Source organism: Amycolatopsis sp. NPDC001319, from assembly GCF_042896185.1.
GTDB lineage: Bacteria > Actinomycetota > Actinomycetes > Mycobacteriales > Pseudonocardiaceae > Amycolatopsis.
Genome location: NZ_JBIAWY010000020.1, coordinates 9479 through 66491 on the forward strand (window position 1 = coordinate 9479; position 57013 = coordinate 66491).

The 57013-nt window shown below is 70.9% G+C and carries 55 protein-coding genes (1 of these 55 only partly in view); 25 read left to right on the forward strand and 30 right to left on the reverse strand.

The features are described from left to right. Positions 1-147 precede the first annotated feature (147 nt). The 4 genes from ACFY1H_RS45170 to ACFY1H_RS45185 all read right to left on the reverse strand — a co-directional run bounded on the left by ACFY1H_RS45170 (position 148) and on the right by ACFY1H_RS45185 (position 5505). Positions 148-1806 (reverse strand): fumarate hydratase, encoded by a 1659-nt coding sequence (locus ACFY1H_RS45170; protein ID WP_366583374.1) that lies wholly within the window; start codon positions 1804-1806, stop codon positions 148-150. Between the two features lie 407 nt (positions 1807-2213). After that, positions 2214-3245 carry a sigma-70 family RNA polymerase sigma factor gene (locus tag ACFY1H_RS45175; RefSeq protein WP_386956230.1) on the reverse strand — a complete coding sequence of 344 codons (1032 nt, stop codon included), beginning with the start codon at positions 3243-3245 and terminating at the stop codon, positions 2214-2216. 323 nt (positions 3246-3568) lie between these two features. Then, a complete protein-coding gene (gene dtd / locus ACFY1H_RS45180; RefSeq protein WP_386956231.1) occupies positions 3569-3994 on the reverse strand; it encodes a D-aminoacyl-tRNA deacylase in 426 nt (141 codons plus the stop codon). Beyond that, the gene (locus ACFY1H_RS45185) at positions 3991-5505 is read right to left on the reverse strand and encodes a methyltransferase (RefSeq protein WP_386956232.1); all 1515 of its coding nucleotides are present in this window, start codon (positions 5503-5505) and stop codon (positions 3991-3993) included. Before ACFY1H_RS45185 ends, dtd begins: the two co-directional genes overlap by 4 nt. A gap of 19 nt (positions 5506-5524) precedes the next feature. On the opposite strand from ACFY1H_RS45185, the gene ACFY1H_RS45190 reads away from it, so the two are divergent. Both ACFY1H_RS45190 and ACFY1H_RS45195 read left to right on the forward strand, forming a co-directional pair. Continuing rightward, positions 5525-6808 (forward strand): amidohydrolase, encoded by a 1284-nt coding sequence (locus ACFY1H_RS45190; RefSeq protein WP_386956233.1) that lies wholly within the window; start codon positions 5525-5527, stop codon positions 6806-6808. 38 nt (positions 6809-6846) lie between these two features. Then, positions 6847-7173, forward strand: coding sequence for a DUF3099 domain-containing protein (locus tag ACFY1H_RS45195; protein ID WP_386956234.1), 327 nt, complete (start codon positions 6847-6849; stop codon positions 7171-7173). Positions 7174-7230: 57 nt separating this feature from the next. On the opposite strand, the gene ACFY1H_RS45200 is transcribed toward ACFY1H_RS45195, so the two are convergent. The 4 genes from ACFY1H_RS45200 to ACFY1H_RS45215 are packed head-to-tail and all read right to left on the reverse strand — an operon-like array spanning position 7231 to position 10156. Next, on the reverse strand, positions 7231-8103 hold the full coding sequence (locus ACFY1H_RS45200; protein WP_386956235.1) for a carbohydrate kinase family protein: 873 nt from the start codon (positions 8101-8103) through the stop codon (positions 7231-7233). Further along, a complete protein-coding gene (locus tag ACFY1H_RS45205; RefSeq protein WP_386956236.1) occupies positions 8100-9014 on the reverse strand; it encodes a pseudouridine-5'-phosphate glycosidase in 915 nt (304 codons plus the stop codon). Before ACFY1H_RS45205 ends, ACFY1H_RS45200 begins: the two co-directional genes overlap by 4 nt. A gap of 9 nt (positions 9015-9023) precedes the next feature. Then, positions 9024-9665 carry a hypothetical protein gene (locus tag ACFY1H_RS45210; protein ID WP_386956237.1) on the reverse strand — a complete coding sequence of 214 codons (642 nt, stop codon included), beginning with the start codon at positions 9663-9665 and terminating at the stop codon, positions 9024-9026. Then, on the reverse strand, positions 9662-10156 hold the full coding sequence (locus tag ACFY1H_RS45215) for a pyridoxamine 5'-phosphate oxidase family protein (protein WP_366583365.1): 495 nt from the start codon (positions 10154-10156) through the stop codon (positions 9662-9664). Before ACFY1H_RS45215 ends, ACFY1H_RS45210 begins: the two co-directional genes overlap by 4 nt. A 104-nt stretch (positions 10157-10260) precedes the next feature. Here ACFY1H_RS45215 and ACFY1H_RS45220 point away from each other — a divergent pair, with 104 nt between their 5' ends. Beyond that, the gene (locus tag ACFY1H_RS45220) at positions 10261-10503 is read left to right on the forward strand and encodes a DUF3039 domain-containing protein (protein WP_366583364.1); all 243 of its coding nucleotides are present in this window, start codon (positions 10261-10263) and stop codon (positions 10501-10503) included. A 154-nt stretch (positions 10504-10657) separates the two neighbouring features. Further along, positions 10658-11497 (forward strand): hypothetical protein, encoded by an 840-nt coding sequence (locus ACFY1H_RS45225; RefSeq protein WP_386956239.1) that lies wholly within the window; start codon positions 10658-10660, stop codon positions 11495-11497. A 42-nt stretch (positions 11498-11539) separates the two neighbouring features. On the opposite strand, the gene ACFY1H_RS45230 is transcribed toward ACFY1H_RS45225, so the two are convergent. Continuing rightward, positions 11540-12691, reverse strand: coding sequence for a YihY/virulence factor BrkB family protein (locus tag ACFY1H_RS45230; RefSeq protein ID WP_386956240.1), 1152 nt, complete (start codon positions 12689-12691; stop codon positions 11540-11542). Positions 12692-12916: 225 nt separating this feature from the next. Here ACFY1H_RS45230 and ACFY1H_RS45235 point away from each other — a divergent pair, with 225 nt between their 5' ends. The 5 genes from ACFY1H_RS45235 to ACFY1H_RS45255 all read left to right on the forward strand — a co-directional run bounded on the left by ACFY1H_RS45235 (position 12917) and on the right by ACFY1H_RS45255 (position 19759). Then, on the forward strand, positions 12917-14665 hold the full coding sequence (locus tag ACFY1H_RS45235; RefSeq protein WP_366583361.1) for a DEAD/DEAH box helicase: 1749 nt from the start codon (positions 12917-12919) through the stop codon (positions 14663-14665). 440 nt (positions 14666-15105) lie between these two features. Then, complete coding sequence (locus tag ACFY1H_RS45240) at positions 15106-16245, forward strand: substrate-binding domain-containing protein (RefSeq protein WP_366583360.1); 1140 nt, start codon at positions 15106-15108, stop codon at positions 16243-16245. A 96-nt stretch (positions 16246-16341) separates the two neighbouring features. Continuing rightward, positions 16342-17115: an ATP-binding cassette domain-containing protein gene (locus tag ACFY1H_RS45245; RefSeq protein WP_285969003.1), complete on the forward strand. Its 774-nt coding sequence runs from the start codon at positions 16342-16344 to the stop codon at positions 17113-17115. A 20-nt stretch (positions 17116-17135) separates the two neighbouring features. Further along, positions 17136-18566 (forward strand): ABC transporter permease, encoded by a 1431-nt coding sequence (locus ACFY1H_RS45250; protein WP_366583359.1) that lies wholly within the window; start codon positions 17136-17138, stop codon positions 18564-18566. A gap of 23 nt (positions 18567-18589) precedes the next feature. Then, positions 18590-19759: an ROK family transcriptional regulator gene (locus tag ACFY1H_RS45255; protein WP_366583358.1), complete on the forward strand. Its 1170-nt coding sequence runs from the start codon at positions 18590-18592 to the stop codon at positions 19757-19759. Positions 19760-20017: 258 nt separating this feature from the next. Here ACFY1H_RS45255 and ACFY1H_RS45260 read toward each other — a convergent pair whose 3' ends face one another. Continuing rightward, positions 20018-20197, reverse strand: a complete 180-nt coding sequence (locus ACFY1H_RS45260; RefSeq protein ID WP_204090267.1) for a hypothetical protein — start codon at positions 20195-20197, stop codon at positions 20018-20020. Positions 20198-20537: 340 nt separating this feature from the next. Here ACFY1H_RS45260 and ACFY1H_RS45265 point away from each other — a divergent pair, with 340 nt between their 5' ends. Genes ACFY1H_RS45265 through ACFY1H_RS45275 form a run of 3 tightly spaced genes read left to right on the forward strand, consistent with a single transcriptional unit; the run spans position 20538 to position 23471 of the window. Further along, positions 20538-21341, forward strand: a complete 804-nt coding sequence (locus tag ACFY1H_RS45265; protein ID WP_366583357.1) for an EamA family transporter — start codon at positions 20538-20540, stop codon at positions 21339-21341. Between the two features lie 20 nt (positions 21342-21361). Next, positions 21362-22714: a glutamine synthetase family protein gene (locus ACFY1H_RS45270; protein ID WP_366583356.1), complete on the forward strand. Its 1353-nt coding sequence runs from the start codon at positions 21362-21364 to the stop codon at positions 22712-22714. A 4-nt stretch (positions 22715-22718) separates the two neighbouring features. Next, entirely contained in the window at positions 22719-23471 is a 753-nt protein-coding gene (locus ACFY1H_RS45275; protein ID WP_366583355.1) for a DUF6885 family protein, read from the forward strand. Here the strand turns inward: ACFY1H_RS45275 and ACFY1H_RS45280 are convergent. Genes ACFY1H_RS45280 through ACFY1H_RS45290 form a run of 3 tightly spaced genes read right to left on the reverse strand, consistent with a single transcriptional unit; the run spans position 23468 to position 26837 of the window. Further along, the gene (locus ACFY1H_RS45280; RefSeq protein ID WP_366583354.1) at positions 23468-24925 is read right to left on the reverse strand and encodes an amino acid permease; all 1458 of its coding nucleotides are present in this window, start codon (positions 24923-24925) and stop codon (positions 23468-23470) included. The genes ACFY1H_RS45275 and ACFY1H_RS45280 overlap by 4 nt on opposite strands. Positions 24926-24981: 56 nt before the next feature. Then, positions 24982-25632 carry a response regulator transcription factor gene (locus ACFY1H_RS45285; protein ID WP_366583353.1) on the reverse strand — a complete coding sequence of 217 codons (651 nt, stop codon included), beginning with the start codon at positions 25630-25632 and terminating at the stop codon, positions 24982-24984. Next, a complete protein-coding gene (locus tag ACFY1H_RS45290; protein WP_386956287.1) occupies positions 25629-26837 on the reverse strand; it encodes a sensor histidine kinase in 1209 nt (402 codons plus the stop codon). The genes ACFY1H_RS45285 and ACFY1H_RS45290 overlap by 4 nt, the downstream gene beginning before the upstream one ends. Before the next feature lie 115 nt (positions 26838-26952). Between ACFY1H_RS45290 and ACFY1H_RS45295 the strand changes: the two genes are divergently transcribed. The 4 genes from ACFY1H_RS45295 to ACFY1H_RS45310 are packed head-to-tail and all read left to right on the forward strand — an operon-like array spanning position 26953 to position 29176. Next, positions 26953-27543, forward strand: coding sequence for a hypothetical protein (locus tag ACFY1H_RS45295; protein ID WP_386956241.1), 591 nt, complete (start codon positions 26953-26955; stop codon positions 27541-27543). Further along, the gene (locus ACFY1H_RS45300; RefSeq protein ID WP_364174377.1) at positions 27540-27749 is read left to right on the forward strand and encodes a hypothetical protein; all 210 of its coding nucleotides are present in this window, start codon (positions 27540-27542) and stop codon (positions 27747-27749) included. Before ACFY1H_RS45295 ends, ACFY1H_RS45300 begins: the two co-directional genes overlap by 4 nt. A 19-nt stretch (positions 27750-27768) precedes the next feature. Beyond that, positions 27769-28167, forward strand: coding sequence for a hypothetical protein (locus ACFY1H_RS45305; RefSeq protein ID WP_386956242.1), 399 nt, complete (start codon positions 27769-27771; stop codon positions 28165-28167). A 28-nt stretch (positions 28168-28195) separates the two neighbouring features. Further along, positions 28196-29176 carry a phosphotransferase family protein gene (locus tag ACFY1H_RS45310; RefSeq protein WP_386956243.1) on the forward strand — a complete coding sequence of 327 codons (981 nt, stop codon included), beginning with the start codon at positions 28196-28198 and terminating at the stop codon, positions 29174-29176. An 87-nt stretch (positions 29177-29263) separates the two neighbouring features. Here the strand turns inward: ACFY1H_RS45310 and ACFY1H_RS45315 are convergent, their stop codons facing one another. From ACFY1H_RS45315 to ppgK, 7 genes are all read right to left on the reverse strand, one after another. Further along, the gene (locus tag ACFY1H_RS45315) at positions 29264-30202 is read right to left on the reverse strand and encodes a DUF3592 domain-containing protein (protein ID WP_386956244.1); all 939 of its coding nucleotides are present in this window, start codon (positions 30200-30202) and stop codon (positions 29264-29266) included. 78 nt (positions 30203-30280) lie between these two features. Next, the gene (locus ACFY1H_RS45320) at positions 30281-31975 is read right to left on the reverse strand and encodes an ABC transporter family substrate-binding protein (protein WP_386956245.1); all 1695 of its coding nucleotides are present in this window, start codon (positions 31973-31975) and stop codon (positions 30281-30283) included. A 41-nt stretch (positions 31976-32016) separates the two neighbouring features. Further along, positions 32017-34149, reverse strand: a complete 2133-nt coding sequence (locus tag ACFY1H_RS45325; RefSeq protein WP_386956246.1) for a dipeptide ABC transporter ATP-binding protein — start codon at positions 34147-34149, stop codon at positions 32017-32019. Next, complete coding sequence (locus tag ACFY1H_RS45330) at positions 34146-35141, reverse strand: ABC transporter permease (protein WP_366588007.1); 996 nt, start codon at positions 35139-35141, stop codon at positions 34146-34148. Before ACFY1H_RS45330 ends, ACFY1H_RS45325 begins: the two co-directional genes overlap by 4 nt. Then, positions 35141-36118, reverse strand: coding sequence for an ABC transporter permease (locus tag ACFY1H_RS45335; RefSeq protein ID WP_360596855.1), 978 nt, complete (start codon positions 36116-36118; stop codon positions 35141-35143). The genes ACFY1H_RS45330 and ACFY1H_RS45335 overlap by 1 nt, the downstream gene beginning before the upstream one ends. 590 nt (positions 36119-36708) lie before the next feature. After that, positions 36709-38115, reverse strand: coding sequence for an RNA polymerase sigma factor (locus tag ACFY1H_RS45340; protein ID WP_386956247.1), 1407 nt, complete (start codon positions 38113-38115; stop codon positions 36709-36711). A gap of 255 nt (positions 38116-38370) precedes the next feature. After that, entirely contained in the window at positions 38371-39132 is a 762-nt protein-coding gene (ppgK, locus tag ACFY1H_RS45345) for a polyphosphate--glucose phosphotransferase (protein ID WP_366588012.1), read from the reverse strand. 64 nt (positions 39133-39196) lie between these two features. Between ppgK and ACFY1H_RS45350 the strand changes: the two genes are divergently transcribed. Continuing rightward, positions 39197-40018, forward strand: a complete 822-nt coding sequence (locus ACFY1H_RS45350) for an inositol monophosphatase family protein (protein ID WP_366588014.1) — start codon at positions 39197-39199, stop codon at positions 40016-40018. 34 nt (positions 40019-40052) lie between these two features. On the opposite strand, the gene cei is transcribed toward ACFY1H_RS45350, so the two are convergent. Further along, a complete protein-coding gene (gene cei / locus ACFY1H_RS45355) occupies positions 40053-40736 on the reverse strand; it encodes an envelope integrity protein Cei (RefSeq protein WP_366588016.1) in 684 nt (227 codons plus the stop codon). A 594-nt stretch (positions 40737-41330) separates the two neighbouring features. Here cei and ACFY1H_RS45360 point away from each other — a divergent pair. Beyond that, positions 41331-41639, forward strand: a complete 309-nt coding sequence (locus ACFY1H_RS45360) for a DUF4193 domain-containing protein (protein WP_204090248.1) — start codon at positions 41331-41333, stop codon at positions 41637-41639. 192 nt (positions 41640-41831) lie between these two features. Here the strand turns inward: ACFY1H_RS45360 and ACFY1H_RS45365 are convergent, their stop codons facing one another. Beyond that, a complete protein-coding gene (locus ACFY1H_RS45365) occupies positions 41832-42317 on the reverse strand; it encodes a DUF3093 domain-containing protein (protein ID WP_386956248.1) in 486 nt (161 codons plus the stop codon). Between the two features lie 24 nt (positions 42318-42341). Here ACFY1H_RS45365 and dut point away from each other — a divergent pair, with 24 nt between their 5' ends. Together dut and ACFY1H_RS45375 are read left to right on the forward strand one after the other, a co-directional pair. Continuing rightward, a complete protein-coding gene (dut, locus tag ACFY1H_RS45370) occupies positions 42342-42845 on the forward strand; it encodes a dUTP diphosphatase (RefSeq protein WP_366588020.1) in 504 nt (167 codons plus the stop codon). Beyond that, a complete protein-coding gene (locus ACFY1H_RS45375) occupies positions 42845-43507 on the forward strand; it encodes a DUF3710 domain-containing protein (protein ID WP_366588022.1) in 663 nt (220 codons plus the stop codon). Before dut ends, ACFY1H_RS45375 begins: the two co-directional genes overlap by 1 nt. A gap of 61 nt (positions 43508-43568) precedes the next feature. Here the strand turns inward: ACFY1H_RS45375 and ACFY1H_RS45380 are convergent, their stop codons facing one another. Next, positions 43569-44300 (reverse strand): alpha/beta fold hydrolase, encoded by a 732-nt coding sequence (locus ACFY1H_RS45380; protein ID WP_386956249.1) that lies wholly within the window; start codon positions 44298-44300, stop codon positions 43569-43571. Positions 44301-44402: 102 nt separating this feature from the next. On the opposite strand from ACFY1H_RS45380, the gene ACFY1H_RS45385 reads away from it, so the two are divergent. Together ACFY1H_RS45385 and ACFY1H_RS45390 are read left to right on the forward strand one after the other, a co-directional pair. Further along, on the forward strand, positions 44403-44783 hold the full coding sequence (locus ACFY1H_RS45385; protein ID WP_220238342.1) for an OB-fold nucleic acid binding domain-containing protein: 381 nt from the start codon (positions 44403-44405) through the stop codon (positions 44781-44783). 9 nt (positions 44784-44792) lie between these two features. Then, entirely contained in the window at positions 44793-45587 is a 795-nt protein-coding gene (locus ACFY1H_RS45390) for a DUF3159 domain-containing protein (RefSeq protein WP_386956250.1), read from the forward strand. 63 nt (positions 45588-45650) lie between these two features. On the opposite strand, the gene ACFY1H_RS45395 is transcribed toward ACFY1H_RS45390, so the two are convergent. After that, on the reverse strand, positions 45651-46307 hold the full coding sequence (locus ACFY1H_RS45395; protein WP_360596843.1) for a TrkA family potassium uptake protein: 657 nt from the start codon (positions 46305-46307) through the stop codon (positions 45651-45653). Next, complete coding sequence (locus tag ACFY1H_RS45400; RefSeq protein WP_366588026.1) at positions 46307-46972, reverse strand: TrkA family potassium uptake protein; 666 nt, start codon at positions 46970-46972, stop codon at positions 46307-46309. Before ACFY1H_RS45400 ends, ACFY1H_RS45395 begins: the two co-directional genes overlap by 1 nt. 96 nt (positions 46973-47068) lie before the next feature. On the opposite strand from ACFY1H_RS45400, the gene ACFY1H_RS45405 reads away from it, so the two are divergent. After that, on the forward strand, positions 47069-49117 hold the full coding sequence (locus tag ACFY1H_RS45405) for an APC family permease (protein WP_366588028.1): 2049 nt from the start codon (positions 47069-47071) through the stop codon (positions 49115-49117). Next, the gene (locus ACFY1H_RS45410; RefSeq protein WP_386956251.1) at positions 49114-50304 is read left to right on the forward strand and encodes a class I SAM-dependent RNA methyltransferase; all 1191 of its coding nucleotides are present in this window, start codon (positions 49114-49116) and stop codon (positions 50302-50304) included. Before ACFY1H_RS45405 ends, ACFY1H_RS45410 begins: the two co-directional genes overlap by 4 nt. A 77-nt stretch (positions 50305-50381) precedes the next feature. On the opposite strand, the gene ACFY1H_RS45415 is transcribed toward ACFY1H_RS45410, so the two are convergent. The 5 genes from ACFY1H_RS45415 to ACFY1H_RS45435 form a co-directional block, all read right to left on the reverse strand. Further along, on the reverse strand, positions 50382-51107 hold the full coding sequence (locus ACFY1H_RS45415) for an ABC transporter substrate-binding protein (protein WP_386956252.1): 726 nt from the start codon (positions 51105-51107) through the stop codon (positions 50382-50384). 182 nt (positions 51108-51289) lie between these two features. Further along, positions 51290-51715, reverse strand: a complete 426-nt coding sequence (locus ACFY1H_RS45420; RefSeq protein ID WP_386956253.1) for a hypothetical protein — start codon at positions 51713-51715, stop codon at positions 51290-51292. A 126-nt stretch (positions 51716-51841) separates the two neighbouring features. Beyond that, entirely contained in the window at positions 51842-53389 is a 1548-nt protein-coding gene (locus ACFY1H_RS45425; protein WP_386956254.1) for a GMC family oxidoreductase, read from the reverse strand. Beyond that, positions 53386-54939, reverse strand: coding sequence for an amino acid permease (locus ACFY1H_RS45430; RefSeq protein ID WP_366588040.1), 1554 nt, complete (start codon positions 54937-54939; stop codon positions 53386-53388). The genes ACFY1H_RS45425 and ACFY1H_RS45430 overlap by 4 nt, the downstream gene beginning before the upstream one ends. A 68-nt stretch (positions 54940-55007) precedes the next feature. After that, positions 55008-56477 (reverse strand): aldehyde dehydrogenase family protein, encoded by a 1470-nt coding sequence (locus ACFY1H_RS45435; protein WP_386956255.1) that lies wholly within the window; start codon positions 56475-56477, stop codon positions 55008-55010. 209 nt (positions 56478-56686) lie between these two features. Here ACFY1H_RS45435 and dxs point away from each other — a divergent pair, with 209 nt between their 5' ends. Next, positions 56687-57013, forward strand: the 5' portion of a protein-coding gene (gene dxs, locus ACFY1H_RS45440; protein WP_386956256.1) for a 1-deoxy-D-xylulose-5-phosphate synthase. Its footprint extends 1593 nt past the window's final position; the window shows 327 of its 1920 coding nt (coding positions 1-327); the start codon lies at positions 56687-56689; the stop codon falls past the right edge of the window.

Genomic DNA, 57013 nt, shown 5'->3' on the forward strand with positions numbered 1-57013 from the left:
GGGCCCGCCGGCCCCCCCCCCGCCCCCCCGGCCCCCCCCGCCCCCCCCCCCCCCCCCCGGGGGGGGGGGGGGGGGGGGGCCCCGCGCGCGGGGGGGGGGGGGGGGGCCCCCCCCCCCCCCGCCACATCGGGGTGCATCGGGGCGGTGCTAGCGGAAGCTGATCTGCAGCACCGGTTCGCTGGTGGCGGCGAAGAAGTCGTTGCCCTTGTCGTCGATGACGATGAAGGCGGGGAAGTCCTCGACCTCGATCTTCCACACGGCTTCCATGCCGAGCTCGGCGTACTCGAGCACGTCCACCTTCTTGATGCAGTCCTTGGCCAGCCGCGCGGCCGGGCCGCCGATCGAGCCCAGGTAGAAACCACCGTGGTTCTGGCACGCGGCGGTGACCTGCTTGGAGCGGTTGCCCTTCGCGAGCATCACCATCGAGCCGCCCGCGGCCTGGAACTGCTCGACGTAGGAGTCCATGCGCCCGGCCGTGGTGGGGCCGAACGAACCGGACGCGTAGCCGTCGGGCGTCTTCGCCGGGCCGGCGTAGTACACCGGGTGGTCCTTGAGGTACTGCGGCATCTCCTCGCCGGCGTCGAGGCGCTCGGCGATCTTCGCGTGCGCGATGTCGCGCGCGACGACCAGCGGCCCGGACAGCGACAGCCGCGTCTTCACCGGCAGCTGCGAGAGCTGCGCGCGGATCTCGTCCATCGGGCGGTTGAGGTCCACGCTCACGACCTCGTCGGACAGGTCGTCCTCGGTCACGTCGGGCAGGAACTGCGCCGGGTCGCGCTCGAGCTGCTCGATGAACACGCCGTCGGCGGTGATCTTGGCCTTGGCCTGGCGGTCGGCCGAGCACGAGACCGCGATGCCGACCGGGCAGCTCGCACCGTGGCGCGGCAGGCGGATCACGCGCACGTCGTGGCAGAAGTACTTGCCGCCGAACTGCGCGCCGATGCCGAACTGGCGCGTCATCTCCAGCACCTGCTGCTCGAGGCTCGGGTCGCGGAACGCGTGCCCCAGCTCGGAACCCTCGGTCGGGAGGGTGTCGAGGTAGCGCGCCGAAGCCAGCTTCGCGACCTTCAGGTTGAACTCCGCCGACATGCCGCCGACGACGATCGCCAGGTGGTACGGCGGGCACGCCGCGGTGCCGAGGCTGCGCAGCTTCTCGTCCAGGAACCGCGCGAGCCGCTTGGGGTTCAGCACGGCCTTGGTCTCCTGGTACAGGAATGTCTTGTTCGCGCTCCCGCCGCCCTTGGCCATGAACAGGAACTCGTAGGACGGGTCGCCTTCACCGTCTTTGTGGTACAGCTCGACCTGCGCCGGCAGGTTGGTGCCGGTGTTGCGCTCTTCCCAGAAGTTGGTGGGCGCCATCTGCGAATAGCGCAGGTTCAGCTGCTGGTAGGCGTCGAAGATGCCCTCCGACAGGGCCCGCTCGTCGTCACCTCCGGTCAGCACGCCCTCGGACCGCTTGCCGATGACGATGGCCGTGCCGGTGTCCTGGCACATCGGCAGCACGCCGCCGGCCGAGATGGCCGCGTTGCGCAGCAGGTCCATCGCGACGAACCGGTCGTTGCCGCTCGCCTCGGGGTCGTCGACGATCGCCCGCAGCTGCTGCAGGTGTGACGTACGCAACAGGTGCTGGATGTCCGTGATGGCGGTGCGCGCGAGCGTGGTCAGCGCCGCGGGGTCGACCTTGAGGAACTTCCGGCCGGCCGCTTCGACGGTTTCGACGCCGTCGGCGGTGACCAGCCGGTACTCGGTGGTGGTGTCCTTGCCCAGCGGCAGGACTTCGGTGTGCTGAAACGTGGTGGACGGCACAGCCAGGCTCCTTTGCCCTGATCGGGATCCGACCACGGTACTCAGCGGTCTCCGGCGCCCCGCACACCCGCGCGGCGACTGTGTTGCAGGGCACTTCGGGAGTTTGGTTCGGGAGGCCGGGCCCACCCCGACGGACCCGACCTCCCGGGGAAAGCGGCCGGATGCGTACACCCGCCGCGTGGCTCACACCTGGCGTTCCGTTCGCCTAGCACGACAGTCTCGTGACGTAGGTCATAAGTCAACGCGGCCGAACGGGTGTTGCCCACTGGTTGCTACCCACTCACCAACAGGCTCAAACGCCCGTGATCGTTCGCCGCGGCCCGCCTGCGAAAACGGCCCAAAAAACGGCCCGGGAACGCCGAAGACCCCGTGGACCGGGGGCCACGGGGTCTTCGGGTTTCAACGACTTAGGACGCGTACGCGCGCAGGCGGTCGGCTCGCTCGCCCTGGCGGAGCTTCGCCATGACCTCACGCTCGATCTGACGCACGCGCTCGCGCGAGAGACCGAAGTGCTTGCCGATCTGGTCCAGCGTGCGGGGCTGGCCGTCGTCGAGGCCGTAGCGCAGGCGGATGACGTGCTGTTCGCGGTCGTCGAGCGTCGCGAGGACGCGGCGCAGGTCGTCCTGCAGGAGACCGGAGATGACGGCGCTCTCGGCGTCGGTCGCTTCGGAGTCCTCGATGAAGTCGCCCAGCGGGGCGTCTTCCTCGGCGCCCACGGGCATGTCGAGGCTCACCGGGTCGCGCGACTGGTCGAGCAGGTCCGAGATCTTGTGCACCGGGATGCCCGACTCGGCGGCCAGCTCTTCGTGCGTCGCGTCACGGCCGAGCTGCTGGTGCAGGTCGCGGCGGATGCGGGCGAGCTTGTTGACCTGCTCCACGAGGTGGACCGGCAGCCGGATGGTGCGACCCTGGTCGGCCATCCCCCTGGTGATGGCCTGGCGGATCCACCAGGTGGCGTAGGTCGAGAACTTGAACCCCTTGGAGTAGTCGAACTTCTCCACCGCGCGGATCAGACCCAGGTTCCCCTCCTGGATCAGATCGAGCAGCGGCATCCCCCGGCCGGTGTAGCGCTTCGCGAGCGAGACCACGAGGCGGAGGTTGGCCTCCAGCAGGTGGTTCTTCGCCACGTGCCCGTCGCGCACCAGCGCGGTGAGCTCGGTGCGGCGCTTGGCCGTGAGGTCTTCGGCGGTGTCGAGCATGTGCTGCGCGAACACGCCCGCCTCGATGCGCTTGGCCAGCTCGACCTCATCGGCCGCGGTGAGCAGCGCGGTCTTGCCGATGCCGTTCAGGTACACGCGCACCAGGTCGGCGGCCGGGCTTTGGGCGTCGAGGTCGGCGTCCGTGAGCGTCCCCACACTCACGGGTTCCTCGTTCTGCTGTGCTGGAATCCCACGCTCGCGAATCCCGCGCGCTTCGCGTTCGAGAGTCTGGACTGACATTCTCTGCCTCCCCGGTCACGGGCTGAACGTGTCTCGCCTGTACTGCGCCTTCGGTGTCGGGCCCTGTGGAAACCCTGACCGCCGGCCCAGCCGGCTTAGCTGGACACTTGTGGTAACGCGTCGGGTTTCCAAAACGTTCCCGGCTCGCTGAAGAAAGGACGGGCACACCCGTCGACCGGTTGCTCCACCAAAACTGAGCTTTTGCTGAGAAGCACGCCACAGCGGGAATAATCATGAGAATTCCATGAGAATCCGCGCATGAGGTGAACCGCTCGGTGCCCGGATACGTTCCCGGGCACCGAGAGCGGCGCAGCGGAAGTGGTCTAGACCTCGACGAGAACGGTGAACGGACCGTCGTTCACGCTCGCCACCGCCATCATCGCGCCGAAGCGCCCGGTGGCCACGGATGCCCCACGGTCACGCAACTCCTGCACCACCGCGTCCACCAGGGGCTCGGCCACTTCCGGGCGCGCGGCGGCGACAAAGGACGGCCGGCGGCCCTTGCGCGTGTCGCCGTAGAGCGTGAACTGGGACACCACCAGCAACGGCGCGCCCGCGGTCGCGCAGGACTGCTCGTCGCGCAGGATCCGCAGTTCGTGGAGCTTGCGCGCCATCGTCGCCGCTTTCACCCGATCGTCGTCGGCGTGAATTCCCAGCAGCACCAACAGTCCCGGTTCTTCGAGCGCGCCGATCACCTCTTCCTCGACCGTGACACTCGCCCGGGTGACCCGCGCCGCGACGGCCCTCACCGCGACGTCGAAGAGCCGGCCGGCACGAGCATCCCGTGCCGCACGAGCTCCCGCACCACGGGCAGCGCGGCGGTGGCCAGTTCGGCCGGGTCGAGGCCCTGCGCGGCCGCCAGCAGCTCCACGAGGTCCTCCAGCGCCAGCACGCCCCGGCAGCCGGCCAGCAGCCGCGTGGCGAGCTCGTCGACCTCGTGCTGCCACCCGGGTCCGTCGGTGCGGTGCAGGCGCCGCACGGTGGTCTCCCAGCCCTCGTCGCCGGGGGAGTCGACGCGTTCCAGCAGCACGCTGTCGGGCACGCGGAAGGCGGTCTCCATGAGCTCGTCGCCGTGCGTGCGCAGCCAGTCGACGCGGTCGAGCCAGTTCGCGGCCTCCGGGCCGAGCGGGTCGTCGTAGGCCTGGCGCAGGTCTTCGCACACCACGGTCGGCGTCTTCCCGGCCGCGCGGCGGAGCGTGACGAAGCCGAAGCCGATGCCCTGCACGCGGTTCTCGGTGAACCAGTCGAGCCAGGCGGCGGCTTTCACGCGGCCTTCGGGCGAGCGCGGGTCGATGCCCTCGTCGCGCAGCCAGGTGCCCACGTACAGCGCGGGGTCGGCGACGTCGCGCTGCACGAACCAGGCGTCCGTCTCCGCCGGCAGCCAGCGCGCCACCCGATCGGCCCAGTCCTCACCGCCCGTGTGGAGCCAGGAAGCCAGCAGCTGCCCCGTGCCGCCGTCGTTGAGGAACCCCGGCAGCTGGCGCACGACGAGCGCGCTGGCGTCGTCGCCGGCCAGGCCCGAGTCGCGATAGGTGTAGTCCACGCGCGGTGGTCCGACCACGAACGGCGGGTTGCACACGATCTGGTCGAACCGGCGCCGCGCGACCGGCGCGAACCACTCGCCGCGCACCAGCTCCACGTCGAGCTCGTTGAGCCGGAACGTGCCGGCGGCCAGCGCCAGCGCCCGCGCGGAGACGTCCGTGGCCGTCACGCGCTGGGCGTGGCGCGTGGCGTGCAGGGCCTGCACGCCGTTGCCGGTGCCGACGTCGAGCAGGGTGCCGACCGGGCGCCGGCTGGTGGCGCGGATGAGGCTGAGCGAGGCGTGGCCGACGCCGAGCACGTGGTCCTCGGGCACGACGTGGCCGAGCATGTCGGCGTCGAGGTCGGCCACGACCCACCACGAGCCCTCCTCGTCGCCGTGCGGGCGGATGTCCAGGGCGGCTTTGTACCCGTCCGTGTCGGCGGCGAGGATGCCCGCGGCGACGGCGGCTTCCGGGGTCAGCGGCGAAAAAGCGGACTCCACGGACTTTTCGGGCTCGGTGAGGCCGAGGAGGAACAGCCGCACGAGCGTGCCGAGGTCGCCCGCGTCGAGGCTCGCGCGCCGGGCGGGCTCGGGCTCGCCGCGGCCCAGCGCCGCGTGGGCCGCGCCACCGAGGGCGTCGACCACCCCGTCGGCGTCGTACTCGGCGCGCCGGAAGGCCTCGCGCAACCGCGCGCAGACGTCGTCGGACAGGTCGGGCAGAGGCGTGTTCGTGCTCACGGTGGGTAAGCCTGCCACGATGGGTTCCGTGACCTCCCATCCCGTCGAACGTGTCCTCGCCCCGCTCGCCGCGGCCCTGCCCGGCCTCGAGGCGCTCTACGTCGACTTCCACCGCCACCCCGAGCTGGCGTTCGCCGAGACCCGCACCGCGGCCGAGCTGGCGCGCCGGCTCGGCGCCGACGGGTTCGAGGTCCACCCCGGCGTCGGCCGCACCGGCGTGGTCGGCGTGCTGCGCAACGGCGAAGGCCCCACGGTGATGCTGCGCGCCGACATCGACGCGCTGCCGGTCGAGGAGAAGACCGGCCTCGAGTACGCGAGCACCGCGCGCGGCGTCGACGAGGCGGGCAACGACGTGCCCGTGATGCACGCCTGCGGGCACGACATGCACGCCACCTGGCTCTCGGGCGCCGCGAGCCTGCTCGCCGCCGGGCGCGAGGAGTGGTCCGGCACGCTGCTGGTCGTGTTCCAGCCGGCGGAAGAGGGCAACGGCGGGGCGTCCGAGATGATCGCCGACGGCCTGTTCGACCTGGCCGGGAGCCCCGACGTCGTCTTCGGCCAGCACCTCGTGCCCGGCCCGGCCGGCTGGGTCCTCACCAGGCCGGGTGTGCTCATGGCGGCGTCCGACACCCTGCGCATCACGCTGCACGGGCGCGGCGGCCACGGCTCGCGGCCCGAGACCACCGTGGACCCGGCCGTGATGGCGGCCTCGGTGGTGCTGAAGCTGCAGACGGTGGTCTCCCGCGAGGTCGCGGCCACCGAACCGGCCGTGGTCACCGTGGGCTCGCTGCACGTCGGCTCGGTCGGCAACGTCATCGCCGACGACGCCGTGCTCGAAGTCAACACCCGCGCCTTCGACGACGCGGTGCTGCTGCGGCTGCGCGCCGCGATCGAACGCATCGTGAACGCCGAGGCCGTGGCCGCGAACGCACCGAAGCCGCCGACGGTCGAGCTGCTCAACTCCTACCCGGCGACCTCGAACGACGAAACCGCTTCCGACGAGCTCACCGAGGTCTTCCGCGGGCACTTCGCCGAAGGCACCGTGCTGCCCGCACCGCTCGTGACCGGCAGCGAGGACTTCGGCGAGTTCGGCGCGGCGGCCGGGGTGCCGTCGGTGTTCTGGCTGGTCGGGGGCTTCGAGCCGCAGGAGGTGATCACGGCGATGACCGAGGGCCGCTTCGAGACCGACATCCCGTCGAACCACTCGCCGCGCTTCGCGCCGATCCTGCACCCGACGCTGCGCGCGGGCGTCGAAACGCTCGTCGTCGCCGCGTTGTCACGGATGTCCCACCCGGGTGTCGGATGACGGCCCGGAGTGGGAGCATGAACGGTGGAGGTGGTGCTGTGAACGAGCCCGCCCGAGGTTCCGATCCCCGCCCGGCCCCGGTGCTGATCACCGAGGCAGAACCGTCCTACGAAGATCAGCTGGCCGCGCGCAAGAAGAAGTACATCATCATGATGGTGTGCCGCATTCCGTGCCTGATCCTGGCCGGGCTGACCTACCACACGTGGTGGCTCGCGGTCACGTTCCTCGTGATCTCCGTGCCGCTGCCGTGGATCGCGGTGCTGATCGCCAACGACCGGCCGCCGCGCAAAACGCAGAACGTCAACCGCTACGAGCGGGAGGCGAAGCAGATCGAGAACCGCGAACACCGGGTGATCGACGGCTGACCCGTTCTCGTGAGTGCTGCCGCGGGACTTCCGGACAGCACTCACGAGCAGGCGGCTTCACCCGGGCTGGGGGCCGAGGCGGCTCACGGCCAGCGCGCCCAGCCGCGTCCCCGCGCGCAGTACGTCTACAGTGGACTGTCCGGCGAGCCAGGTGGTGAGGACACCGGCGTCGAACGCGTCGCCGGCGCCCGTGGAGTCCACGCAGTCGGCTTCGACCGCGGGCACGGTGGTCACGCCGTGGGTGTCGACCCAGGCGGCGCCGCCGAGGCCCGCCGTCACCACGACCGCGCCGACGGTGCCGAGCAGCTCCTTGGCCGACAGCGGATCGGCCGAGCCCGTGAGCGCCACCAGTTCCTCGGTGTTGGGCATGAGCAGGTCGGTGCCGCGCACGTCGTCGAGGAACGCCGCCGGGTCGTGGATGTGCGCGGCCGCCTGGGGATCGACCGACGTGGTGAGCCCGGCCTCCTTCGCCGCCGCCAGGGCGGCGAGGCCGGCGGGCCGGGAAGACGGGTCGAGCAGCACGTAGCCCGACAGGTGCAGGTGGCTCGCGCCGGCCAGCGCCTCCGGGGTCACGTCCTCGGGCCGGAAGCGTTTGTTCGCACCGCGGTCGGCGAGCATGCTGCGCTGTCCTTCGGCGTCCACCATCACGACGACGCAGCACGTGGCCGCCTCGGGGTCGACCGCGAATGCGCAGCGCACGCCCGTCGCCTCCAGCTCGGCCTTGATCAGCCGGCCGCCGGAGTCGTCGCCGATGCGGGCCACCAGCGTGGTGTCGGCGCCCAGGGAACGCAGCCACAGCGCGGTGTTCGCGCCGGCGCCGCCGCCGGTGAAGCGGATCTGCGCGCGGGCGTCGCCGCCGTGGGGGAGCGGTTCGTCGTGCCGGGCGACCACGTCGAGGCCGGCGTCGCCGACCACCACGATGCCGGTCACGCCCGCACCGCCAGCGCGACGGCGACCTCGGTGGCCAGCTTCGCGTTGTTGAGCACGAGGGCTTCGTTCGCGTCGATGCTCACACCGCCGCTCGCGGTGTGGAAGTGCTCCAGCAGCACGGGTGTCACGTCGGAGCCGTGCACGCCGCCGTCGCGCAGCTTCGCGAGCCCGTCGGCCAGCAGCCGGTCGTGGAGTTCACGGTCCATTTCGGACTCTTCCGGGATGGGATTCGTGAGCAGCACACCGGAATCCGCGTACGCGCGGTGCGCGGCGATCACGGCGGCGGCTTCCTTCGCGTCGTCCACGCGCCAGCCGACCGGGTGGCCCGACGAGCGGAGGTAGAACGCGGGGAACTCGTCGGTGCGGTAGCCCAGCACCGGCACGGAGTTGGTCTCCAGCACTTCCAGCGTCGCCGCGATGTCGAGCACCGACTTCACGCCGGAGCACACCACGACCGTCGGCACCTTCGCGAGCACACCGAGGTCCGCCGACACGTCCCAGCTCTGCGCCGCGCCGAGGTGCACCCCGCCGAGTCCCCCGGTGGCGAAGACGCCGATCCCGGCCGCGGCGGCCAGCGCCGACGTGCCCGCCACGGTGGTCGCGCCCGAGCGGCCGAGGCCGACGGCCGGGCCGAGGTCGCGCAGCGAGAGCTTGTCCAGTCCGGCGCCGGGCGCGCAGACGCGCTCCAGTTCCGCGGGCGACAGGCCGATCACCGGACGCCCGTCGAGCACGGCGATCGTGGCCGGTACGGCACCGCCTTCGCGCACGACCTGCTCCAGGCGGTGGGCGACGTCGAGGTTGCGGGGGTGGGGCAGCCCGTGCGACAGGATGGTGCTCTCGAGGGCGACGACGGGGTGGCCGTCACGCAACGCCGAGGCGACCTCCTCGTGGAGGAAGAGTTGTGTGGTCACGGACGGACATCATCGGTGATCGCCGGCGTGCTCCCGCCAGCGGGTCAGCTCGGCCGTCAGGTTGCGCCGCGCGGCCGTCTCCCAGCGTGCCCGCGCGGTTTCGCTGCGGTACAGCAGGGGCCGGGCCAGCAGGTTCGCCAGCACCGCCGTCCGCCCGGCGGCCCACGCCGGGTCGTCGTACTTCGCGTACTCGCGGCGGACGGCGGCGGCGTACTCGGCGTAGGCCGCGGGGGTCGCGCCCAGGATCGCGAGGTCGGCGTCGAGCAGGGCGGTGGCCGCTTCGTCGTCTTCCGGGGCTTCGTGGGCCGCGGTGGCGAGCACGAGGGCCTCGGCACGCCGGACGTGCTGCGCGCCGGCGCCCGCCCGGGTGAGCCAGTGGCGCAGCCAGCCGGCGCTCGCGCGTTCGTCCTCGCCCGGCACGGCGTCGTAGACCACGTCGTGCGCCCACGCGGCGAGTGCGACTGCGGCGCGTTCGGCTTCGGGGAGGCCTTCGGTCAGGGCGGCGCTGTCCCGCGCGACGGCCGTGGCGTGGGCGAGGTCGTGGTAGTGCCGGTGTGGTTCGCCGTAGCGCGCTTCGAGGTCGCGCCAGGCTTCCCGGGCCACGTCCTCGTCGCCGCCGGCGTGCGCGACCGCGGTGCCCCAGGTGGTCACGGCGTGAACTCCCATCGTGTCGGCGAGGTCGTGAAGTTCTTCTCCCGCAAGGCGAACACCGTCTCGGGCCGCACCCGCACGGACGCGTTCACGGCCGGGTCGAGGAAGTCGATGCCGTACGCCGTCCCGTACTTGGCGTTCATCGCGTCGAGGAACTCCCGGATCTCGTCGGCCTCGGTGACGACCTCGGCCGGGCCCGCGAGCACCACGGGCTCTTCGGGGTCCTCCGTCGCGACGGACACGGCCGAGCCGGCCGCGACGTTGCGCGCCTTCACCGAGCGCAGCGACGAGGAGAACCACAGCACCTCGCCGGTCCACACGGCCCACACGGGCATGAGGTGGGGCAGGCCCGCGGCGGTCACGGTGGCGAGCCAGTAGTCGTGGGAGGCGCGCAACCGCTCGTCGGCCCAGCGCCACGGCAGCAGCCCGGCCGAAGCGGGGGCGATGCCGTAGCCCGGCATGTGCGGCCTGGTCGCGGTCGGTCCGTCCATGACGCGGCTCCCGCCGTCGGTGCCCGTGAGTGCCCCTGGGTGCCCTGACCCTAGTCCCGCGGCCGGAGATTCCGGCACCCGCGCGACTGAGGCATGATGGACGCGTGAGCACCGAGACGCTGACGAAGCCGGAGACCGACAGCACCGAGTCGACCGACGACGACTCCCCGAAGATGTTCCACTACGTGCGCAAGAACAAGATCGCCGAGAGCGCGGTCATGGGCACGCACGTGGTGGCGCTCTGCGGCGAGGTCTTCCCGGTCACGAAGTCGCCCAAGCCGGGTTCCCCGGTCTGCCCGGCCTGCAAGGAGATCTACGACGGCCTCCGCCCCGGCGGGGACGAGTAGGCAGGCAGGCCCCGACGACCCGCCCCGGGCGTGGCCGCGCAGGCACGCCCGGGCGAACAAACGTGAAAATCATTCACCCGGTGGCTGTGGAGCCGGGGAAGAACTGGTAGATCTGCGATCCCGCCAGTTCCTTCCCGCAGCAGGAGACCTCCACATGCGCAGAACCGGGATCGTCCTCGCCCTCGTCGTGGTGCTCGCGGCCGCCGTGCCTGGGCTCGCCCAGGCCGTCACCGGGTGGACCGCCGTCGGGTCCGACCGCGCCCGCCCGCTCGACGAGAGCCAGGGCCTCGCCACGATCGTCCGCCCGTCGGGCACCACCATCCGCTACACCGGCGTCGCCACGGTCGACGTCGGGCTGGCCGTGCAGGGCTGGAACCACGTCGGCGACCCGGGCTCGGCGCAGGGCTGGTACGTGGAGCCCTACCAGCGCGACGACCGCGGCGCGAAGCTCTTCCGCGTGCAGGCGCCCGACGGCACGCAGACCGACTACAAGCACGCGCTGGAGCCGTGGGAGGCGAGCAACAACTCGTTCGCCGCCGTCTCGCCCGACGCGCGGTGGCTGGTGGCCGGCGAGTGGGGCACGATGGACCGCCTCCTCGTGCACCCGATGCCCGGCGTGGCGTTCACCGACCCGTCGCAGAACCTGCCCTACGCCTCCGCGATCCGCCTCGACCACCAGGTCCGTGATGTGCAGGGCTGCGACTTCGTCACGGCCACGCGCCTGATGTGCGCCTCCGACGACCCCGACGGCAGCCTCTTCGGCGCCACCAAGCCGCTCCTGCAGGTCGACCTCGACGCGCCGCTCTCGGGTTCCGACGTGACCGGCCACGTGACGTCGCTGGGCCAGCTGCCGCTGCAGAGCGGCTGCAGCGGCACCTTCGAGGTCGAGGGCATCGACTTCGACGAGCGCGACAGCACCCTGCGCGTGATCGTGATGTCGCCGAGCGTCTGCATCGCGGTGGACAGCAAGACCTGGCGGTTCCGGCAGGGCTGAGCCAAGGCCGGGAAGGGCACCGCTACGGAACCGGGGTGCCCTTCACGGCAGCTTGCGCACGGCGTCGGCATCGGCGTCCTCGACGTGACCGGACCGCTCGGGCCGTTCGCCTGCCGCGTCCTCGTCCGGAACCGCTTCCCCGGGCGGCTCTTCGGGGTCGGCGTCCGCGGCGCGTTTGGGGCGCCGCAACGGGATCGTGGTGCGGTCCCAGAGCGTGCGCCCCTCCTCGGCCCGCATGCGCTCGTTGGCCCGCTCCATCTCCAGCCGGCGCCACTTGCGGCGCTGGCGCCGGGTCGCCTTGGCGGGCCACAGTTCCTGGATCGCGCTGTTGAAGTACGCGCCGCCGACCACGGCCAGGCCGATGAAGAACATCAGCAGCAGGAACGCGATCGGCGCGGCGAGCGCGCCGTAGGTGTAGCCGGTCTTGGTGATCCAGTTGAGGTAGATGCGCAACCCGATGCTGGAGACCAGGAACACGAGCATCGCGAGCACCGCGCCCGGCAGCCCGCGGTGCCAGGGCAGCCGCCGCGGCAGCGCCAGCTTGTACAGCGTGGTCAGCGCCAGCACGATCATCACGCCCAGCACGGGGTAGTAGAGCGTGCCGACCCACGCCGACACCGTGTCGCGCCAGGCGACGGGGAAGAACTCCGGCAGCAGGTCCGGTCCGATCGCCAGCAGCGGCAGCCCGACCACGAGGATCACGAGCCCGCACAGGTACAGCAGCAGCGCGAAGATCCGTTGCCACACCTCGTTGCGCACGCCGTACTGGTCGTGGGCCACGGTGATGGCGTCGACGAACGACGACATCGCCGACGAACCCGCCCACAGCGAGATGACGAAGCCCACCGACACGATCTCGCCCTTGCCGACCGTGAGGATGCTGTTCACCGTCGGCTCGATGATCTCCTGCACCGCGTTCGTGCTGAAGATGGTGCGGGAGAACGTGATGATGCGGTCGTGCACGGCCGTGACGACACCCTGGCCGAACCACTCGCCGACGAAACCGAGGCTGCCCAGCAGCCCGAGCAGCAGGGGCGGGAGCGAGAGCGTCTGCCAGAAGGCGGCTTCGGCGGCCTCGGAGAAGATGTTGCCGTCCCAGGCCTTGGCGAAGGTGCGCGTGATGAGGCGCCACGGCCCTTTGCGTGCCGTCTTCGTCGCCGTCGCCGCCCCGGCGTCCGGTCTCACCTCACCCATGGTGGGTCCCAGCATGGTCCATTCGCGGGAATTTGGCTCGTCGCGGGTCCCCTCTCCGGGCGTGTCGGGTGACACCACCCGTGGCGGTGGCGGGCGCCGCGGTGCCCGGAAGGTAAGCTGCCCGAAGTGCCCTCACCGCAGTCGCCGGCGTCGAAGCCGGTACCACAGTGGGGGTTTTCGCACGTCACGGCCGCGGTTCGCGGCCCGGGGAGGGGGTGAGCGAGGTTGTCCGAGACGACGACGCAGGGGGTCCTCGGGGCACCACCCGCCGAGAAGGACTCGACCGCGCGACCGCTGCGCGCGTGGCAGCGCCGGGCGCTCACGAAGTACCTCTCGAGCAAGCCGAAGGACTTCCTCGCGGTCGCGACGCCCGGCGCCGGCAAGACCGTGTTCGGTCTGCGCATCGCCGCCGAGCTGTTGTCGGACCGCACGATCGAGGCGGTCACGATCGTCACGCCGACCGAGCACCTCAAGCACCAGTGGGCGGCCTCGGCCGCGGCGGCCGGGATCCCGATCGACTCGAACTTCCGCAACACCACGGGTGTCACGTCGTCGGACTACCTCGGCGTCGCCGTCACCTACGCGCAGGTCGCCGCGCACCCGACGCTGCACCGCGTGCGCACCGAGAACCGCAAGACGCTGGTCATCCTCGACGAGGTCCACCACGGCGGCGACGCGAAGTCGTGGGGCGACGCGGTGCGTGAGGCCTTCACCCCCGCACGCCGGCGGCTGGCGCTGACCGGGACCCCGTTCCGCAGTGACGACTCGGCCATCCCGTTCGTCACCTACGAGCCCGACGCAGGTGGCTTCCAGCGCAGCAAGGCCGATCATTCGTACGGCTACGCCGACGCGCTGGCCGACGGCGTGGTCCGGCCGGTCGTGTTCCTGGCCTACTCCGGCGAGGCCTCGTGGCGGACCAGCGCGGGCGAGGAGTTCACCGCGCGGCTGGGCGAGCCGCTCACGGCCGAGCAGAACGCGCGCGCGTGGCGCACCGCGCTGGACCCGTCGGGCGAGTGGATCCCCGCGGTGCTGCAGGCGGCCGACACGCGGCTGTCGCAGGTGCGCCAGGGCGTACCGGACGCGGGCGGCCTGGTGATCGCGACGGACCAGGAGTCGGCGCGCGCGTACGCGAAGATCCTGCAGCGCATCTCGGGGGAGATGCCGACGCTGGTGCTGTCGGACGACCCGAAGGCGTCGGGCCGCATCAAAGAGTTCTCGGAGACCAACGAGCGCTGGATCGTGGCCGTCCGCATGGTCTCCGAAGGCGTCGACGTGCCGCGCCTGGCGGTCGGCGTGTACGCCACCAGCGCGTCGACCCCGCTGTTCTTCGCGCAGGCCATCGGCCGCTACGTGCGGGCCCGGAAGAAGGGCGAGACGGCGAGCGTCTTCCTGCCCAGCGTGCCCGTGCTGCTGGAGCTCGCGAGCGAGCTTGAGGCGCAGCGCGACCACGTGCTCGGCAAGCCCCACCGCGAGAAGGACGGCTGGGAGGACGAGCTGCTCGCCCAGGCCAACCGCACGGAGGACGAACCGGGCGAAGAGGAGAAGGCGTTCACCTCGCTCGGCGCCTCGGCCGAGCTCGATCAGGTGATTTACGACGGTAACTCGTTCGGGACCGCCGTCTTCTCCGGCTCCGACGAGGAGCAGGAGTACCTCGGCCTGCCCGGGCTGCTCGAACCGGACCAGGTCCGCGCCCTGCTGCGCAAGCGGCAGGAGGAGCAGCTCTCGGACGCCAACCGCCGCAAGCCGGAGGCCGAGAAGGCCGCTCCGGCGCCCGCGCGGCCCCAGTCGGTGAGCGAGCGCCTCGGTTCGCTGCGCAAGGAGCTCAACGCGCTGGTCGGCGTCTACCACCACCGCACGAAGAAGGCCCACGGCGCCATCCACAACGAGCTACGCAGGGTGTGCGGCGGCCCGCCGACCGCCATGGCGACGGTGGAGCAGCTCGAAGAGCGGATCGTCACGCTGCGTTCCTGGTGACGCTTGCTCCGTTCGAGGGTCCCGGGCGACCGTCCGGGGGACCCGGAGCGGGGCCGACCCGCGCGATGGCCCGGCCGGTGCCCGAATCCTGCCCGCCTGAGCGTGGCGCGTGGATCGGCTGCGCGTAACGGGATTTGCGCACCGAACGTGTCCGGGGGACTCCGCTGGGGCGCCAAGGGGCGTTCAGCTCACGAAGAGTCAGCGAAGTCGATCTCGTCACGCTCGGTGCGCACTGGCGATCACTCCGTCAGTGGATTTACCCTTTCCGGGCTGTGTTCGGGCCGTGTTGCAGAACCGTGTCCAATTGGTGTCATTTAATCGATCCAGCTATCTTCCGCGAAGCTGCTCAGCGGCATATGTTGTCGGCCACAACATATGCGCGTCGGTGCGCCGGGTCTTCCGGATCACCGCCCCGCGAGCATGATCCGGAAGGAACGAGGATGCGCAGCAGAACCCTTACCCTCCTTGCCGCCACGGTGAGCGCCGGCCTGGTGCTGACCGCGTGCGGTGCCAACTCGAACTCCGGGGGCACGGGGGACAGCTCCGCCTCCGGCTCGGCTTCCGCTCCCGCCGGTGGCGGCGCCAACGGCAAGGTCGGCGTGATCCTGCCCGAGACCGCCACCTCCGCCCGGTGGGAGGCGTTCGACAAGCCGATGCTCCAGGCCGCTCTCTCGGCCCAGGGCTTCAGCGCCGACATCCAGAACGCCCAGGGCGACAACCAGAAGTTCTCGACCCTCGCCGACGGCTTCATCAGCCAGGGCGTCAAGGTCCTGATCATCGCCCCGTCCGACCCGGCCGTCGGTGCCGCGATCGAGGCCAAGGCGAAGACCGCGGGCATCCCGGTCATCGACTACGACCGCCCGAGCCTCGGCGGTTCGGCCGACTACTACGTCTCGTTCGACAACGAGAAGGTCGGCGAGCTGCAGGCGCAGGGCATGGCGGACGCGCTGAAGGACAAGAAGGGTGCTGCGGTCGTCCAGATCGAGGGCGCCCCGACGGACAACAACGCGACGCTGTTCGGCGACGGGCACGACAAGGTCCTCAAGCCGCTGTACCAGTCGGGCGCGCTGACGCTGGTCCAGAAGCAGCCGATCAACGACTGGGACCCGCAGGTCGGTGGCACGACCTTCGAGCAGATCTTCACCCGCGTCGGCGGCAAGGTCGACGGCGTCGTCGCGGCGAACGACGAGCTCGCGGGCGCGGTCATCACCGTGCTGAAGAAGAACGGCCTCAACGGCAAGGTCCCCGTGACCGGCCAGGACGCCACCGCGGCCGGCCTGCAGGCCATCCTGCGCGGCGACCAGCTGCTGACGATCTTCAAGCCGATCAAGGAAGAGGCCGACAACACCGCCAAGCTGGCCGCCGCGCTGGCCAAGGGTGACAAGGCCGCTGCCGACGCCATCGCCACGGGCACGCTGCACGACCCGAAGAACAACCGCGACCTGAAGTCGGTTCTGCTCAACCCGACCCTGATCGAGGTCAACGACATCAAGACGGTCATCCAGCAGGGCTACGTCAAGGCCTCGGACGTCTGCACCGGCGACCTCGCCGCCAAGTGCACCGCGGCCGGCATCAGCTGATCCGCACCGCGTAGCACCAACCCAGCAGCCGGGCCGGGACGCGTACCCCGACTACGCGTCCCGGCCCGGTACCCACGCGAAAGAACAGCGAACCCCATGAGCGAGCCCATTCTCGACATCAAAGGTCTGAACAAGAGCTTCGGCCCCGTCCACGTCCTCTACGACGTGGACTTCGCCGTGCGTGCGGGCGAAGTCACCGCGCTCGTCGGCGACAACGGCGCCGGCAAGTCGACGATGGTCAAGTGCATCGCCGGCATCTACCCCTCCGACACGGGCACCGTGACCTTCAACGGCAAGCAGGCTCACATCAGCAGCCCGAAGGACGCGGCCGAGCTCGGCATCGAGGTCGTGTACCAGGACCTCGCGCTGGCCGACAACCTCGACATCGTGCAGAACATGTTCCTCGGCCGCGAGCGCGGCAGCCAGTGGCTGCTCGACGAGGCCAGCATGGAGAAGGCCGCGCGCGAAACGCTGGCCTCCCTGTCGGTGCGCACCGTGAAGTCGGTGCGCACGCCCGTCTCCGCGCTCTCCGGTGGACAGCGCCAGACCGTGGCCATCGCCAAGTCGGTGCTGTGGAACAGCAAGGTCGTGATCCTCGACGAGCCGACCGCCGCACTCGGTGTCGCGCAGACCCGTCAGGTCCTCGACCTGGTGCGCCGGCTCGCCGAGCAGGGCCTCGGCGTGGTTCTGATCAGCCACAACATGGCCGACGTGTTCGAGGTCGCCGACCGCATCGACGTGCTGTACCTGGGCCGTCTGGTGGCGGAGGTGCAGACCAAGGACGTGACGACCAACCAGGTGGTCGAGCTGATCACCTCCGGCCGGTCGGGTGACCTCGGCCTGGCCCGCCCCGAACACGTCGTGCTGTGAGCAACGAGAAAGAACCGACCATGACTGAGACCCCTGCCAAGTCCGCCAAGCCGGACTCGGCGAACGCGATCGCCGACTTCGGCATCGACACCACGTCGATGTCGACGGGCGAGGCGATCAAGGACTACTTCGCGCGGCTCAAGGACGGCCAGCTCGGCTCCGTTCCCGCCGTGCTCGGCGTGATCGTGCTGGCGATCCTGTTCAGCTCGCTCTCGAGCGACTTCTTCACCCTGCGCAACATCGCGAACCTGCTCGCGCAGGGCGCGGGCCAGACGATCATCGCGATGGGCATCGTCTTCGTGCTGCTGCTCGGCGAGATCGACCTGTCGGCCGGTACCGCTTCCGGTGTGGCCGCCTCGCTGATGGCGCTGCACTACGTGCGCAACGGCAACCTGCTCGGCTCGATGGGTGGCGGCGTTTTCGTCACGTTCATCGCGGTGCTCGCGATCGCCGTGATCCTCGCCCTGCTGCAGCGGATCTGGGCCGGGGCCGCGGTCTCGCTCATCGGCATCGTCGTGATCCTGATCGGAGCTCCGCAGAACGCGTGGCTCGAGATGATCATCGCGATCACCACGGGTACCGCGATCGGCTGCATCACCGGTTTCCTCGTCTCGAAGATCGGCATGCCGTCGTTCGTCGTGACCCTGGCCCTGTTCATCGTGTGGCAGGGCGTGATCCTGCAGTTCATCGGTGAGGGCGGCACGCTGCCGATCAGCACGAGCGACACCCTCAACGCGGTGGCCAACGGCAACCTGTCGGTGCTGGGCAGCTGGATCATGTTCCTCGTCGCCGCCGGTGGTTACGCGGTCATCGCGCTGGGGCAGCACTTCACCCGGCTCAAACGCGGCCTCGTGGTGCAGCCGACGCCGATCGTGCTGTTCAAGGTCGGCGTGGTGGTGGTCATCTCCGCCGTCGCCACGTACCTGCTGACGATCAACCGCTCGTCCAGCAACCTCGTGGTGATCGACGGCGTTCCGTACGTGGTCCCGATCGTGCTGGTGCTGCTGTTCGCGGGCACCTACGTGCTCAACCGCACGCGCTACGGCCGGCACCTCTACGCCGTCGGTGGCAACCAGGAAGCCGCCCGCCGCGCCGGTATCAACGTGGCGAAGCTGCGCACCAGCGTGTTCGTGATCAGCTCGACCTTCGCGGCGATCGGCGCGATCGTGTACTCGTCGAAGATCGGCTCGGTCAACCCGCAGTCCGGTGGCCTCAACACGCTGCTGTTCGCGGTGGGTGCGGCGGTCATCGGCGGTACGTCGCTGTTCGGCGGCAAGGGCCGGATCATCGACGCGGTCATCGGTGGTGCCGTGCTGGCGATCGTGAACAACGGCCTGGGCCTGCTCCAGCAGTCCGCGGCCGTCGTGAACATCGTCACCGGTCTCGTCCTGCTGCTCGCGGCCACCGTCGACGCGCTGTCGCGGCGCCGAGCGGCTGCGTCGGCACGCTGACGCCCGATGCCACGTTCAAGCCGGTGACGAGCTCGTCCGTCGCACGACCCGACGAGGTGCGCCGGCACAACCGCACGACCCTGCTCCGTCTGCTGCACGTCGGCGGGCCGAGCACCCGGGCGACCCTGGCGGCGGAGCTGGGGCTCAACCGGAGCACGATCAAGACCCTCGTCGACGGGCTCGCGGAAGCGGGCGTCGTCGAGGAGAAGGTGCCGAGGCCGGGACGAGGGGCGGGCCGCCCCTCGCTCCTGGTCCTGCCCCAGCCGCACGCGGCGGTCGTGCTCGCGGTCGACCTGCAGGTCGAGCACGTGGCGATCGCGCTCGTGGGGCTGGGCGGCCAGATCCTCGGCCGCAACAGCTGGAACCTGCGCGGCCGGATGCGCGAGGCCGACGAGGTGATCACGCACGTCATCGAGTCGACCGCCGTGCTGGCCGGCGACCTCGGGGTCACGCCCGTGGCCGTCGGGGTGTCGGTGCCCGGGGTCGTGCGGCGTGCCGACGGCCACGTGCACGAGGCGCCGAACCTGCGCTGGACCGACGTCGCCCTCGGCGAGCGCCTGTCCAGCGTGCTGCGCATCCCCGTGCTGGTCGGCAACGACGCCGAGCTGGGCGCCGTCGCCGAGCACCTGCGTGGCGCGGCCCGCGGGTCGTCCGACGCCGTGTACGTGTCCGCCGACGTCGGTGTCGGTGGCGGGGTCATCGCCCAGGGCTCGTCGCTGCGGGGCGGCGCGGGGTATGTCGGGGAGATCGGCCACATGGTCGTCCGCCCGGGCGGACGCGCCTGTTACTGCGGCAGCAGCGGCTGCTGGGAGACCGAGATCGGCGAGGCGGCCCTGTGCCGGGCCCTGGGACTGCCGGAGGACACCGCGCGGGGTGCGATCCTGTTCGAGCTGCGGGAGCTGGCCCGCGACCCCGAGGCGGCGCTCTCCCGGCTCGCGGAGTTCGCCGAGTGGCTCACGATCGGGCTCGTCAACGTGATCAACCTGCTGGGCCCGCAGCTCGTCGTGCTGGGCGACCTGCTCACGGTGCTGCCGGACTCGGTGATCCGCGCCGTGGCCGCCGAGGTCCGCCGCCGCAGCCTGGTCAGCCGGGCCGTCGGCGGGACGCGGATCGTGAGCTCGGCGCTGGGCGCCGACGTGAAGCTGCTGGGCGCCGCCGAGGTGGCGTTCGAGGTCGTCCTCGACACGGTCTAGGCGACGCGATTGCCCACCGGGAATTGCCGGGTGTGGCGTTTGCCACGGAAGTGCCCGGTATTCGGTTTCGGCGCGGTTTCGGACCGGACAGGAATTGTCAATTCAGCACCCGGTGCAAAACGCGAAGTTGCAAGTGGCGAAGTGGCCGGGGTCTCGGTTTCACCGCGAATGGGTCTCGAAACGCCGAAGGCGGCAGGTGCATCGGGCACCTGCCGCCTTCGGGCCGAGACGTTCGTCCCGGCGTGGTCTTCGAGACCCCTACTTCTGGATCTCCGCGGCCAGTTCCTTGAGCTTGGCCTCGTGCTCACGGGCGTGGTGCCCGCAGAAGAGCAGCTCGCCTCCGGAGCTGAGGACGGCGCGTACCTGAGCCGCAGCCCCGCACCGGTCGCATCGGTCGGCGGCGGTCAATTCGGGGCGGGTGAGCGTGGGTGATGTCATGGGGGTCTCCCTCCGTCCCGGTACTGGTCGCCCAGTACCTCGATCCAGCTACGCCCACTTCGGAAGTGATGCCCTCGGCGGGATCGCCTCCGGCTCCGCGGTGTTCGTGCTTCCACTGTTCCAGACGTTTCGCGGCCCGCAAGTGTTCCCGCACCGGTGGGACCTGTGTCACGCCGAATTACCCCAGTTGTCGTAGTCCCGTCCCGCTCCTTAGGACAAGGGTGCCCGTGCGTAGCCGTTTTCCGAGGTCAGGCACCATGCGGGAGTGGGTTCTGCACTATCCGGAAAACGCGCGACGGCCATTCCGGCCCCGGTCTTGTTCGTTCTCAGCGGAATTTCGATGTATGCCGGGGCGGCCATCGCGGTCGGGCTTTTCGGGCACGCCTCCCCGTCGGGGGTCGCCTGGCTGCGCTGCCTGGGCGCCGCCGTGGTGCTGCTCGCGTGGCGCCGGCCCGCCCGCGCCGTGTGGCGGGGCCGGCGGTTCCTGCTCGCGGCCGCGTTCGGCGTGGTCACCGCGGTGATGAACGTGGCCTTCTACGAGGCCATCGCCCGCCTCCCGCTCGGCACGGTCGTGGCGCTGGAGTTCGCCGGGCCCGTGGTCGTGGCGGCCGTCGGGTCGCGCACGCGCCGCGATCTCGGCGCGCTGGCGCTGGTGGCCGTCGGCGTCGTCGCGATCGCGGACGTGCGGCTGGAGGGCGGCGCGCTGGGCGTCGGGTTCGCCCTGGCCGCCGCGGCCGCGTGGGCCGGGTACATCGTGCTCGGCAAGCGCGTCGCGGTGGCCGGCGACGGCGTGGACAGCCTGGCGGTGGGCTTCGCCGTGGCCACGGTCGTGCTCTCGCCACTGGCGCTCGGCACCGGTGAGGTGTGGTCTTCGCCACGTATGCTGCTGCTCGGCATCGGTGTGGGCGTGCTGTCGACGGTGGTGCCCTACGTGCTCGACCAGTTCGTGCTGCGGCGCGTGGGCCGCGCCGGCTTCGCGGTGCTGCTGGCGCTGCTCCCGGTCACGGCCGGCGTCACCGGGTACGCGCTGCTCGCGCAGGTGCCGAGCCTGCCGGAGGCGCTGGGCACGCTCGCGGTGGTCGCCGGGGTCGCGCTGCGCCGCAGGGACGAGCCCGGCGACGCGCCGGCCGAGCCGCGATACTGACCCGAACCCCGGAGGTGGCGATGACCAAGGCGGCGTCGGCGGTCGCGAAGGACCTGGCCCTGTCCGGGGTGCGCGGGGTCCACCTCTCCTGGGCCGACAACAACGGCATTCCGCGCTCGCGCATCGTGCCCATCCACGGCCTCGCGGGCGCCGCCGCCCGCGGCGTGGGCGCGACCTCGCTGTTCGCCGTGTTCGACAGCCACGACGCCATCACCTACGGCCACGCGGGCCTGGCGACGCCGTCGGGCGACATCCGGCTCGTGCCGGTGCTGGACCGCCTGCGCCGCCTCGCCGGCCAGCCCGCGCTCGCCTGGGCGCCCGCGCGGCAGGTCGCCGCCGACGGCTCGCCCTGGCCGTACTGCCAGCGCTCGGTGCTGGAGCGCCAGGTCGCGGAGGCGGGCCGGCGTGGGCTGGAGTTCCAGGCCGGTTACGAGCTCGAGTTCGCCGTGGCACCCGCCGGCGCCACCGACGTCGTCGCGGCTCCCGGGCACCCCGGCCCCGCCTACAGCCCGCACGCGCTCGTCGGCCTCGACGGCTTCGTCGCCGCGCTGCTGCACGACTTCGCCGCCAACGGCCTGGAGATCGGCCAGCTGCACGCCGAGTACGGCCCGGCCCAGCTGGAGCTGTCGCTGGCGGCCACCGACCCCGTGTCGGCCGCGGACGACCAGCTCCTGGCCCGCCAGACCATCCACGCCGCCGCGCACGCCCACGGCCTCGCCGTGAGCTTCGCGCCGCTGGTCAGCCTCGCGGCCGCCGGCAACGGCTGGCACCTGCACACCTCCGTGCGCCGCCGCGGCCGCAACCTGCTCGCGGGCGAAGGACAGCCGGTCGACGAGGGCGCCGCCTACCTCGGCGGCCTGCTGCGCGATCTGCCCGCGCTGACCGCCGTCACGGCCCCGAGCGTGCCCTCGACGATGCGGCTGCGCCCGGGCTACTTCGCCGGCGCCTATGCGTTCTGGGGCGTGGAGAACCGCGAAGCGCCCCTGCGCTACGTGCCGGATTCGCCGCTGCTCGGCCCGGACCACGCGAACGTCGAGCTCAAGACCTCCGACGCGTCGGCCAACCCGTACCTCGCGCTGGCGGTCGTGCTGGCCGCGGGGATGGCCGGCATCGAGGACGGCGCTCCGTTGCCCGAGCCGATTGCCGAGGACCCGGGCGGCTGGACGGCGGGCGAGCGCGAGACCCGCGGTGTCCTGCCGCTGCCGGCGAACCCCGCAGACCAGGCCGCGGCGCTGCTCGCGTCGCCCCGCGTCTCGGGCGCCCTCGGCGACGAGCTCCTGGGCGCCTTCCGCGCGGTGCGCGCGTCCGACGCGGCGTGGGCCGCGGACCGCACGCCGGAGGACATCGTCGCGGCCCACGCTTGGCGGTACTGACCGCGTGGCCGAGCTCTCCGCCGTGCACTGGCTGCCCGGCGCCGCGCGGCTCATCGCCGAAGCGCGCGCCGAGCTGCCGCAGAAGGACGGGCTCTCGGCCGCCTTCGCGGCGCTGGCCGTGCTGCGGGCGGCCGGCTGCGCCGTGGCGGACCAGGACGAGGTCGCCGTGGCCGCCGGCACCGTCCGCGCGCCGGGCGAACCACCGGCCGGGGCGAAGAGCCGGGCCGACTTCCGGTTGCCCGTCCCGTGCGACCCCGCGACGGCCGGTACCGAGCCGGAAGCACTGGCCGATGCCGTGGAAGCGTTGTCGGACCGGCGGTTGCGGGTCGTCCCGGCGACGGGGGAGTGGTCCCCTCAGGCGCTGGTCGACCTGCTGGTGGCGCTGTGGGACCTGCCGCGGGTGGCGGTGCTCGCGCGGCTGGACCCGGCCGAGCTGGGCTCCCCCGACACCCCGGAACGCGCCCTGCTCGACTACCTCCACACCGGTGTCCCTCCCTTGTGGACGAACCGGTGGCGTCCGCCCGGGCACCACCACGTGCTGGTGGCCGGCGTCCGGATCGGCGCGGAGGGCACGGTGCTGTCCGTTGTGGACACCTACGCCGTGCTGGGGGACAACGGGATCCACGAGCAGCCGGTGGAATGGGTCACGGCCGCGCTGGCCGGATCGGGAGTCCTGCTGCTCGTCGCGGACGCGGCCCACGCCGGCGAGCTCGCCGAAGCGGTCGCCGGCGCGGGCCTGCGGCCCGGCTTCGCCTAGGTCGTCGTCTCGGTCCGGTTGCCCGGCGCGAGGCGGGAGTGCTTGCGGCCGTAGAAGAAGTAGATCAGCAGGCCCAGCACCAGCCACGCGGCGAAGCGGATCCAGGTGAGCACGTCGAGGTTCAGCATGAGGTAGAAGCACGCCACGGCGGCGATGATCGGCACCACGGGGGAGAACGGCACGCTGAACGGCCGCTTCAGGTCCGGGCGCCGCTTGCGCAGCACCGGCACGGCCACCGCCACGATGATCATCGCCGAGAGGGCGCCGATGCTGACCATGTCGGACAGCGCGGAGATCGGCACGAACGCGGCGAGCACCGCGATGAGGACGGCGCCGAGGATGGTCATGCGGTGGGGCGTGCCCCAGCGCGGGTGGGTGGTGCCGATGGCCTTGGGCAGCAGGCCGTCGCGGCCCATCGCGAAGCCGATGCGGCCGATGGTCACCAGCTCCACCATCATCACCGACGTCAGGCCGGTCACGGCGCCGAGTGAGATGAGCGCGCCGACCCAGTGCTGGCCGACGCTGTCGAACGCGGCCGCGAGCGGGGCGCCGGTGTCGATGTCGGTGAACGGGATCATGCCGGTGAGCACGATCGACACGGCGATGTAGAGCACGGCGCACACGGCCAGCGCGCCGAGAATGCCCACGCGCAGGTCCTTGCGCGGGTTGACGGTCTCCTCGCCGAGGTTGGCCAGCGCCTCGAATCCGGTGTAGGCGAAGAACACCACGGCCGCGGCGGTCACGACACCCGCGATGCCGTACACCGACTGCTCGAGCCCGAGCGCGGCCTGCACCACCGGCTGTTCCAGCACGCCCGAGCCACCCGAGGGCGGTTGCGCCGGCGGGATGAACGGCGTGAGGTTGGCCCCCTTGATGAAGAACACGCCCACCACGACGATCAGGACGCACACCGCGACCTTCACGCACACCAGCAGGTTGGTCAGCCACGCGGATTCCTTGATCCCGAGCACGGCCACCACCGTCAGCACCGCGATGATGATCACCGCGCCGATGTTGACCTTCGCGTCCTCGCCGAACCACGTGGGCGAAAGCCCGAGCAGGTTCGCCAGGTACCCGGACCAGCCGCGCGACACCACGGCGGCGCCGAGCGCGAACTCCAGCAGCAGGTCCCAGCCGATGATCCACGCGAACACCTCGCCGAGCGTGGCGAACGCGTAGGTGTAGGCGCTGCCGGCCGTCGGCACGCTGGAGGCCAGCTCGGCGTAGCAGAGCGCCGCGAGCCCGGCCACGATCGCGCCGATCACGAACGACAGCGTGACCGCGGGGCCGGCGTGGGTCTTGGCCTCGACGCCGGCGAGCGTGAAGATCCCGGTTCCGATGATGATCCCGACGCCGAACCCCACCAGGTCGCGTCCCCTGAGCCGCCGCTTCAGCTCGCCCGAGTCCTGGCGCTTCAGGACCTCGTCCACGTCCAACGTTCTCCGCACACCCATGGAAGAACGTTAGAAGCTCACGGGCCCGCCTGCAGATCGGTTGCTCGGCGCCGCCTTCAGTCCAGCGCCAACCCGGCTTCCTGCGCGAGGATCGCGGCCTGCACGCGCGAGCGCAGGTCGAGTTTCGTGAGCACGCGCGACACGTGCGTCTTCACCGTCGTCTCGCCGATGTGCAGGCGGGTGCCGATCTCCGCGTTGGACAGGCCGGCGCCCAGGCAGCCCAGCACCTCGCGTTCGCGGTCGGTCAGGTCGTCGAGACCCGACGGCGCGGTGACGGGTTTCCCGGCCGCCTGCGCGAACGCCGTGATGAGCTTGCGCGTCACCTGCGGCGCCAGCACGCCCTCGCCCGCGGCGACGAGCTTCACGGCCTCGATCAGCCGCGGCGCCTCGACGGACTTGAGCAGGAAACCCGCGGCACCCGCGCGCAGGGCGGCGTGCACGTACTCGTCGAGGTCGAACGTGGTGAGCACGAGGACCTGCGCCAGTCCCTCGGCGACGAGCTCGCGCGTGGCGGTGATGCCGTCGGTGCCGGGCATGCGCACGTCCATCAGCACGACGTCGGGCCGCAGCGCCCGCGCCTGCCGGACCGCGGCGGCGCCGTCGGCGGCCTCGCCGACCACCTCGATGCCCTCGGCGTTGCCCAGGATCAGCACGAGGCCCGCCCGGATCGCCCCGTGGTCGTCGGCCACCAGCACCTTGACCGTCACGCGTTTCCCTCCACCAGTGGCAGCTCGGCGCGGACCACCCAGTCCGAGCCCGACGGGCCCGCGCTCAGCGTCCCGCCCACGGCGCTCGCGCGTTCGCGCATGCTCAGCAGCCCGTGGCCCGTGCCACCGGTGCGCGCGGCCGCCGAACGCAGCTCGTTGCCGATCTCGACGGTGAGTATGCCGCCGTCGCGGCGCAGGTCCACCACGACCCGCCCGCCCGGCGCGTGCTTCACCGCGTTGGTGAGCGCTTCCTGCGCGATCCGGTACGCGGTGAGGTCGACGGCGGCGGGCAGGCCGGCCGAGGAGTCCACTGTGGATTCGACGACGACCTCCATCCCCGTGGCCCGTGCGGATTCCACGAGCCGCGACAGCTCGGCGAGGCGCGCGGGCGCGGTGGTCTCGTACTCGTCGTCACCGGTCTCCGACGCGGCGCGCAGCAGGCCGATCATCGTGCGCATCTCGTCGAGCGCGCTCACGCTGTTCTCCCGCACGGCTTCGAGCACCGCGCGCGACATCCTCGGATCCTCGGCCATCGACAGCGCCGCCTCCGACTGGATCGCGATCGCCGAGAGGTGGCCCGCGATCACGTCGTGCAGGTCGCGCGCCATCCGTGCCCGCTCGGCGGCCACGGCAGCGCGCCGGTCGAGCTCGGCGATCTTCGCCAGCTGGTCGGCGTTGGCGCGTTCGGTGGTGGCGATGTCGCGCTGCTGGCGCACGTTCGCCGCCCACCACACCGGCACCAGCAGGAACGGCAGGATCCCGAGCGCGCCGATCACCGCCACGCGCCACTGCGCGGACACGGCCAGCGCGGCGACCAGCACGCCCAGCGCGGCCGTGGCCGCCACGCCGATCATCACCCGGCTCATGCGGCGCGACCCGTAGAGCGTCGCCGCGTAGAGGAAGTCGGTGTACACGGCCACGACCGGCAGCGACGGGCTCAGCACCAGGTCGGCCGCGAGCACGCCCGTGGCCAGCAGCAGGCCGCCCGGCACCCAGCGGCGCAGGAACGACAGGCCGCACAGCACCGCGAGCTCCACGAGCCGCACCCACAGCCCGAAGTGGTCGGGGCCGGGGATCAGGCGGTAGACGTCGGTGAGGTACAGCGCGAGGCCCACGACGAAGACGAACAGGGCGATGAGGCCGTCCTGCTGCCACGGGGGCAGTTCCCGGGGCTTGAACAGGGCCGGCGCGCGGGTTCCTCGCAGCGGCACGACCCCATGGAAGCACAGGGGCCACTGGTGGTCGTCCTACTAAGTGATGACCCCCCGATCGTGCCCTTCACCGATTCGCCCCAGTGTTCTTCGCGGGACAGTGGGGATCATGAACGCTATCGGGAACTACCTCGTCGACAACCCGGCGACCCTGCTCATCGTCGGGGGTGAAGTGGCCTTCTGGGTCGTGCTCGTGGGCGGCCTGGTGGCGCGCTACCCGCTGAAGCGGAAGAAGTTCAGCACCGTGCTGCTGGCCGCCGTGCCCGCGATCGACCTGGTGGTGCTGGTCGCCACCGTCATCGACCTCGCGAGCGGCACGACCCCGAACCTCTCGCACGGCCTCGCCGCCGTGTACCTGGGCTTCAGCGTCGTGTTCGGCCCGAGCATGGTCCGCTGGGCCGACGTGCGCTTCGCCCACCGCTTCGCCGGCGGCCCGCCGCCCGCACCGAAACTGCGGGGCAAGGCAAAGGTCCGCCACGAGTGGCGGGAGTGGTACAAGTGCGTGCTGGCCTGCGTGATCGCCGCCGTGCTGCTGCTCGCCGCGATCTTCCTCATCGGCCGCCCGGGTCAGGTCGGACCGCTGTGGGACTGGCTGCCGCGCCTCGGCGGCCTCGTGGGCATCTGGCTGTTCGCCGGCCCGCTGTGGACCGAGCTGTTCGGCAAGAAGGACGAGCCGAGCAAGGAAAAGGTGACCTCGTGATCGAGCTGCTCGGTCTCCTGCTCGTGATCCAGGGGGCCGGCGGGCTCATCAACCGGCTCGCCGGCTCCACGAACCCCAGCTGGTTCGTGCAGCTGCACCTGCTGCCCCCGCAGCTGCACATCGCGGCCAGCGCCGTGCTGCTCGCGGTGGGCGCGGCCGTGCTGTTCGCGGGACAGGCCCGCAAACGCCGGCGCGATCACCTGTGACGCGGCTTACACTGGACGCGTGGCCGACGCGACCGGCAGCGTGGCCGGGCCTCTCGTCCTCTTCGCCGTGGTCAGCATCGCCCCCTCGGCGCTCTTCTGGTGCGCGCTGCGCGTGCCCGCCGTCTACCGCTGGCTGCGGGACCGCCGCCGCGAGCAGCCACAGCCGGCGGGCCCGCCCGTCGAACGCCTCTCCGCGGACCTGCGCCGGGTGCACCGGGTGCTCGCGTCGTACCCGCCCGGCACTCCGGCGGCCCGCCGCATCGGCACCCGCCAGGCCTACGACGAGCTGCTCCAGACGGCCTGCCGCGCGGTCGGCGTCGAGCACCGGCTCGAGTCCCTGCCCGAGGGCATCGACCGCGACCTCGAACGGCTGCGCATCGAGGAGTCGTTGAGGCGCGAGGGCCTGGCGGTGCCCTGAGTATTCACGGGGCTGCCAGGATGAGCCCATGGACTTCCGCCCCCTCGACCGCCCGATCGGGGCGTTCCAGCAGCAGCTCGGCCCCGAGCAGATCGAAGCCGTGTGCGAGCGCGTGTTCGGGCCCGCCACCGTGGTGCGCGCCGCGACCGAGCTGGGCTGGGGCGGCTACAACACGACCTACCGCGTGGAGCTCGCCGACGGGCCGGTGATCCTGCGCGTGGCCCCCGAGCCCGCGCGCCAGACGCGGACCGAGTGGCAGTTCATGCGCAACGAGTACGTCGCGGCGCCGTACTTCGCGCCCATCGCGCACCTGCTGCCGCGCACGATCGCCGCCGACTTCACCCACGAGGTGCTTCCGCGCGACTACGTGGTGCAGGCCGTGCTCACCGGCCGCGCCGGGCCCGACGTGCTGCCGACGTATCCGCCGGCCGAGCGCGCGCCGTTCTACCGCGAGCTGGGCCGCCTGACGCGCCTGGTGCACGACGTGCGCGGGCCCGGCTTCGGCCCGGTCGCGGGACCGCACTTCGCCTCGTGGAGCGAAGCGCTGGTCGCCTTCTTCGCCGACAACGCGCTCGACCTGGAGGACCGCGGCCTCGACGCCGGCGACGTGCGCGAGGTCGGCAAGCTCGCCGCCCGCGACTCGGCGCTGCTCGACGAGGTCACCGAACCGCGCCTGCTCCACGGTGATCTCTGGACGATCAACGTGATGCTCACCGACGATCTCCGCGTCACCGGCGTCTACGACCACGACCGCAGCTGGTGGGGCGACCCGGAGGCCGACTGGCCGATCCGCATGGCGCTGGCCAAGCCCGGCGCGGAGCGGGACGCGTTCTGGGACGCCTACGGCCCGCTCGGCACCTCGCCCGAGGCCCGGCGGCGCATGCTCTACTACCGCGCCCGCCACCTGGGCGCGCTACGGCTGGAACGACACCGCCTTGACCAGGCCGAGAAGCTCGCCGATTCCTACGACGAGCTCGCCGCCGTCCTCACGGCCCTGCTGCTCCCCTGAGCGCCCCAATGCGGCGTTCGGTGCGCTGGAACGCACCGAACGCCGCGTTGGGTGCGTTGAGCGCACCCAACGCCACATTGGGGTGGTTCAGACCGACGGGTCGGAGCCGCGCAGCGCGGCCCACCAGAAGCCGAACGCGGCGACGAGCACGGTGACCACGAGCCAGCCGCTGAAGCCGCTGCCGTCGACGAAGGCCCAGAACGCCCCGACGACGGGCGCGGCGGCCAGCACCGGCAGGTCGGCGCGGAACTGGCGCACGAGCGGCACGGGGCGCGCCGCGGCGAGCGCGCGTTCCTCGTCCGGCTCGGCCGGGTTGTCGATGCGGCGGCCGCGCGGTTCGGTGGCCCGCACGGAGCCCGCCGGGTACAGCAGCTCGTCGCCCACCTCGACGGCGACGAGCCGGTCGCGGCGCACGTCGCCGCGGACCACGACCTTCGTCGGCGTGGGCAGGCCGATCAGCGTGGGGGAGAAGTACACCGGGATCCAGCGCGGCGACGCCGTCTCGGTTTCGAGCCAGGACCGCGTGAGCAGCCCGCGTTGCACCTTCACTCGCCGCACCGGGATCGGGGACGTCGACGCCGCGGCCCGCGCGGGCCGGACGAAGCGCGTGAAGAACAGGAAGAGGTCCACGGCCAGCACCGCCGCGGCCGCGACCACGGTCACCGTGGCGTAGGTCGTCGCGCGGTCGGCGGTCACGATCGGGGTGGCGTCGCGGATCAGCGCGCGCGAGGGCCGCGCGGGGTCGTACAGCACGGGCACGCTCGTGCCGGTCTTCGGGGCCGAGCTGTCCAGCGCGACGTCCGCCGTCGCGAGCGACCCGCCGGCCACCGGGAAGCGCACGGTCGCCGAGCCTTCGCCGCCGCGCACCACCGTGCCCGTGGCCTGCGCCGTGATGCCCCGGACCTCGGCCTGCGCGTGGGAGAACTCCAGCAGCTGCACCACGAACACCACCGCGCACGCGAGCAGCACCACGGCGCTCGTCACGAGGACGTGGCGCACCGGCCGCAGCCGCAGGAAACTCCGCATGCGTTCCACCTTAGGTGTCTACAAAGGAAAGAGCGGCGCGGGCCGGGGCCCGCGCCGCTCTTGTCCGGGGGTACCGAGTTACTTCACGAAGCCGATCTTGGTGTAGTCGTACGGGTTGTTCGCGTAACCCGGCGAACCGAAGTTCGCCAGCGTCTTGCGCGTCGCGAACGCACCCGGCGACTGGAAGATCGGGAGCTGGTGGCCCAGGGTCCAGATCTCCTTGTCGGCGGCGTTGATGTCCGCGGCCCGCTTCGTGTCGTCCAGTTCCTGGGCCGCGGTGTCGAGCAGCTGGTTCAGCTTGTCGTCACCGATGCGGCCGTAGTTCTGGTTGATGTTCTTCGGGTCGAGGTAGTAGATGCCCTTGTTGCCGCCGATCGGGAACGAGTTCGAGATCCAGCGGAAGATCGTCAGGTCGAAGTTGCCGACGTTGACGTAGTTCTTGAAGAACTCGGTGGTGGGCACGGCCTGGATGTCCAGCGCGACGCCGATCGCCTTGAACTCCGACTGCAGGATCTGGCCGATCTGCTGGCTGATCGGGGTGCCCGACGGGATCACCAGGCGCACCTTGAGCTGCTTGCCGTCCTTGGCGCGCGTGTCACCGTTGAGCTTCCAGCCGAGCTTGTCCAAGTCGGCCTTCGCGGCGTCGGCGTTGAACTTGTACGGACCGGAGTGGTCCTCGTAGGTCTTGGAACCCTTGAGGTACAGGTGGTTGCCGATCGGCGTGGTGTCCTTCTGCATCTGCCCGAGGATCGCCTTGCTGATCCCGACGGTGTCGACGCCCTTCATCAGCGCCAGGCGCAGGTCCTTGTCGGCGAGGATCGAACCGGACGCACCGTTGAAGGTCAGGTGCGTGTAGTCCGGGTAGGTCGACTGCCGGACGACCGCGTTGGGGTCGGCCTGGGCGCGCTTGAAGGTGTTGATGTCGTTGTTGATGTTGTAGAAGTCGATCTGACCGTTGGCGAAGGCGTCCGGCTGCGCGGGGCGGTCGACGACCTTGTAGGTCACGGTGTCGAGCTTCGGCTTCGCGCCCCACCAGTTCGGGTCACGCTCGAAGACCGCGGTCTTGGCGGTCGCGTCGATGCTCTTGACCTTGAACGGACCCGCGGTGATCGCCGGCTTCGCGGCCCAGGACTTGTTGAACGTGTCCGGGTCGGAGTTCAGCTCCTTCGGGTACAGCGGGCTGAACAGCGACTTCCACTCCGCGAACTTCTTGGCGAAGGTGATCTTGACGTCCTGGTCGTCGGTGCCCTTCTCGACCTTCGCGATGTCCTCGTAGCCCGTGGTGCCGGACACCTGGTAGGCGGGATTCTTGCCGTTGAGGACGTTGGCCTGCGCCGCGTAGTCCTCCCACGAGAACTGCCGGCCGTTGCTCCACTTGGCCTTCGGGTTGATCTTCAACTCGATGACCTGCGGGTCCGTGCTGATGACCTCGGCCGAGGTGAGGTAGTTCGGGTCCACGCCCACCGTCGCGTCCGCGTTCTGCGGGAACGGATACGGCAGGATGGCGCCGAACATGTTCGCGCCGTCGAGGACCGTGCCGTCGACCTCGTTGTAGTTCCAGTTGTCGGGCAGCTGGTCGACCGGCCACTTGAGGTCGCCGCCGTCCTTGAGCTGGTCGACCGGCATCGCGTTGATGTCCGCGGTCTTGACCTGCTGGCTGCCGGCGTCCTGAAGCCCGCTGTTGCCACCACTGGAGGAGCCGCCGCCACAAGCGGCGAGCAGGAGCCCCAGAGCGGCAACGGGGGCCACGATCGCGGCCATTCTCCGTCGCATCATGTTTACCTTTCTTTCCCTGTGTGCCAACGGATGCGTGGCTACACGACTTCGCGGGTCTTGGCGTAGTGGCAGGCGACGTCGTGGTCGTCCGCGCGCGGCTCGCGCGGCGGCTCGACGTCGATGCACTTCTGCTTGTCCTGTTCGGACAGCTGCGAGAACACGAAACAGCGCGTGCGGAACCGGCAGCCCGACGGCGGGTTGGCCGGGCTGGGCAGGTCACCGGTGAGGATGATCCGCGTGCGCTCGCGTTCCTTGATCGGGTCGGGGATCGGGATCGCGGACAGCAGCGCCTGCGTGTACGGGTGCTGCGGCGCGTCGAAGACCGTCTCCACGTCGCCGATCTCGACGATCTTGCCGAGGTACATCACGGCCACGCGGTCGGCGATGTGCCGGATCACCGAAAGGTCGTGGGCCACGAACAGGTACGACAGCCCGAGCTTGGCCTTCAGCTCGTCGAGCAGGTTGATCACGCCCGCCTGGATCGACACGTCCAGCGCGGACACCGGCTCGTCGAGCACGATCAGCTTCGGCTCGAGCGCGAGCGCCCGGGCGATGCCGATGCGCTGGCGCTGCCCGCCGGAGAACTCCGCCGGGTACCGGTCGGCGTGCTCCGCGCGCAGCCCCACGAGCCCGAGCAGCTCGGGCACGCGCTTGGCGATGCGCGCCTTGTCGTAGCCGTGGGTCACCATCGGCTCGGCGATGATGTCGCCGATCGGCAGCCGCGGGTCGAGCGCGGCCATCGGGTCCTGGAACACGACCTGCAGGTCGCGCCGGATCTCCTTGCGCCCCTTGCCGGTCAGTTTCGCGACGTCCCGGCCGAGCACCGCCACCGACCCGTTCTGCGGGGCGGCCAGCTCGAGGATCTCCATCAGCGTGGTCGACTTGCCGCAGCCGGACTCGCCGACCAGGCCCAGCGTCTCGCCCTCGACGATGTCGAAGCTGATGCCGTCGACCGCCTTGACCACCCCGGCCTTGCGCTTGAGCACCGCGCCCTTGGTGATCTGGTAGTGCTTCTGCAGGTCCTGCACGTCGAGCACGGTGGTGCGCTGGGTGCGCGGCAGCTTCGCGACCGCCGCCTCCTCGATCACCTCGGCGCCGTAGACCTCCGCCGCGTCGGCCTTGGGACCGGCCAGCTCCTCGGTGCGGATGCACGCGGCGCGGTGCGTGGTGTCGACCGGCGCGTTCGGGTTGCCCGGCGTGATCGTGAGCAGCTCGGGCTCGGCCTGGTGGCACGCGTCGATCGCCAGCGGGCAGCGCGGCGCGAACGGACAGCCCGAGGGCAGGTTCACCAGCGAGGGCGGCTGGCCCTCGATCGGCACCAGCGGCTGCTTCTCGTGTGCGTCGACGCGGGGGATCGAGCCCAGCAGACCCAGCGTGTACGGCATCCGCGGCTGGGCGTAGATGGTCTCGACCGGGCCCTGCTCCACGGCGCGCCCGGCGTACATGACCATCAGGCGGTCGGCGAACCCGGCGACCACACCGAGGTCGTGGGTGATGATCACGATGCCAGCGCCGGTCACCTCCTGCGCGGTCTTGAGGACCTCCAGCACCTGGGCCTGCACGGTCACGTCGAGCGCGGTGGTCGGCTCGTCGGCGATGATCAGGTCCGGGTCGTTGGCGATCGCGATGGCGATCACCGCGCGCTGGCGCATACCACCGGAGAACTCGTGCGGGAACGCCTTGGCGCGCGCCGCGGCGTTCGGGATGCCGACGAGGTCGAGCAGCTCCACGGCCCGGTTGTTGGCCTGCTGCTTGGTCATCGAGCCCTTGGCGTGCACCAGCAGCGCCTCGGCGATCTGCGCGCCCACGGTGTACACGGGCGTCAGCGCCGAGAGCGGGTCCTGGAAGACCATGGAGATCTTCTTGCCGCGCAGCTTGGACAGTTCGACGTCGGACTTGCCGATGAGCTCGCTGCCCTGGAACCGGATGGAGCCGGAGATGCGCGCCTGCGGCGGGAGCAGGCCCATGACCGCCAGCGACGACACCGACTTGCCGGACCCGGACTCGCCGACGATGCCCAGCACCTCGCCGGCCGCGACCTGGTAGTTCAGGCCGCGCACCGCGTGCACGCGGCCGGACTCCGACGGGAAGGACACGTCGAGGTCGGCGACCTCCAGCACCGTGCCGGTGGGCTTCTCGGTCTCCGCGCCCAGTGCGAGTGAGGCGGTCATGCTGTGGCTCCTGTGGTGCTGGGGGACTTCGTCTTCTCGGCGATGCGCTTGCGTTCCTTGCGCCGCGACCGGCTTGACGACGGGTCGAGCGCGTCGCGCAGGCCGTCACCCGCGTAGTTCACCGCGAGCACGGTGACCACGAGGAAGCCCGCCGGGATGTAGAACAGCCAGGGGAAGGTGCGCACGGCGTCGGTGCCGTCGGCGATGAGCGTGCCGAGCGAAACGTCGGGCGACTGCACGCCGAACCCGAAGAACGACAGCGAGGTTTCGGTGATGATCGCGACGCCGACGTTGATCGTCGCGTCGATGATCAGCAGCGAGGCCATGTTCGGCACGATGTGCTTGGCGATGATCCGCCACGACGGCTGGCCCATGAACCGCGCGGCCTTCACGAACTCGCGCTCGCGCAGGGTCAGCGTCATGCCGCGCACGATGCGGGCGGTGATCATCCACTGGAACAACGCGATCAGGCCGACCAGGATCAGCCACGTCTTGCCGCGGAAGGCCGGCGAGAGGATCGAGATGATCAGGAACGGCGGCAGGATCAGCAGCAGGTCCACGAACCACATGGCGATGCGGTCGGTCCAGCCGCCGAAGTACCCGGCGGCCGCGCCGACGATCGAGGCGACGCCCGTGGAGAACAGTGCGGCCAGCAGGCCGATCGTGAGCGACTTCTGCAGCCCGCGCATGGTCTGCGCGAACATGTCGCCGCCGATCTGGTTCGTGCCGAACCAGTGGTTCCCGTCCGGCGGCAGCAGGTTCGACAGCGGGTCGAGCTCGTCGTACGACCACGGCGAGTACCACGTGTAGGTGAAGGCCAGCACGTAGAACAGCACGATCACGGCCAGCGAGACGACCGCGAGCTTGTTGCGCAGGAACCGGCGGAACACGAGCTTGCCGCGGCTGGAGGACTTGCTCTCGGCCTCGTTGCCCGGGTCGACCGCCAGCACGGCGGAGTCGGCGATGTCGGCCTCGTTCACGGGAGCGGCCATCAGATCCTCACCCTCGGGTCGAGCGCGGCGTAGAGCACGTCGGCCAGCCACCCGGCCAGCAGCACGCAGATCGCGATGAACAGCGTCACGGTCGCGACGATGTTGGTGTCCTGCTTCTGGATCCCGGTCACCAGCCAGTCGCCCATGCCGTACCAGCCGAAGATCCGCTCGGTGAAGATGCCGCCCGTGATGAGCAGGCCGAAGCCGAACGCGAACAGCGTCGCCATCGGGATCAGCGCCGTGCGCAAGCCGTGCTTGAACAGCGCGCGCCGGCGCGTGAGGCCCTTTGCCTGTGCGGTGCGCAGGAAGTCGGAGCCGAGGACGTCGAGCATCGCCGAACGCTGGTAGCGGCTGTAGTACGCCACCTGCGTCAGCACGATCGCCAGGGTCGGCACGATGATGTGCTGCAACCGGTCGAGCAGCACGTCGCCGAAACTGCCGTCGAGGCCGCTCGTCTCGCCCTGCACGATGAAGAACTGGTACCCGCCGAGCAGGTTGTCGTTCACCGACTGGGCGCCCGCCTTGAGGATCGTGGCGATCACGAAGACCGGAGTGGACAGCACGACGAACGAGAACGTGGTGGCCACGTAGTCGCTGACCTTGTACTGCCGGATCGCGCTCACCACCCCGACGAGCACGCCGATGATGATGCCGATCGTGATGCCCAGCAGGAACAGCCGAAGGCTCACGCCGGCGCGGCGGAAGAGCTCGTCGGTGATCGGCTGGTCGGCGACCGTGCGGCCGAAGTTCCCGTGCAGCACTCCGCCGAGCCAGGTGAAGAAGCGCTCGGGGATGGGCTGGTTCAGGTAGAGCTCGGCCGCCTTGGCGTCGATTGTGGACTGCGGAGCCGGTGGGTTCCGCAGCTTCAGCGCGTCGAGCGGGCTGAAAGCCAGCGACGCCAAGGAAAAGGCCGCGAAGGTGGCGACCAGGCACAATGCCACGTAGTTGACGAGGCGGCGGAGGAGGAAGCCGATCACGGTTTCCTCGATTCACCGGGAACGGAGGTTCCACTCCGTACCGACGGCCACGCCTGACTCTCGCCCGATTGAGTTTTCGTCGAAAACACTAGCCGGTGCTGCCTTCCGAATGCTGCTGACGCTCGTTGTCGGCGCAGCATAATCCGGAGAAGGCCCTTCGATCTTCGTTCCCAGGCAACCAAATAATCACGATTTCCGCCGCGGGCACGTGAAGGACCGACTTTCGGATGTTGCGGTGGACGGGGCCCGCGAGGTATTCACTTCGTGCGGATCGTCGCCGTGGGTGTGTGGGCGAATACCGCGGATCACGTTCCGGAAATGTTTCCGGGAGTGGAGGGAAATGTTGCGAACGCACGCGGAACACTGGAAACGGACATACCGGTCATGGTATGGACCTGTCCGGGCGGCGGAGGTCCAGTCCTGTGGGCGGGAGCCCTCTTCGTCCACAGTGGCCGGTCGGTCCGTACCCCACCGATCAGTGCCCGGTCGAGAAGCCTGCCCCGTTGATCAAAGCCCGGTGGATCTTCGCGCACAGCAAAGAACCCCGCCACCGGATTCCGGTGACGGGGTTCTTCGTCGAGACTGGGTGATCAGTCCAGGTAGTCCCGGAGGACCTGGGACCGCGACGGGTGCCGCAGCTTCGACATCGTCTTCGACTCGATCTGGCGGATGCGCTCACGCGTGACGCCGTAGACCTGGCCGATCTCGTCAAGCGTGCGCGGCTGGCCGTCGGTGAGACCGAAGCGCAGCCGGACCACGCCCGCCTCGCGCTCGGACAGCGTCTGCAGCACCGACTGGAGCTGGTCCTGCAGCAGCGTGAACGACACCGCGTCGACCGCGACGACCGCTTCGGAGTCTTCGATGAAGTCACCGAGCTGCGAGTCGCCCTCGTCGCCGATGGTCTGGTCCAGCGAGATCGGCTCACGCGCGTACTGCTGGATCTCCAGGACCTTCTCCGGCGAGATGTCCATCTCCTTGGCGAGCTCCTCGGGCGTCGGCTCGCGGCCGAGGTCCTGAAGGAGTTCGCGCTGTATACGGCCGAGCTTGTTGATGACCTCGACCATGTGCACCGGGATGCGGATGGTGCGGGCCTGGTCGGCCATCGCGCGGGTGATCGCCTGGCGGATCCACCACGTGGCGTACGTCGAGAACTTGTAGCCCTTGGTGTAGTCGAACTTCTCCACCGCGCGGATCAGGCCGAGGTTGCCTTCCTGGATGAGATCCAGGAACGCCATCCCGCGGCCGGTGTAGCGCTTGGCCAGCGAGACCACGAGCCGGAGGTTCGCCTCCAGCAGGTGGTTCTTGGCGCGCTCGCCGTCGCGCACGATCCACTTGAGATCGCGGCGCATCTGGGTGACGAGCTTCTCGCCCTCCTCCTCGGCGGTGCGCACGCGCTCGGCGGCGTAGAGACCCGCCTCGATGCGCTTGGCGAGCTCCACCTCCTCCTCGGCGTTGAGCAGCGCGACCTTGCCGATCTGCTTGAGGTAGGCACGCACCGAGTCCGCCGACGCGGTGAGCTCGGCGTCCTTGCGCGCCTGGCGCAGCGCCTCGGACTCCTCCTCGTCCCAGACGAAGTCCGGGTTGTCCGAGGCGGACTTCGGCCCCTTCTCGGCGGCTGCGTTGCTCCGGCGGCGCGCGGCGGGCGTCTCCGTCTCCTCGGCTTCGTCTTCCGAGTCGTCGGAGTCGTCGTCGGCGACCTCGTCGTTGACCGTCTCGTCGACGACGTCGACCTCGACCTCTTCCAGGTCGGACAGGTCCGGGGTGTCGAGTTCGACCTCGTCGAGGTCGACCGGGCCGTCCGGGTCGCCGTCTTCGGTCTTGGGCGCCTTGGTGGTGGCCTTCTTGGCCGGCGCTTTCTTGGCCGGAGCCTTCTTCGCGCCGGCAGACCTGGTGGCGGTCTTGGGTTTCGCCGCGCCGGTGGCTGCCTCGTCGGCCGGCTCGCCGGCTGCGGTCGCTGTCTTCGTCCCGCTTCGGGTTGCGGTTCTTGCGGCTGCCACTTACGCCCTTTCGCAGCGGTCGATCATGACGAGCCGAGGTATCGCCACCTCGGCTGCCTCACATTCGGGGAACACGCCTCGGCCTGCGGTTTTCACTCCCGCAGCCGTGGGCCGCGTTCCATTGTAACGACGGCCGGGCAGTGCGTCGCGAAGCGATCACCCTCCGGCCTGCCGCACGGTACCCGCACGTGACCTTCCCGTGACCCGCGCGTTGGTTTCGCGGCCGTTCCCGGGCGTCTGCGGGTCCGTGCTCGATCAGTGCTCGATGCCCTCGACCGCGGCCGCGGCGGCGCCGACGATGCCCGCGTTGTTCTGCAGCGAAGCCACGATCACCGGAGTCCGGACCTCCAGCAGCGGCACCCACTTCTCCGCCTTCTTGCTCACGCCGCCGCCGACGATGAACAGATCCGGCCAGATCAGGTTCTCCAGCACGGTCAGGTAACGGTGTACCCGCTTGGCCCACTGGTGGTAGGACAGGCCCTCGTTGTCCTTCACCGACGCCGCGGCGCGCTTCTCCGCGTCGTGGCCGTCGACCTCGAGGTGGCCGAACTCGGTGTTCGGCACGAGCTTGCCGTCGTGGAAGACGGCGCTGCCGATGCCGGTGCCGAAGGTCAGCAGGGCGGTGACGCCGGTGCGCGCCGCCTTGTCGCCGAAGCGGATCTCGGCCATGCCGGCCGCGTCGGCGTCGTTGAGCATCGCCACGTCCGCGACGCTCTTGCCGAGCCGCTTGGCGAACAGCGCGTCGGCGTCCGTGCCGATCCAGGCGTGGTCGATGTTGGCCGCGGTGTGCGCGACGCCCTTCTTGACGACCGCCGGCAGCGTCACGCCGACCGGTCCGTCCCACTCCGCGGCGCGCACGATCTCGGCCACCACGTCCGCGACGGCGTCGGGTGTCGACGGCTGCGGCGTCTCGATCCGGTGTCGCTCGCCGATGAGCTGTCCCGTTTCCAAATCGACCAGCGCGCCCTTGATCCCGCTGCCGCCGATGTCGATTCCGAAACCTCGGGTCGCCGTCACTGACGTGGTCCCTTCTCGCACGATTCAGAAGTCTGCTGCGGAGACTTTAACCGGATGTGGTGACATGTCGGACGTGGGAGCTGACGAGTCGTTGCTGAAAAGCGTTGCGGAGCAGGTGGCGGTCGAGGCGGCCGGGCTGGTGCGGGCGGCCTGGACCGCCATGCAGGCGGGCGGTGAGGTCCGCGTCGACACCAAGTCGGCGGACACCGACGTGGTCACCGCGATCGACAAGGAGTCCGAGGAGCTGGTGCGCGCGCGGCTGGCCGAGCTGCGCCCGGGCGAGCCCGTGCTCGGGGAGGAGGGCGGCGGCGCCGCGGCCGGGTCCGGCGTGACCTGGGTGGTGGACCCGATCGACGGGACCGTCAACTTCCTCTACGGGCTGCCGGCGTTCGCGGTGTCGCTGGCCGCTCAGGTCGACGGGGTGTCGGTGGCCGGCGCGGTCGTGGAACCCGTCAGCGGCCGCCGCTGGACGGCCGCGCGGGGCCAGGGTGCCTGGCTCGACGGCAGGCGTCTCTCGGCGTCCTCGCCGACGCGCCTGGACCTGTCGCTGGTCGGCACGGGGTTCGCCTACGCGCGCGACCGTCGCGTGCGCCAGGGCGCGCTCGCGGGCGAGCTGCTCGGGCACGTGCGCGACCTCCGCCGCGGCGGGGCGGCGTCGCTGGAGCTGTGCGCGGTCGGCGCGGGCTGGCTCGACGCGTACTTCGAGCACGGCCTGCACCGCTGGGACTGGGCCGCCGGGGCGCTCGTCGCGGCCGAGGCCGGCGCGACGATCCTCCTGCCGGGTTCGGCACCCGACCTCGGTGAGGACGTGACCTTCGCGGCGGCGCCCGGCATCGCGGAGCCGCTGCGCCAGGTGCTGGCTTCGCTGGACGCCAAGAGCGTCTGACGCGTGCCCTGGACCCCCGCGCGGGGGTCCAGGGTCAGCAGGCGACGTCGCGGGCCGCGGCGAGCAGCGTCTGGTCGATCACCGGCGCGCCGGGGCCCGAGGACTGCTCGTTGCCGCCCCCGCCCTGGTGGGACTTGGACCAGTCGGCGAGCTTCTGGAGGATCTGGCGCGCCTCCGGGCGCGGGCGGATGTCGTCGAAGAGCGTGCCGGTGACGAGGTCGACGCTGGCGTCCTTGCGGTTGTCGCGCACGAGCTCGGCGCACGGCACCACGAGGCTCACCGTGCGCGCGGCCGCGGCGCCGTTCTCGCCGTAGCGGATCTGGCCGCGGCACTTGGCGTCGCCCTTGGGGTACGCCGGGTCGTTGGCCGGGTCGCCGGTGGCGGTGAAGCCGAGCTCGCGCAGGGCCGTGGTCGTGATGCCGCCCTGGCCGCGCGTGGTGCTCGCGTTGAGGACCTTCAGCGCCACCTTGTCGGGCGGCACGGGGGAGCGGTCGTCGAGGCCGTTGTGGGCCACGGTCGTGTAAGTGGTGCCCGGTGGCGGAGTGGGGGCGGGCGTGCAGAGCACGGCCTCGTCGACGTCCCCTCGGCCGACCACGGCGTTCACCCACACGAACACCGCGCCGAGGGCGAGCACCCCGATCACGATGAGCGCGGGCAGCGGCCGGTGCTTGCGATAGGGCCGCGCACCACGGTCCCCCGAGCCGTTCCCCGACGCCACCTGCCCCGTCCCTTCCCGAACGCGGAAACCCCGTCCGCGGACCCCTCGCCGCGAGACCCCCACGACCGCGTGGCGCCGCGCGCCCCGGTCGGTTTCGTCCCCCGGTTTCGTCCCCGGTTTCACCAGGCGACACCGTGCGGGCCGCCGTAGCCGCCCAGCCTAGGCGTTCGGCGCCGCACCCGGTGGCGCGGGTCACCGTGTGCCCGCCCCGTCCCCGCCGAGGCCGGGCCGCGAATCCCCGGTCCGCCGATCGCACCACGGAGACCTCCGCAGGAGCAAGCGGACACCGCTGCCGGGTGATCTTCGCGACGCGCGGGCAACCTGACCGGACCGCACCCGTCTCACCTGCGGGTTCCCCCTGTCGGGTGACGAAATTCAAGCAACGCCCGACTCGGTGCGGAGCTCGGCGAACAGTGAGCTACCCTTCCCGGGCTCCGGCCGCAGGAAGAGGGGCACCTGGCTGAGACCTCGGTCACTGCGGACGCCGGGCACAAACAGGGGCGCTGGAACGTTGACCAGCGGCACGACCGGCTCACGGGCACGCCCGCGGGACCGGAAGAACAAGACAAGCTGATTCGCAGGGGTGAGGGACACATGGCTACCGACTACGACGCTCCGCGCCGCAGCGAAGCCGACGAGCTGGCCGAAGACTCGTTGGAGGAGCTGAAGGCCCGGCGGAACGAGAACCAGTCCGGCGTCGTCGACGTCGACGAGGACGCGAACGCCGAGAACTTCGAGCTTCCTGGTGCCGACCTTTCCGGGCTTTCCGGTGAGGACATGACCGTGAAGGTCGTGCCGAAGCAGGCTGACGAGTTCACCTGCTCGGTCTGCTTCCTGGTGCACCACCGCAGCAGGCTCGCCGAAGACAACGGCGGCCGGCTGATCTGCCGCGACTGCGCCTGAGCACAGCCTGCGCCTGACGGCGTACGGGGATCTCGTACAGGGCTTCAGGGGAACACAGGTTTTCAGGGGAAACACAGTCGCGGCGGTCCGGGGAAGCTCGCTCGCGAGCTGGGTAAAGGGGGTCGGCCCACCAGGCCGGCCCCCTTCCGCGTCCGCGGGACCGGTCCCGCGGAAAACTTCAGGCGCGCTCGTTCAGGAACGGGCGCGCAGCAGTTCGGCGACGCGCTTCGGCTTGCGCGTGCTGAACAGCCAGTACGGCGTGGGGTCGGCCGGGTCCGTGAGCTGCACGCGGACCGCCGGGCCCACCCAGCCGCGGTGCATCACGAACGCGGCCGGGTCGCCGTCGCGTCCGAGGGCGCGGCGCTTGTCGTCCTTCTCGAGGATCTCGACCACGCCGGCGAAGCGCAGCGGCAGGTGCGCGTCGCCGACCCACAGCTCCGGCTCGTCACTGCCCGTCACCCGCACGCGCGAGCGGCCGAGCGACAGCAGCAGCGCGCCCATCACGACGATGGCGATGGGCAGCGGGATCCACACCGGGATCGAGGGGTACCCGAGGTGGATCTCCACGCCGAGCAGGATCGCGCCGAGCATCGGCAGCGGCCAGCCCCACCACGGCACGTACAGCCGTTCGGAGTGCGCCAGTCCGCGCTTCACGGCGGTGTTCACGGTGTCAGCCACGCGACAAGGGTAGTCTCGCGGCCCGTGTCCAGCGTTCAGGTACTCCTCTCCCGGCTCGACCCCGGCGTCCCGTTGCCCGCGTACGCGCGGCCCGGCGACGCGGGCGCCGACCTCGTCACCACCTCGGATATCGTGCTCGGGCCCGGCGAACGCGGGGTGGTGGGAACCGGCGTCGCGATCGCGCTGCCGCCGGGGTTCGCGGGGTTCGTCCACCCGCGCTCGGGGCTGGCGGCCCGCGTGGGCCTTTCGGTGGTGAACACCCCCGGCACGATCGACGCGGGGTACCGCGGTGAGATCCGGATCTGCCTCATCAACCATGATCTCCACGAGCCGGTGGTGCTCGCGCGCGGCGACCGGATCGCGCAGCTGGTGATCCAGCGGGTCGAGCACGCCGTGTTCGTGGAGGTCGCCGAGCTCGGCGACACCGAACGTGGCGCCGGTGGTTACGGCTCGACGGGCGGGCACGCCACACTGGTCCCGGACGTGCCCGGCGCGGACGCGGGCACTGGGGAAGGAACGGAGAAGTAGTGGGGATCTTCGGACGCAAGCGCAAGTCCGACGGCGGGCCGACCGAGCCCGCCGACGGCGCCGCGGGCGACACCGGGGCGGACGCCGACGACGCGATCGAACCCGAGAACCAGTTGTCGGAGACCGAGCAGGGGCCCTTCGACGTCGCCGACGCCGAAGAGGACGGCATCCCGCGCATCGACCTCGGTTCGGTGCGGGTCCCGGTCCCGGACGGCTCGCAGGTGCAGGTCGAGATGGACCCGGAGGCCGGTGGTGTCCGCGCGGTCCACGTGGTGACCGAGCAGGGCCAGATCACGGTCAGCGCCTACGCGGCGCCGCGCTCCGGCGGCCTGTGGCGCGAGGTCGGCACCGAGCTGGCCGACCAGCTGCGGGCCGACGGCGCGAAGGTGACGGTCGGCCGCGGCGAGTGGGGCCTGGAGCTCTCGGCCATCGTCGGCGACGTCGCGCTGCGCTTCGTCGGTGTCGACGGCCCGCGCTGGATGCTGCGCGGCGTGATCGCCGGTCCGCAGTCGCAGTCCGCGCAGGCGCCCGACGTGCTCCGCATGATCGTGCGCCACACGATCGTCGACCGCGGCGACTCCCCGATGCCGGTGCGCACCCCGCTCCCCATCACGCTCCCGGAAGCCGTCGCGCAGCACATCGCCGAGCAGCAAGAAGGCTGACCGTCGTACGAGGAAGGCCCCGGCACTCACCCGTGCCGGGGCCTTCGTTCATTTCTTTTCACTACACAGTTCCGGCGGCGGACCCGAACCAGCCCTTCAGGAACCCGACCAGGCTCGCGCGTCCGAGCACTTCGCGGTCCCGCCCGAAATCGGCCAGCTCGACCACGCCCAGCTCCCCTCTCGGCAGCACCCCGGCCCACTCGCGCGCCACCGCCACGGGGTGCACCAGGTCGCCGGCGCACCCGGCGACCCCGGCCGGCACCGCGACCGTCGCCAATTCGGTCAACGACGGCGCGCGCCGGCCCGCCGCGACCCGCAGCCCCGGCACCAGGTCGTCGCCGTGGCGCCGCCAGGCCCGAGACAACTCGTCGACGAGCCACGCCGGGCTCCCGGCCGCCACCGCGGCCAGCGCGCCGTCGACCCCCTGAGCGGCCACCAGATCGGCTGAGGCGCGCGCCGCGACGGCCGCGGGCGCTGAGCCGGGCTCGCCGTTCCAGGCCGGGAGCGCGCACACCAGCCCCTCGCAACGGCCCGGGTTCGCCACCGCCCACTCCGCGGCCAGGTGCGCGCCGAACGAGACGCCGCCGACGACCAGCGACCCGTGCACCCGCGCGAGCCGGTCCAGCTCTTCGAGGTACCCCTCGGCGAGCGCGGCACCGGGCGGCGGGGGAGGCGCGATCAGCCGGGCGCCCACCAAAGCCAACGGGCCGGTGAACACCGACTGAACGAACGTTTCGTCGGAGCCCGTTCCGGGCAGCAGGACCACGGGCAGGTTCCGGATTGCGGACGTCACGTTGCGATCTTGGCGCAAACCCGTTTCGCTGATGTGAACCACAGCTACGCTGGTTTACGCACGGGCCGCGAAGTCGGGGGCCCCGGAGCACAGGAGCACACCATGTCCGCCAAGGACGGCGGCTACTTCAGCCGGTTGGTTCGCAAGCTGACCAGCGACGTCGAGGACCTCGACGCCGACGAGATGTCCGAGAGGTCCGGGGCCGAAGGGGCGCGCCGCGCCTGTGACTGCCGGTCCGGCGAAGAGGCGACAGTGCTCGGCAGGCTGCGCAGCGTCGAGCTGTGCCCGAGCGAGGGAACTCCGACGCTTCAGGCCGAGCTGTTCGACGGCACACAGGGCGTGACGCTAATCTGGCTGGGCCGACGCCGGATCCCCGGTATCGAGCCGGGTCGGACCATCAAGGTCCGCGGCCGGATGGCAGAGCGTGACGGCCAGAAGGTGCTGTACAACCCGTACTACGAACTCCAGAGCCCGGTAGGTTGATCGACTCCCGTGACTGAACCCGCTCCCCGCGACGAGAAGCACGTGCCCGAAGGCGGGGACGAAAAGCAGGACAGCGACCAGCACCGCGCCGACGACGGAACCGACACCGACGCCGAGAAGCCCGAACCCACGTTGCTGGAGCAGATGGGCGGCGTGTCCGGTCTGTTCTACTCGTCGGTGCCGGTGATCGTGTTCGTGCTGGTGAACGCCTTCTTCGGGCTCACCGCGGCGATCTGGGGCTCGGTCGGCAGCGCCGTGGCGATCACGGTGTTGCGGGTCGTGCGCAAGGAGCCGCTGCAGCCGGCGATCTCGGGGTTCTTCGGGGTCGCGATCGCGGCGTTCATCGCGTTCCGCACGGGTTCGGCCAAGGGCTTCTTCCTCTTCGGCATCTGGGCGAGCCTCGCCTACTGCGGTGTGTTCGTGCTGTCGATCCTGGTGCGCTGGCCGATCGCCGGCGTGGTGTGGAGCGCGCTCAACGGCACCGGCCAGGCCTGGCGCAAGGACAAGCCCTCGCGCTACGGCTACGACGTCGCCACGCTCGCGCTGGCCGTGATCTTCGCCGCCCGGTTCGTGGTGCAGCGCTGGCTCTACAACAGCGACTACACCGGCTGGCTGGCGTTCGCGAAGATCGCCATGGGTTACCCGCTCTACGCGCTCGGCCTGCTCGTGGTCGTCTGGGCGGTCCGCCGCTCGGACAAGCGGCTCAAGGCACTGGCCGAGACGGAACCGAAGCCGGAGACCGACGCGGAGGTCGAGGCCCGGCTGCGCGAGAAGTACGCGCAGACGCCGACTCCGGAGGTTTGACCGACTTCCCCAAGACGCCGGAAAGGCCCCTCACGTGCTCGTGAGGGGCCTTTCCCGTCTGCGTCAGTATCCCAGGGCCGTGCGGATCTCCGGCTCGACGTCCGACGTCGCCACGAACAGCAGCTCGTCACCGGCCTCCAGCGGGTCCTCCGGCTGCGGCACGATCACGCGGTCGCCGCGCAGGATCGTCACGAGCGCGGCGTCGCGGGGCAGCGCGATCTCGCTCACGGGCTTGCCGGCCAACGGGGTCTCCTCGGGCAGCGTGAGCTCCACGAGGTTCGCCTGGCTCTGGCGGAAGGTCATCAGCCGCACGAGGTCGCCGACGCTCACGGCCTCCTCGACCATCGCGGCGAGCATGCGCGGGGTCGACACGGCGACGTCGACGCCCCAGGCGTCGGTGAAGAGCCATTCGTTGGCGGGGTTGTTCACGCGGGCCACCACGCGGCGCACGGCGAACTCCGTCTTCGCGAGCAGTGACACCACGAGGTTGGACTTGTCGTCGCCGGTGGCGGCGATCACCACGTCGCAGCGCTCGATCCCCGACTCCTCGAGGATCGAGACCTCGCACGCGTCGCCGAGGACCCAGTCGGCCTGCGGCACGGTGTCGGGTTCGAACTGGTCGGCCTCGCGCTCGATCAGCATCACCTGGTGCCGTCCGTCGATCAGCTCGACGGCGATGGAGCGCCCGACGGCGCCGGCACCCGCGATCGCGACCCGCATCAGTTCTCCTCCTCCGGAGCGCGAGCGGCCACGCTCGTCACGTCGCTGACGGTGCCGGAGCGGGCCGCGACGTACACGACGTCGTCGGCCTGCACCATGGTCTTGTTGTCCGGCAGCACGCCGTTGCCGAACCGCATGATGAACGCGACGCGTGCGCCGGTGGCGTCCTGGAGCTCGCGCACGCTGCGCCCGATCCAGCCCTCGTTCAGCGGCAGCTGCAGAAGCGCGACGTTGCCCGAGGGATCACGCCACACCGAGGCGACGCCGTCCGGCAGGAGCGTGCGCAGGAAGCGGTCGGTGGTCCACGGCACCGTCGCGACGGTGGGGATGCCGAGCCGCTCGTACACGGCGGCGCGCTTGTGGTCGTAGATCCGCGCGACCACGTGCTCGATGCCGAAGTTCTCGCGCGCGACCCGCGCGGAGATGATGTTGGAGTTGTCACCGCTCGACACGGCCGCGAACGCGCCGGCCTGTTCGATGCCCGCCTCGATCAGCACCTGCCGGTCGAACCCGACGCCGACGATCTGCTGGCCGTGGAAGTCGCTGCCCAGCCGGCGGAACGCCTGGGGGTTCTTGTCGATGACGGCCACCTCGTGGCCGAGACGCTCCAGCGCCGCGGCCAGGGATGCGCCGACCCGGCCGCACCCCATGATCACCACGTGCACGCCCTGCCTCCTCGTAGGTGGGGGTAAACCCGTCCGTAGGTACCCTCGCGCACCAGCGCCGAACCTACCGTGCGGGGTGGCAGTTAGTCTTCCAAGGTGTCGAAGTTCCCGACCGTGCTGAAGCGCCTGGTGCTCGGACGTCCGTTCCGTAGCGACAGCCTCGGCCACACGCTCCTGCCCAAGCGCATCGCGCTGCCGATCTTCGCGTCGGACGCGCTCTCCAGCGTCGCGTACGCGCCGGAGGAGATCTTCCTGACCCTGAGCTTCGCCGGGCTGTCGGCGTACGCGTTCGCGCCGTGGATCGGGGTGGCCGTGGCGCTGGTCATGCTGACGGTCGTGGCGTCGTACCGGCAGAACGTGCACGCCTACCCGAGCGGTGGCGGTGACTACGAGGTCGCCGGCACCAACCTGGGCAGCAAGTTCGGGCTCACCGTGGCCAGCGCGCTGCTCGTGGACTACGTGATGACCGTCGCAGTGTCCACTTCGTCCGGTGTGGCCAACATCGGCTCGGCCATCCCGTGGGTCGCCGAGCACAAGGTGATCACCGCCGTGGTGATCGTCGCGGTGCTGACCGCGCTGAACCTGCGCGGAGTGCGCGAATCGGGCAAAGCCTTCGCAATCCCCGTCTACGGCTTCATCATCGGCATCCTGGTCATGGTCGGGTGGGGGCTGATCGAAGCCGCGACCGGCACGACGATGCGGGCCGAGAGCGCGGGCTTCACACTGCACTCCGAAGGCACGTGGACGGGCTTCGCGTTCGTCTTCCTGATCCTGCGGTCGTTCTCCTCCGGTGCCGCGGCGCTGACCGGGGTCGAGGCGATCAGCAACGGCGTGCCGGCGTTCCGGAAGCCGAAGTCGAAGAACGCGGCCACCACGCTGCTGCTGATGGGCGTGCTCGCGGTGGTCATGCTCATCGGCATCATCACGCTCGCCGTGATCACCAAGGTGAACTTCGCCGACAACCCGGCCGAGCAGTTGCAGGGCGCTCCGGCGGGGTACCAGCAGAAGACGATCGTGACGCAGATCGCCCAGGCCGTGTTCGCCAGCTTCCCGCCGGCGTTCTACTACATTTCCTTCGCCACCGGCATCATCCTGCTGCTGGCGGCCAACACGGCCTTCAACGGTTTCCCGGTGCTCGGCTCGATCCTCGCGCAGGACCGGTACCTGCCGCGGCAGCTGCACACGCGCGGCGACCGGCTGGCGTTCTCCAACGGCATCCTGTTCCTCGCGATCTTCGCGCTGGTGCTGATCATCGCGTTCGACGCGGAAGTCACGCGGCTCATCCAGCTCTACATCGTCGGTGTGTTCGTGTCGTTCACGATCAGCCAGACCGGCATGGTCCGGCACTGGAACCGCCTGCTGGCCAAGGAAACCGACGGCGCGGTGCGGCGGCGGATGCGGCGCTCGCAGACGGTGAACGCGATCGGCCTCACGATGACCGGCACCGTGCTGATCATCGTGCTGATCACCAAGTTCCTCCTCGGTGCGTGGATCGCGATCGCCGCCATGGTGGCGATTTTCGCGTTGATGACGGCGATCCGGAAGCACTACGACCGCGTGGCCGAAGAGCTGAAGGAACTCGGCGACACCCCGACGGTGCTGCCCTCGCGCAACCACGCGATCGTGCTGGTGTCCAAACTGCACCGGCCGACGCTGCGCGCCCTGGCCTACGCCAAGGCGATGCGGCCCGACGTGCTCGAGGCCGTGACCGTGAACGTCGACGACGCCGACACCCGCCGGCTCACCGCCGAGTGGGAGGCGCACAAGTTCAAGGTGCCGCTGAAGGTCGTCGAGTCGCCCTACCGGGAAATCACGAAGCCGGTGCTGGACTACGTGAAGCGCGTGCGCGGCGACAACCCGCGCAACGTGGTCACCGTGTTCATCCCGGAGTACGTGGTGGGCCACTGGTGGGAGCAGGTGCTGCACAACCAGAGTGCGTTGCGGCTCAAGGGAAGGCTGCTGTTCCAGCCGGGTGTCATCGTCGCGAGTGTGCCGTGGCAGCTGGAGTCTTCGGCGAAAGCGGCCGAGCGCGAACGCCGGGCCCGACCCGCGGCCGGCGACGTGCGACGTGGGTTCGCGGCGAGCGCCGGTGGTGTCGCGAAGCCCGTGGAAACCCCCAAACCGGCCAAGGAAACTGCTGAATGACGGAGAATTGGCTCGGCCGCGTGCTCGAGCTCGAGATCGGCCCGGTCGCCCACGGCGGCCACTGCGTGTCGCGTGTGGACGGACGGGTGGTGTTCGTGCGCCACGGGTTGCCGGGCGAGCGCGTGCGCGCCGAGGTGACCGAGGACAAGGGCGGTTCGTTCTGCCGGGCCGACGCGGTGGAGGTGCTCGAGGCGTCGGAGCATCGCGTCACGCCGCCGTGCCCGCTGGCCGCCCCGGGCGGCTGCGGGGGCTGCGACTGGCAGCACGCCGACCCCGCGTACCAGCGTTCGCTGAAGGCGGCCGTGGTCGCCGAACAGCTGGAGCGCCTCGCGGGCATCACGCGTGACGTCGTGGTCGAGCCGCTCGACGGCGGCCCGCTCGGCTGGCGCAGCCGCGTGCGGCTCGTGGCCGGCCGCGACAGCCGCGCCGGGCTGCGCGCGCACCACAGCCACCGCGTCGTCGCGCTCGACGACTGCCCGATCGCGGTGCCGGGCACGCTCGACGTCGCGCTGGCCAAGCGCTGGCGCCCGGGCACCGAACTGGAGACCACCACCGACGGCGACGGGCACACGCACCTGCGCGAGCTCTCCACCGTCCACGGCCGCACCAGGTCCCGCCAGCTGTCCGGCGGCCTCGCCGTGCAACACGCGGCCGGCCGCGACTGGCGCCTCGACGCCCACGGCTTCTGGCAGGTGCACCCCTTCGCGGCCGACACGTTCGCCCAGCTCGTACGCGAGTGGGCCGAGGCCCCGCGCGGCGGCGTGGCGTGGGACCTCTACGCCGGCGTCGGCCTGTTCGCGTCGGTGCTGGCCGACCAGGTCGGACCGGACGGGCACGTGCTCGCCGTGGAGTCCGGCCGCCAGGCGGTGACCGACGGCCAACGCAACCTCGCCGACCTGCCCCAGGTCTCGTGGCGCGCCGGCCGCGTCGAACACGCCCTCGAAAACGCCCCGAAGCCCGTCGACGTGGTCGTCCTCGACCCCCCGCGCAAGGGCGCCGGCCGCGCCGTGGTGGACGCCATCGCGGCGGGCTCGCCCGACCGCATCGTGTACGTCGCCTGCGATCCCGCCGCCCTCGCCCGCGACCTCGCGACCTTCGCCGACCACGGCTACTCCCTCACGGACCTGCGGGCGTTCGACGCTTTCCCGATGACCCACCACGTGGAGTGCGTCGCTCTCCTGCAGTGATTTTGGCCCCGGCTCCGCCGGGGCGTGCGAGATCGCCTTTGAGCCGGCGATCTCGCGCTGTGGTGGAGTTGGCGGGCTCAGGCTTTGATCGCGCCGGAGATCTTGGGCACGACCTGTTGCAGGCCGTAGGGCACGCTGAGTGCCGAGGGGAACGCCAGGGCGATCGCCGTCGTGATGTCGAGGGCGACATACGAGCCGCGGCGCACGGCGGGGAGTTGCTGGAACAGTGGCAGCGCCTCGGTTTGCGCGCGGCTGCCGGGTGTGGTGTAGGTGAGCACGAGGACGTCGGCGTCGATGAGGTCCAGGCGTTCCGGGCTGATCTGCGAGCGGCCCGGGATGGAGGTCTGGGGCAGCGACGTCACCTTCGGCGACAGCACGAGCCCCAGCTGCGCGAAGAACAGGGCTTCCGGCGAGCGGCCCAGTGCCGTGGCGACGCGGCGGGTGGTGACCTGCCAGGTGTCCTTGTTGTAGCCGGACGCGGACGACAGCGTCGGGGCGATCGCGCTGAGCGTCTTGTAGTCCTGGGCCAACGTGGACCGGTCGGTGCCGAGGATCAGGTCGGGCTTGAGCGCGGCGATGCGCTCGAACGGCAGCTGCGTGTCGGCGAACAGCTCCGGCGGGTGGGTGCCCGCCTTCGCCTTGAGCCACGGCGACATCCCGCCCGGCAGGAACTTGCCCAGATCCGGCGTGATGAGCGGGACGACACCGAGCGCGACGGCCGCGTCGGAGTCGCGGTACTGGCCCACCGACACCACGCGCTGCGGCGGCCGGGGGATCGTCGTGGTGCCCTCGACACCCTTCACGTCGACCGGGAAGCCGGGCGCGGCCGGACCGCTCGCGGCGGGCGTCTCCCCGGAGTTCGAACAAGCCGCCAGGGCCAGCCCGCGGACACTCCCACCGCGGCTTTGAGCGCACCACGCCGCCCCACCAGGCCAGAAGTCATGCGGGGGATATTAGGTAAGCATTGCCTACTTTGGCAACGGCGTCAGCGTCTCTTCGTGGCGAAACCCGCTGCGAGCCCCGTGAGGGTCAGCAGCAGGCCGACGCCCAGGATCAGCCACGCGCCCAGCGCCGGACCGATGCGCGCGGCCGGGAGCTGATCGACGTAGGCCGGCAGCGTCCGCACGAGGTAGCGCACGGCGATACCGACGATGACGAGCCCCGGCAGCGTCGCGAACGCCAGCGGCTCGTCGCTGTGCCGCCGCAGCGTGATCCAGGCGAGCGCGAACGCCGCCGCCAACGCGACCGCGCAGACGAGCCGCAGCGCCACGCTCAGTTCGGGGCTGGGCACGTCGCCGGGCACCCGGTCGGACAGGAAGTGCGCCGTCGGCAGCACGAGGGCCACGCCGCCCGCCACCGCCCCGGCGGCCACCAGCACCGCCCGCGTCCCGCGCAGCGACCGACCGCTCACGACACCTCCACCAGGCCCGGGAACCCGAGTGTACGGGCGCCGTGACCGGTTCCACTGCGTCCGGACGGACGCTTGTGGACGGTGCCCGCTCACCGGAAACCCGGCCGGCGTGGTGTTCCTCGCCGCTCAGCCGCGGTCTTGCTTGATCAGGTCCGCACACTTCTCGCCGATGGCCATCGTGGTGATGCACGGGTTCACCGTCACCAGGAACGGCATCACCGACGCGTCCGCCACCCGCAGGCCCTCGACGCCGCGCACGCGCAGGCGGGCGTCGAGCACGGCGTCCGGGTCGCCGTCCGGGCCCATCCGGGCGGTGCACGCGGGGTGGTAGACGGTGTTGTGGGTCTTGCGCAGGTAGTCGGCGATCTCGTCGTCGCTCACGCAGTCGCGGCCCGGTGAGAGCTCGACGCCGGCCCACTCGTCCAGCGCCGGCTGCGCGGCGATCTCGCGGGCCAGCTTCACGCCGTGGGTCATCACGCGCAGGTCGTGCTCGTCGGTGAAGTAACGCGGGTCCACGCGGGGCTTGTCGCGGAAGTCGCGCGTGCGCAGGCGGACGGTGCCGCGTGAACGGCTGCGCGTGACGTTCGGCGTGAGGCAGAAGCCGTTCTCCGTGGTCGGGTAGCCGTGGCGCAGCGTGTTCATGTCGAAGGGCACCGAGCCGTAGTGGAACATCAGGTCCGGCCGGTCCAGACCTTCCTCGGTGGTCGTGAAGATACCGATCTCCCACCACTGCGTGGACTCGGTGACCATCGGCTGCAGCGCGTCCCACTGCACCAGGCCCTCGGGGTGGTCCTCCAGGTTCGAGCCGACGCCGGGGGAGTCCACGAGCACGTCCACGCCCACCTCGCGCAGGTGCCCGGCGGGCCCGATGCCCGAGAGCATCAGCAGCTTCGGCGTGTCGATCGCGCCGGAGCTCACGATCACCTCGCGCCGCGCGGTCACGGTCGTGTGGTGGATCAGGTCGGGGTGCTGCAGCTCGACGCCGGTGCAGCGGCGGCCGTCGAACAGCAGCCGCTTGGCCCGCGCGCCGGTGCGCACCTCCAGGTTCTCGCGCGTGTCCAGGATCGGGTGCAGGTACGACACCGAGGCCGAGGACCGCACGCCGTCCTCGCGCGCGTTGATCTGGAACCAGTTCGCGCCGTGGGTCACCGTCTTGCCGGAGTTGAACTCCGTGGTCGGGATGCCCGCCTGCGCGCACGCGGCCAGCATCGCGACACCCGCGGGGTCGCGCGGCGGCACGGACCGGATCGTGACGGGCCCGGAGCGGCCGTGGTGCTCGCCGGGGCCGTCGTTGGTCTCGAGCCGTTGGTACAGCGGGAAGATGTCCGCGGCCGACCAGCCCGGCAGGCCGAGCGACGCCCACTCGTCGAGGTCTTCGGCCGGTGCCCAGAACGCGATGCACGAGTTGTGCGAAGAACACCCGCCGAGCACTCGCGCGCGGGCCTGACGAAGGAACGAGTTGCCGGCTTCCTGCGGCTCCACCGGGTAGTCCCAGTCGTAGCCGGATTCCAGCAGCGCCATCCAGTTCGTCAGCTCGAGCACGGCGGCGTCGTCCACATCGGACGGTCCGGCCTCCAGCAGGCAGACGGTGACGTCCGGGTCCTCCGAAAGTCTCGCCGCCACCACCGAACCCGCCGTGCCGCCGCCGACCACCACGTAGTCGAACTCGTTCACCTGGACTCCTCCTTCTGAGACGACGGCACGGAAGCGTGGCCGGCGAGCACCCCGATGCGGTGGCGTTGCACGAACCAGTAGTAGGCGAACCCGCCGGCCGCGAACACGCCGACGAAGAGCACCGAGCTCCAGCGCAGGTACCAGTGGAACGGCGGGGACGCGTTGTAGATCTCCGTGCGCGGCCAGGCGAGGTTCACCGTCATCCCGATGCCCCACAGCACCGCGAGCACGTTCACCGGCAGGCCCCAGCGCCCGAGCGAGAACCGGCCCGGCGGGCAGTCCTTGCGCGGCCAGCCGCCGCGCAGGCGCTTGATCAGCATCGGGACCGTCACGAGCAGGTAGGCCAGGTAGATCAGGATGATCGCCAGGCTCGTGACCGCCGAGAAGATCTGCGCCGAGTTGATGTTCACCAGCAGCAGCGCGATCGCGATCACGCCGATCACGATCGCGGGCAGCACCGGCGTGCCGGTCTTCTTGCTCACGCGCGCCAGGCGAGAGCCACCGGGCAGCGCGTTGTCGCGCGCCATGGCGAACGCGATGCGGATCGCCGCCGTGTGCACGGCGAGTACACACACCGTGATCGCGATGAACACCACGAACAGGAAGATCCGCCCGATCGCCGGGCCGAGCGCGTCGGTGAGCACGAACTGCAGGCCGACCGTGCCGAGCTCGGGAGCGTGGATGTCGCCGACCGCCATGAGCGCGAACAGGATGATCAGCCCGCCGAGCAGGAACGACGCCACCAGCGCCCGCATGATGGCCTTCGGGGCGTTGCGGTGCGGGTCCACCGACTCCTCGCCGAGCGAGGCCGCCGTGTCGAACCCGTACATCACGTAGGACGACGCGATGGCCGCGATGAGGAACGCACCGAGGTAGCCGCCCGCGTGTCCGGCGCCCGTGCCGTTCGTCTCCGTGACCACGCCGGGGCCGCGCACGAAGTGGAACGCCAGGAACACCACCAGCAGCACCGCGAACAGCAGCTCGATGAACACGCCGGCGCTGTTGATGCGGGCCATCAGCTTCACGCCGAACGCGTTGACCAGCGTGGTGAACACGATCAGGCAGGTGGCCAGCAGCACGCCGTTGGCCGCGTCGCTGGAGCCCGAGCCGTCGCCGATGAACTGGAAGAACGACGTGATCTGCGGCAGCGTCCGCTGGTAGGCCAGCGCCGTCGCCGAGATGGACACGATCGAGGCCAGCAGCATCATCCAGCCCGCCAGCCACGCCACGTGCCCGTTGCCGAGCTTTTTCGCCCAGTTGTAGACCGACCCGGCCACCGGGTACTGCGCGGCCAGCTCCGCGAAGCTCAGCGCCACCATGAGCTGCCCGGCGAACACCATCGGCCACGACCACCAGTACGCCGGGCCGCCCTGGGAAATCCCCAGGTAGGAGAGCTGGAACACGCCCGTGAGCACCGAGATGTAGCTGATGCCGGCGGCGAAGGTGTGGAAGCTGCCCAGCGTTCTCTTGAGCTGGTTGGTGTAGCCGAACTCGCCGAGTTCCTGATCGCTGGTGTCCGCGTTGCCACGGCCGCCGGTGTCGGTGCTCACGGGCACTGGTCCTTTCGGTGGTTCTCGATCGGACTAGGGCTTGAGGGCGCTTTTTCAGCGCACGGGTGTCAGCCGGCGAACCACTTCTGCGGGCCGGGACGCAGGTTCTGGTAGATGTGCTTGGCCTCCGTGTACTCGGCCAGGCCCGTCGGGCCCAGCTCGCGGCCGAAGCCGGACTGCTTGTAGCCGCCCCACTCGGCCTGCGGCAGGTACGGGTGGTAATCGTTGATCCAGACCGTGCCGTGGCGCAGGCGGTTGGCCACGCGCTGCGCCTTCGCGGCGTCATTGGTGAACACGCCGCCGGCCAGCCCGTAGTGGGTGTCGTTCGCGATGCGCACGGCGTCGTCCTCGTCGGTGAAGGTCTCGACCGTGAGCACCGGTCCGAACGACTCCTCCACCACGGCGTGGCTGCCTTGTGCGACGTTGTCGAGGATCGTCGGCAGGTAGTAGAAACCGTTCCGCAGCTCGGGGTCGTCGGGCCGCTTGCCGCCGGTGCGCAGCACGGCGCCCTCGGCCAGGGCCGTGGCGACGTAGCGCTCGACCTTTTCACGGTGGGCGGCCGAGATCAGCGGGCCGGTCTCGGCGTGCTCGTCGAACGGCCCGCCGAGGCGGATCCGCTCGGCGCGGCGCACCAGCTCGTCGACGAACTCGTCGTGCCACTCGCGCTGCACGATGAGCCGCGCGCCCGCGGAGCAGACCTGGCCGGAGTGCAGGAAGACGGCCGTGAGCGCGTAGTCCACGGCGGTCTCGAAGTCGGCGTCGGCGAACACCACGTTGGGGTTCTTGCCGCCGAGCTCCAGGGCCACCTTTTTCACCGTCGCGGCGGCGTCGGCGGCGATCACGCGGCCGGTGGCCAGACCACCGGTGAACGAGACCAGGTCCACGTCCGGGTGCTCCGAAAGCGGCGCGCCGGCTTCCGGGCCCGCGCCGAGCACCAGGTTGGCGACGCCGCCGGGCAGGCCCGCCTCGGTGAGCAGCTTCATGAGCAGGATCGACGTGTGCGGCGTCAGCTCGCTGGGCTTGAGCACGAGCGTGTTGCCCGCGGCCAGCGCGGGCGCGACCTTCCAGATGGTCTGGAGCAGCGGGTAGTTCCACGGCGTGATGAGCCCGCACACGCCCACCGGTTCGTGCACGATCCGGCTGAACGCGTCGGCGCTGCCGGTGTCGACCACGCGGCCCGCGTCGTTGGCCGCGAGCTTGCCGAAGTAGCGCAGGCAGGCGGCGATGTCGGCCATGTCGTAGCGGCTCTCGACCAGGCGTTTGCCGGTGTCGAGCGACTCGGCGCGGGCGAAGGTCTCGGCGTCGCGGTCGAGCAGGTCGGCCGTGCGCAGCAGAAGGTCACCGCGTTGGGCGGCGGGTGTCGAGGGCCACGGGCCGGTGTCGAACGCGCGCCGGGCGGCGGCGATGGCGGCCTCGGTGTCCTCGCGCGTGGCCTCGGCCACCTCGGCGACGAGCGAGCCGTCGGCGGGGCACCGGATTTCGCGCCGGCCACCCGCCTTCGCGTCCACCCATTCGCCGCCGATGTACAAGTCCGCCATGAGGTCCTCTCGATCTTGGTCCGGTTCGGATTATCGGGGCCACTCGCGGTAGCCGCGACTTGGCCGAAGACTCCATGTTCACACCCGACCGTGGAGTTGCGCGGGGCCCCGGCGTGTGATCCGGGACGCGGGCGGCGCGGCGGTGGTGGCGCGGATCCGTAGACTGGCCCGAACTGGCGGGAGCGAAGGGAACCAGGCGAGGTGGAGCTGTGACGATGCTGGACTCCGTGCACGGACCGGCGGACCTGAAGCGCATGAGCGTCGAGGACCTCGACGAGCTGGCCGCCGAGATCAGGGATTTCCTCGTCGAGAAGGTGCGGAGGTCCGGGGGTCACCTCGGTCCGAACCTGGGTGTCGTGGAGCTCACGCTCGCGCTGCACCGGGTGTTCGACTCGCCACGCGACGCGATCGTGTGGGACGTCGGTCACCAGGCGTACGTGCACAAGATCGTGACGGGCCGGCACACCGAGTTCGACAAGCTGCGCCAGCTCGGCGGGCCGACCGGGTACCCGTCGCGCGCCGAGAGCGAGCACGAC

Excerpts from the sequence above, each read along its gene's own strand:
- ACFY1H_RS45245 (WP_285969003.1), top strand. The coding sequence starts at position 16,342 with ATGAGCGAGCCCATTCTCGACATCAAAGGTCTGAACAAGAGCTTCGGC.
- ACFY1H_RS45240 (WP_366583360.1), top strand. The coding sequence starts at position 15,106 with ATGCGCAGCAGAACCCTTACCCTCCTTGCCGCCACGGTGAGCGCCGGC.
- ACFY1H_RS45385 (WP_220238342.1), top strand. The coding sequence starts at position 44,403 with ATGTCCGCCAAGGACGGCGGCTACTTCAGCCGGTTGGTTCGCAAGCTG.
- ACFY1H_RS45310 (WP_386956243.1), top strand. The coding sequence starts at position 28,196 with ATGGACTTCCGCCCCCTCGACCGCCCGATCGGGGCGTTCCAGCAGCAG.
- ACFY1H_RS45295 (WP_386956241.1), top strand. The coding sequence starts at position 26,953 with ATGAACGCTATCGGGAACTACCTCGTCGACAACCCGGCGACCCTGCTC.
- ACFY1H_RS45350 (WP_366588014.1), top strand. The coding sequence starts at position 39,197 with ATGTCGGACGTGGGAGCTGACGAGTCGTTGCTGAAAAGCGTTGCGGAG.
- ACFY1H_RS45250 (WP_366583359.1), top strand. The coding sequence starts at position 17,136 with ATGACTGAGACCCCTGCCAAGTCCGCCAAGCCGGACTCGGCGAACGCG.
- ACFY1H_RS45280 (WP_366583354.1), bottom strand. The coding sequence starts at position 24,925 with ATGGGTGTGCGGAGAACGTTGGACGTGGACGAGGTCCTGAAGCGCCAG.
- ACFY1H_RS45270 (WP_366583356.1), top strand. The coding sequence starts at position 21,362 with ATGACCAAGGCGGCGTCGGCGGTCGCGAAGGACCTGGCCCTGTCCGGG.
- ACFY1H_RS45395 (WP_360596843.1), bottom strand. The coding sequence starts at position 46,307 with ATGCGGGTCGCGATCGCGGGTGCCGGCGCCGTCGGGCGCTCCATCGCC.
- ACFY1H_RS45325 (WP_386956246.1), bottom strand. The coding sequence starts at position 34,149 with ATGACCGCCTCACTCGCACTGGGCGCGGAGACCGAGAAGCCCACCGGC.
- ACFY1H_RS45330 (WP_366588007.1), bottom strand. The coding sequence starts at position 35,141 with ATGGCCGCTCCCGTGAACGAGGCCGACATCGCCGACTCCGCCGTGCTG.
- ACFY1H_RS45265 (WP_366583357.1), top strand. The coding sequence starts at position 20,538 with ATGTATGCCGGGGCGGCCATCGCGGTCGGGCTTTTCGGGCACGCCTCC.
- ACFY1H_RS45260 (WP_204090267.1), bottom strand. The coding sequence starts at position 20,197 with ATGACATCACCCACGCTCACCCGCCCCGAATTGACCGCCGCCGACCGA.
- ACFY1H_RS45225 (WP_386956239.1), top strand. The coding sequence starts at position 10,658 with ATGCGCAGAACCGGGATCGTCCTCGCCCTCGTCGTGGTGCTCGCGGCC.
- ACFY1H_RS45175 (WP_386956230.1), bottom strand. The coding sequence starts at position 3,245 with ATGTCAGTCCAGACTCTCGAACGCGAAGCGCGCGGGATTCGCGAGCGT.
- ACFY1H_RS45360 (WP_204090248.1), top strand. The coding sequence starts at position 41,331 with ATGGCTACCGACTACGACGCTCCGCGCCGCAGCGAAGCCGACGAGCTG.
- ACFY1H_RS45320 (WP_386956245.1), bottom strand. The coding sequence starts at position 31,975 with ATGCGACGGAGAATGGCCGCGATCGTGGCCCCCGTTGCCGCTCTGGGG.
- ACFY1H_RS45410 (WP_386956251.1), top strand. The coding sequence starts at position 49,114 with ATGACGGAGAATTGGCTCGGCCGCGTGCTCGAGCTCGAGATCGGCCCG.
- ACFY1H_RS45230 (WP_386956240.1), bottom strand. The coding sequence starts at position 12,691 with ATGGGTGAGGTGAGACCGGACGCCGGGGCGGCGACGGCGACGAAGACG.
- ACFY1H_RS45190 (WP_386956233.1), top strand. The coding sequence starts at position 5,525 with ATGGGTTCCGTGACCTCCCATCCCGTCGAACGTGTCCTCGCCCCGCTC.
- ACFY1H_RS45435 (WP_386956255.1), bottom strand. The coding sequence starts at position 56,477 with ATGGCGGACTTGTACATCGGCGGCGAATGGGTGGACGCGAAGGCGGGT.
- ACFY1H_RS45215 (WP_366583365.1), bottom strand. The coding sequence starts at position 10,156 with ATGGACGGACCGACCGCGACCAGGCCGCACATGCCGGGCTACGGCATC.
- ACFY1H_RS45315 (WP_386956244.1), bottom strand. The coding sequence starts at position 30,202 with ATGCGGAGTTTCCTGCGGCTGCGGCCGGTGCGCCACGTCCTCGTGACG.